This is a genomic window from Qipengyuania vulgaris (assembly GCF_009827325.1).
GTDB classification, from domain to species: Bacteria; Pseudomonadota; Alphaproteobacteria; order Sphingomonadales; family Sphingomonadaceae; genus Qipengyuania; species Qipengyuania vulgaris.
Genome location: NZ_WTYC01000003.1, coordinates 54,096 through 109,787 on the forward strand (window position 1 = coordinate 54,096; position 55,692 = coordinate 109,787).

Consider the following 55,692-nt stretch of genomic DNA (forward strand, 5'->3'; position numbering starts at 1 on the left):
TTGTGAGTGGGATCGACCCTAGAGAATCGCTTGCCGTCGAGATAGTTGAGGATGCGATTTACGAGCCATACCTAGCTCGGCAGGATGCGGAATTGCGAGATCTGAAGGCAGGTGAGGAGTTAAAGCTGGCACAGGACTTTCCCTACGAACACGTCCCTGGCCTTTCGAATGAAATGGTAGAGCGTCTGGCGAAGGCCCGTCCGGAAACGCTTGCAACCGCCGGACGTATCCCCGGTATCACCCCGGCCGCCCTTGCGGCACTACTCGTTCACGCCCGAAGGTTTGAGGACGCTGCAGCGTGATCAGAAGCGAGGCGGACGCACGCGAACACATCGTCGAAGCTGGCGGATTGGAGGCAGTAGGTAAACTTGAAGCGCTCGCAAACGCGCTGCGGCTCGAGAATGACTCCCAGAACCTCGTATCCAAAGCGTCGCTAGACCAGATCTGGGCCCGGCATTTCGCCGATTCTGCTCAACTCCTTTCCTATGTTCCACGTGAAACCACGGGCCCATGGTTTGATCTCGGGAGTGGGGCGGGGTTCCCGGGTTTGGTGATCGCTGTACTTCGACCTGAACTCCCTGTGGTCTTGGTGGAGTCGCGCCGACGCCGGATCGAGTGGCTCAATTCAATCGCACTCGATCTCGCCCTAACAAATTGCATAATTGAGGGCAGGCGTCTGGAAGTTGTAGAGACCCGAAAAGCCGCTGTAATTTCCGCGAGAGCCTTTGCGCCTCTGTCAAAACTCCTCAGCTTATCCTCACGATTCTCCACAGCAGACACACATTGGGTGTTGCCCAAAGGGCGTTCGGCAGCGCAGGAAGTGAGGGAACTGCCGCGCGGTTTGCGCAAAATGTTCCACGTGGAACACTCAATCACGGATGCCCATGCCGGTATCGTGGTCGGTAAGGGCAAGGTAGGGGTGGGAAAATGATAACCATTGCAATCGCAAATCAGAAGGGTGGTGTAGGTAAGACTACTACCGCCATCAACATTGCCACCGCAATGGCTGCTTCCGGTTGGAGGACGTTGCTTATCGATCTCGACCCTCAGGGCAACGCCTCAACCGGTCTCGGCATCCAAAATGCTGCACGTGAATTCACAACTTATGACTTGCTAATGGGCGAAGCAGCGCTGCCGCAGGTTGCGCAAGAAACCGAGATACCGGGACTCGATATCGTGCCAGCAACCCAAGATCTTTCTGGTGCCGAAGTTGAGCTGGTTACGGTGGATGACCGCACCCACCGCTTGCGAAAGGCTTTAGCGGCCCCTCAAACCGGTTTCGCTGGTTACGACATCGCCTTCATCGATTGCCCGCCTTCTCTCGGCCTACTGACGCTGAACGCTTTAGCTGCCGCAGATACATTGATGGTGCCGCTGCAATGCGAATTCTTCGCGCTCGAAGGCCTTAGCCAACTTCTGCAAACAGTGGAGCGCGTCCAGCAACGCTTCAACCCTGACCTCGGGATCGTGGGCATTGCGCTGACAATGTTCGACCGGAGGAATCGCCTGACCGACCAGGTAGCCGACGATGTGCGCGATTGCCTTGGAAAGCTGGTGTTCGAGAATGTTATTCCGCGCAACGTACGCTTGTCCGAAGCTCCCAGCCATGGGCTGCCTGCCCTAATTTATGATCACAACTGCTCCGGCAGCCGGGCCTACATCGGTCTCGCCCGGGAGTTGATCGGTCGTTTGCCTGAGAAAAGGAAAGCTGCATGAGTACGTCTGTCGATCGCAAAAAAAAGCTCGGCCGCGGCCTCGGAGCCCTCATGGGCGAAATCCAGAGGGAAGAGCCGCTGGTGCGTGAAAGTGGTAACGATCGCAACGATCTGGCTAAGGGGTCTGCCCAAGCGTCGGCCACTGGCCTGACTGACATTCCTGTAGCCGATATTTCCCCTCTCCCGGGGCAGCCGCGCACGCGATTTAGCGAAGAATCGCTTGATCAACTGGCTGCCTCGATCGCACAGCGCGGTGTCATTCAACCGATCATCGTCACTTCTAAAGGCGGAGGACGCTATCAGCTAGTCGCCGGCGAGCGTCGTTGGCGCGCGGCGCAGCGGGCCAGGCTTCACTCCATTCCAGCCATAGTGCGTGATCTGGACAAGCGCGAGATCATGGCGCTTGCGCTAATCGAGAACCTTCAACGCGAAGATCTCAATCCCCTCGAAGAGGCAAGAGCTTACCAGAGGCTGTCCGAAGAAGAGGATATGACGCAGGCAGAGATTGCCCAGCTGGTCGACAAATCCCGAAGCCATGTCGCGAATTTCCAACGTCTGCTAGTTCTGCCCGAAGCAGTACTCGAGATGCTTGCCGACGGACGTCTTTCCATGGGCCATGCACGCCCACTGATCGGTAACGAAGACGCTGAGGAAATTGCTCGCAAGGCCGTGAACGACAATCTCTCCGTTCGCGAAGTGGAAAAATTGGCGCGCGGGGAAAAGCCTAAGAAACCACGTAATTCGGCCTCGAAAGCCGTCACTGCGGTGGTTGACGATGCCGACATCGCCGCAGTCCAGGGACATCTGGAAGAATTTCTCGGTTTGCCGGTGCGAATCAAGACCGAAGGCGCGCCAGGAAACGGAACGGTGACAATCGGTTACCGCACGCTCGACCAGTTGGACCTTATCTGCCAGCGTCTGACCGGAGGCGATATCTGATCCTCAGATCCGGTCCGAGATAATCTCGGCAAGTCTTTCTAATCCCTTACGATCTTCCTGGTCGAAGCGAGCCTTTGACGGACTGTCCAGATCAATGACGGCAACGACATCGCCGTTACGAAGAACCGGGACGACCAGCTCCGAATTCGTCACGGAGTCACACGCGATATGGCCGGGAAAGGCGTGGACGTCGGAGACAAGCTGAGTCGCGCCATCGGCTGCTGCAGTCCCGCATACGCCCTTGCCGAGCGGTATGCGAATACAGGCTGGGCGGCCCATGAAGGGTCCAAGCACCAGCTCACCATTGACCACTCGATAGAAACCCGCCCAGCTCAGATCGGGCAGGAAGTCCCATAGAAGAGCGGCAATATTGGCCATATTGGCAACCCCGTCGGGTTCACCGGACGTCAGCGCATCGACGGCGTCCTGCAATTGTTGATAGACTTCTGGCTTGGGGCAGTCATCTGCCGGTCGGAAATCGAACATGGGAAACGATCTAGGGCGACAGGCAGGTAGCGCAAGGGGCGTTGCGAGAGAAACGATGCTGGCCTATCCCCGGGACCATGAGCATTCTCAAGAAGCTGGGCATCGCCCTTCTCGTCCTGGTCGTGATCCTTGCGATCTTCGCCTTTGTCGTAACGCGTGGCGATACGGCCGAGTTGCCGATGGACGAAGTAACCGGGACCGATCCCACTTTGGATGAACCGGATGCAGAAACCTTTCCTACCGTCGCGATCGCCGATCCGGTCGGTTGGGCCGAAGGCGAAACTCCTGATGCGGCAGGGGGGCTTTCGGTCGATCGCTTCGCGGACGGTCTGGATCACCCGCGGACGCTCTATGCTCTTCCCAACGGCGACATCCTTGTCTCGCTTACCCGTTCCCCAAGCAAGGGTGGGGGCGGCATCATGGGGTGGATTGCCGACAAGCTGATGAGCAAGGCCGGTGCGACGGGCCCTTCAGCCAATCAGGTAGTTCTGCTCAGAGACAACGATGGAGACGGTCGGGCGGAGATCCGCCGTGTGCTCATCGATGAGCTGGACTCGCCATCGGGCCTGGCTTGGAGCGATGGTACATTATACGTCGCGAACCACGACGAAGTCCTTGCTTTCCAATATGATTTGGGCGGAAGCTCGGTGACTTCGGAACCTAGGAAGATAACCGATCTGGCCGCAGCTGGCGGTCATTGGATGCGCAATCTTGAACTTCATCCGGACGGTGACCGGCTGTATGTCGCGGTTGGGTCCGACACGAATATCGCCGACAAAGGAATGGAAGCGGAAGAGGGCCGCGCTCTGATCTGGGAGATTGATCTCGAAACAGGAAGTCGGCGCCAGTTCGCCGGTGGGCTCCGTAATCCCAACGGTCTCGATTTCAGCCCTTGGTCTGGCGAATTGTGGACCACGGTGAATGAACGCGACATGCTCGGTTCCGATCTCGTGCCGGATTACCTGACCAATGTGCCGGTTGGTGCCCAGTATGGCTGGCCATGGGTTTATTGGGGCGACAATTACGATCGCCGCGTCGATTATCCAGCGCCTCAATACATCAGCTATGTCCGCCGACCCGAATATTCACTCGGCCCGCATGTCGCTGCTCTTGGGCTTGTCTTTAGCAAGGGCGGGGCTGCCTTGGGAGAAAGGTTCTCGAGCGGCGCCTTTATCGCTCGGCACGGGTCGTGGAACCGCAAGCCTCCCTCTGGCTACGATGTGGTGTATGTTCCCTTCGACGATCGCGGCAATCCCGTGGGCCGTCCGATTCCGGTTCTCGACGGCTTCCTGAAGGACAATGGTGACACGCGCGGCCGCCCGACATGGGTGGAATGGGCAGGAGACGGCTCGCTGCTGGTTAGCGACGATACCGCTGGGATCATCTGGCGGGTATCCGCGCCGGGAGCCGAGCCGCAATCCGATATCGGATCCATATCCGGGCGGCGTCTCCCACCACAGCGAGAACTGCGGGGGCAGGAAGCGTCTTTCGGCGAGGACGACTACGCTCGCATCGTGCCGGAAAGTTAGGTGAGTAGGGCGTCGGTTTCGATCTTGTAGAGCGCTGCACCACCGGCAGTCGCCGAGGCTTTGAGCCCCGCGGCCTCGGGGACCACCCTATCGAGAAAGAACCGAACAGTAGCAGCCTTGCTCTTGGCGAGCGCAGGCGCTTCGCCTTTCTGAACCGCACCCAATTGCCTCAAAAGCTGCCAACCAGCCGTCGCCACGGCTAGCATGGTGCAGAACGGCACGCTCCCTGCCAGACGATCATCGAGGCTCGCATCTTGCCGCATCCACCTCGCCACTGCCGCACAGTCTCCTGCAAGGACAAAAAGCGCAGGTTCATCGGTACATTCGCGCGCAATGTCTTCGATCAGACCGATCAGGGCCTCGCCGTCATTCAGTCCCAGTTTGCGCGTCACGAGATCGGCGGCCTGAATCCCGTTGGTACCTTCGTAGATCGGGGCGATCCGAGAATCGCGCCAGTGCTGCGCGGCTCCAGTTTCTTCGACGAACCCCATTCCGCCGTGAACCTGAATTCCGATACTGGCCACTTCAATCCCGATATCGGTTCCCCAAGCTTTGATAAGGGGGGTAAGCACTTCGCCTCGTGCTTTCGATAGACCATCGCCCAATACACCGCGGTCGACCTGACCCGCCGTATAGTAGAGCAGCGCGCGTGCGCCTTCGGTAAGAGCCTTCATGCGCAGCAACATGCGCCGCACATCCGGATGTTCGACAATTGCCACAGCCGCTTTATCGGGAGATCCTGCCCTTGCGGACTGGACCCGCTCCTTCGCGTAATCGAGCGCTTGCTGAGTCGCTCTCTCGCCAATCTGAACGCCTTGGTTGCCGACATTGATGCGCGCATTGTTCATCATGGTGAACATGGCCGCGAGACCGCGATTCTCCGCACCCACCAGTTCGCCAATGCATTCGTCATTGTCGCCATAGCTCATGACGCAGGTGGGCGAGGCGTTGATGCCGAGCTTGTGCTCGAGGCTGACGCAGCGCAGATCGTTCCGCGGACCGAGTGATCCATCTAACTCCACGTGATATTTGGGGACGATAAAGAGCGATATTCCCCGGCTTCCCTCCGGCGCATCGGGGATACGCGCCAGGACAAGATGGATTATGTTCTCGGCCAGCTCGTGCTCACCCCAGGTGATGTAGATTTTCTGGCCTTTGATCAGGTATTTTCCGGCATTCTCACCATCGATGATGGGCTTTGCCGTGGTACGAAGTGCGCCCACGTCGGACCCTGCCTGCGGCTCGGTAAGGTTCATCGTGCCCGACCACTTCCCACTGACGAGATCCGGGAGATATTTCTGCTGCAACTCCTCAGATCCGTGATGCTCAAGCGCTTCGATTGCGCCAACGCTCAGCATCGGGAGAAGGTTGAACGCCATATTCGCTGTGCCGAGGTTCTCCAACACGTTGCAGGCGAGCGTGAATGGTAGACCCTGTCCGCCGAATTCGCTCGGCGATGCGATCGCATTCCAGCCCTGCTCGACATAGTGTTCGTATGCGTCCGCAAAACCATCGGGCAATCGTACGACCCCGTTTTCCAGCTTGGCGCCTTCCAAGTCGCCAATTCGGTTCAGGGGAGCGAATTCACCCGCTGCAAACTGGCCGACCCCTTCGACGATTGCTTCTACCATGTCAGGCTCCGCAGCAGCGAATTTTTCGCTCTGTGCGAGCTCCTGAATCCCTGCATTCACGCGAATGGCGAGCAATTGATCTTTGGTGGCGGGGGTATAGGTCACGGGCAATCCTCTTGGCTTTGTGCGCCTGCAGATATAGCGCAGAGGCATGAGCGGCAAATACGCTACGGAAACGCTTGCGGCGGATAAAGGTGGCATCGCTCGTGCCGCGGAGATCTTGCGTGGGGGAGGGCTGGTCGCCGTTCCGACGGAAACCGTCTATGGGCTCGCGGCGCGCGCCGATAGCGAAGATGCGGTTGCCCGGATTTATGAGGCGAAGGGAAGACCGAGCTTCAACCCGTTGATCGTACATGTATCGTCTATGGCGACTGCACGAGAGATTGCAGACTTTTCACCCCGCGCCGAGGAGTTGGTTGAAGCTTATTGGCCCGGTCCACTGACTTTGGTCCTTCCGCGCCGTCGTGACGCCAAGCTTGCCGATGCCGTAACAGCTCGGCTCGAAACTGTTGCACTGCGTATGCCCAACCATCCGATTATGCGCGATTTATTGGCGATTGTAGATTTTCCCGTGGCGGCCCCCTCGGCAAATCGCAGCGGCTATATTAGCCCTACCAGCGCGCAACATGTCTTGTCCTCGCTCGACGGGCGTATCGACGCCGTCATCGAAGGCGGCGCCTGTTCGGAAGGCCTTGAGTCCACCATCGTCGCGGTGCGGAGGGATGATCTGACGCAAATCCTGCGCCCGGGACCAATCGAGATTTTGTCCGATGATCCCCAAAGGTCGCAATCTGAGACGATAGAGGCGCCTGGCCAGCTTGCCAGTCACTATGCTCCGGGAAAACCGGTACGTCTCGACGTCGATCTACCGTATCTGGATGAATTCTTTATTGGTTTCGGGCACTTTGGCGGAGATTGCTCTCTTTCGCCTGAAGGTGATGTGGATGTAGCGGCGTCGCGCCTGTATGCCTGTCTGCATCGGGCCGCTGCGTCAACCAAGCCACGTATCGCCGTGGCCCCCATACCGGAAAAGGGCATTGGATTTGCCATCAATGACCGGCTTCGCCGCGCCGCTACGCCCCCAGATTAGTCGCGTTTTGGCTCAACCGGAATCGTCGGTATGATCTGCTGCATTTCCGCGTAGGTATCTGTCGCCTCATCACAGGCGCGGCGGTTGCCATCCTGACATTCGGCAAGTTGCCTGTCATACTCGCGCTCCAGCTTTGCGAGCCGTTCCTCGCGCCGCCGGATTTCGCGCCCACGCTTCTCATCCGATTCGGACTGGCTGGTGGTGGCCAGGTCGACCCCCTTGCTCACTACCCTGACAGGAGCCGTCACGACATCGGCTACGGTGCCAAGGCAACCGGACAGCATTAATGCGCACAGGGGGGCGAAAAGCATGGTGAGGCGACGCATTGAAATTCCCTTCAGTGCGCCGCCTAACCCAAGGAGGATGATTCGTCGATTAATCAGATAGTCGCGTCTTGCGGTGGCTCGGGCGCTTCCGGGGCAGGAGTGCTCCCGGCAGGCTCAGCCGATGCCCCTGCACGGCAACGCAACTTGCCCGAACCCATTGCCTGGACCGTGCAATCCGCATTGCCTTCGACAGTTACACTTCCCGACCCCATGATATTGGCATCGACCTTGCCATCAGATGCGAACTCGGCATCGCCCGAACCGACGACCGAGATATCGGCCTTTCCGACCCGCAATCCTGCCATCCTGCTCGCACCCGACCCGGCGATCGTCAGATCGAGGTTCTCCGCGGACCCGGACGCTTCGAACGCACCCGACCCGGCGATGGTGAGGTCGAGCTTCGTTGCATCGACCCTGGCAACCGTTGCACGGCCCGACCCGGCGATTGTGACCTCCGCTTCGCCACTCAGCGATTCGGCCTCGATTTCGCCTGAACCGGCCATAACGATCGCATTGAGACTCGGCATCGTCACCCGCACCGTGGCGCGGCCGATCTGTTTAGCCGCATTCTTGTCACGCATCACACCCAGCGCGCCATCATCGAATGTGAAGCGCAGGGCATCGACTGCCTTCTGGTCTCCCGAAACATCGATATCGAGGCTCGGCCCTTCGCTCACGACCACATTGTCGGGTCCGGCTAACACCAGTTTGGTGGGCGGTGCGCCACTCGTATCAAGGTCTGCCAGCGGCACGCCCTCGCTATCGCCTATGGTGATATTGCCATTGCATCCGGCGAGGAAGGCGCCGGCAGCCAATGCTGCCAGTGGAGCCACGCCCTTAAGTACCTTATGAAGCATCTCTCGTCCTTCCATATCGACATACTCGCTTACCGTATTGGCGATATAATACAGCGAGAGACCATCTTCAACCCAAAGCAAAAGGGCCGCCCCTTGCGGAGCGGCCCTTTCTGGAGTGTCGATCGCGCCTGACCGATCAGGCTTCTTCGGTGTTCTCGTAATATTGCGGCGCATGTTCCCGCAGAACGTCGAGAATCTTTTCGAGCGCTGCCGGCTCGTCGGTCTTTTCCATGGCAGCGAGTTCGCGCGCAAGACGGCTGGAAGCCGCTTCGAAAATCTGACGTTCCGAATAGCTTTGTTCGGGCTGGTCATCGGGACGGAACAGGTCGCGCGTCACTTCGGCGATCAGCACGATCTCGCCCGAGTTGATCTTGGCTTCGTATTCTTGCGCGCGGCGGCTCCACATGGTCCGCTTGACCTTCGGCTTACCCTTCAAGGTTTCCATAGCCTCTTTCAGGGTCTTGTCGCTGGACAGTTTGCGCATGCCGATCGATTCGACCTTATTCACCGGAACGCGGAGCGTCATGCGCTCCTTTTCGAAGCGGAGGACATATAGATCGAGCTGCATACCGGCGATTTCCTCGCTCTGCAGTTCGATCACACGGCCTACGCCGTGCTTGGGGTAGACAACGTAATCGCCAACGTCGAAGGCGTCTGCCTTGCTCGCCATGCATCAATCCTTTCGTCGGGGCCTAGAGGGGAGTCAACGGCACAGGAATCCTTACCGCATCCCGCGTTCGATTACGCGGCGACGGTTATCCTGTAACGTTGTGGGGTAAACGGCCCTTTCAATTCTCACATCTGCCCGGCCGTGACCGGTGCAGTTGTTGCATTATATAGCACAACTCTGGGATTATTGCGAGTCTGGCGTGTCCGCCGTGCGCGAAACGGCGGACGACACTCTCACAGCTGCAAACTCGGCCCCCAGCAGCAGCATTAAAGCACTGACGTAAAACCAGGTTATCAGCACCACCACTGCGCCGAGCGAGCCGTATGTCGCGTTGTAGCTACCGAAATTGGCGGCGTAGAAGGCGAAACCGGCGGTGGCCGCGAGCCAGCCTGCGGCGAAGAGAACGGCGCCCGGAATGATATTGCGCCATTCAGGCGAGGGACGGTTGGGCGCATAGCGATAGAGAAGCGCCGCACCGCCCGTTGCCGCAAGGGCTAGAAGGCAGAAACTCGCCGCGGCTCCGGCCGGACCGGCAACAGCTGCGACGGCAGCACTTGCACTTCCCACCATGACCAGCCCGACGATACCGGCTGCCGTAATTGCCAGCGCCACCAGATTGCCGCGCATGAAACCGCGCATTTCGCTTGCGTGGAATGCGATATTCAGGCCCGTCATAAGGGCCCGCGCACCATTTCGCGACCCGAAGAGTGTAATCAAGAGTGAAGCGATAAGGCCTAGGCCTTTTGCGCCGTCAGCGCCCTCACTGACATTGCGAAGCTGTTCTCCGATGATCTGCGCTGCCGCGTTTGGGAGGTTTTCAGAAAGAACCCGGATATGGCCCGCAACCGTCTCCGGATCTGCGAAGATCCCGTAGCCCAACACCAACGCGCCGAGTGCCGGGACAAGTGCAAGTAAAGCGTAGTGCGCGATGCCCGCGGCGATCAGCGAAATATTGTCTTCGCTGCCGGCCGCCCAGGCCGATTTGAGATTCGAAACTGAAATGAAGATGAGATCAGTCGCCTTCGCCGGGTTCGGCGCTGAAGTACTTTTCGTACTTGCCTTCTTCATCCTTGTGCGCATCGGCATCTTCGGGTGGCGCCTTGCTCTGCGTGATGTTCGGCCATTCCGCGCTGAACTTGGTATTCAGTTCCAACCACTTTTCGAGATTGTCTTCAGTGTCCGGGAGGATCGCCTCGGCCGGGCACTCAGGTTCACACACGCCACAATCGATGCATTCGCTGGGATTGATGACCAGCATGTTGTCGCCTTCATAGAAGCAATCGACCGGACAGACCTCGACGCAGTCAGTGTATTTGCATTTGATGCAGGCGTCGGTGACGACATAGGTCATGGGGTGTGGGTCCCTCGTGAGAATAGTGTGTTCGAGCGCTGCTATGGCTATTCATGCGCCGGGGTCAAGTTCCCGATAACATTCCTGCGCTTCGCGCGGCGGACCGCGCCGTTCGGGGAGGGCGACCACCTCCACCAGGCGCACGTGGTTGCCGATCGGCAGTGTCAGCACATCCCCCGCTGCGATGTCGCGACTGGCGCGCCGGACCCTCTCGCCATTGCGGCGAATATGGCCTTCTTCGATGAGTTTGCGAGCCGCACTGCGGGTGCGCGTGAAGCGCAGGAAGCAGAGCAGACGGTCGATCCGCAAACTCAGCCTTGCTTCAAGAGCTCGGCAAGGCCGGAAAAGGCACTGCCTTCGCGTGGGGGCTGAACCTGCGCAAGGCGCTGACGCTGCTTTCTGCGATGCGAGGGTCGCCATTCCCAGCTCGCAGGGCGCGGGGGACCGAAGACTTCCTCTGCCAGCGGCTTGGCGTGCTGAACGCGGAAGCCCGCTTGTCCGAGCAGGCGTTCGGCATTTTTTTCCTCGAGCCCGATCGAGATGGGTAGCGAAAGGTCGAGGCGGAATTTTCGGCTCTTGTCTGCCTTCGCGCGGGCTTCATGCGCGGCGCGGAAGATTTTCTCCGCCAGATCGAGCCGGATCGCTTGGCTCCCAGCATGGCGATAGCCGGAGGGGAGCTTCTTTGCGTCGGGAATGACCGGGAGCATTGCTTCCTGAAGGGGGCGGCGATCAATTCCCAGTGAATTGAGCAACTGGCGCGGAGCCGGCTTGAGCAGCAAGGGCGCGAAAATATCCAGCGCTCCGAAGGTGACGCCGATCTTGCGCAAGAACGGCCGCATGTCCTTGGGCAGATGCTCGATCCCGGCCTGTTCTCGCGTCACGAAGCCATGTCCCGAGATCAGATTGAGAAGCAGCGCACGGGCCTGGCTGCCAGCTTCGGGATTGGCCGAGGCGATATGCATCCGGCGCAGCGGCTCGAGCGGTTCGAGCTTCTTCTCGAGCCAGCCATCGATCGCTTGCAGCAGTGCTTGCCGCGCCTTTTCGGGCAGGGCGGAGATCTCGCGCGAGGGCTCGAGTGCCGGCTTTACTTGCCCTTCGCGCGGTTGGAGCTTGGCAAGCACATGTCCATTCCAGCGAATGGCACCGCGCGACAGTTCGACGTCGGCCATATCCGAGACGGCAAGTTCTTCTGCGCGTTCCCCGAGTATGCGCGGCAGGCCCTTCTCGGCAGCTGCCAGAAGCATCTTGCGATCGGCGTGGTTCGCGGTCGGATCAACCTCGAAGCGGAAGCCTTCCACCTTGCCCATTGCCTCGTCTTCGACCAGCAGCGTGCCGTCTTCGGCTAGCGTTATCGGGAGGATGGAGGCGTCCTGTCCCAGCGATTTCATCAAGATTGCAGTCCTTCGGTTCACGAATCGTTCGGTCAGCCGCGCATGAAGCGCATCCGACAGCTTGGCTTCGACACCCCGCGCTCGCGATGCCATCTCGTCGCGCGCAAGCACCCAGTCGGGCCGCTGACAGATATAGGCCCAGCTGCGAATCGCAGCGATGCGGCCCTGTAGCGTATCGATATCGCCGCTGGAGTTGTCGAGTTCGGAGATGCGCGCAGCAACATAGTCGGCCCCGATATAGCCTTGCGACAGGTCTTGCCACAGCCGCGCGACGAAGCGGGCGTGGACGTCGGGGCCGCGTTGGCGGAAATCCGGCAGGGAACAGGCTTCCCAGAAGCGGCGCACCATTCCCCCACCGCGAACATTGCCAGCGAAGGGTTCTTCGGCCAGGCGTTTCAGCGTAGCGAGGTCGATTGCCTCCGGCGCGAGCCGCAGCGCTTCGTGTTCGGGTGGACGTTCGAGATCGGCAATCAAGGTGGGAATATTTGCGAAACGCGGCTCCGGCTCGCGCCAGAACAGTTTCGTGATCGGTGCGAAGCGATGCTCCTCGATCGCATAGACCTCTTCATCGGTGAACTCGGGCGCCGGCCCGGCCTTGCCGCCGCCGCCCGCCAAAGTGCCGAAGGTGCCATCGCGTTGGTGGCGTCCAGCGCGACCGGCTATCTGTGCCATTTCAGCGGGATAGAGCCGTCTCATGCGCACGCCGTCGAACTTAGTCAGCCCTGCAAAGGCGACATGATTGACGTCGAGGTTCAGCCCCATGCCAATGGCGTCAGTGGCGACGATGTAATCCACTTCACCATTCTGGAACAATTCGACCTGACGATTGCGCGTTTCCGGTGAAAGTGCGCCCATCACGACCGCCGCCCCGCCGCGAAAGCGCCGGAGCATCTCGGCGACCGCATAAACCTGCTCTGCACTGAACGCCACGATGGCGCTCCGCGGAGGGAGCCGAGACAGTTTGCGCGGCCCGATATGGGTGAGGGTGGAGAAGCGCGGGCGTTCGGAAATTTCGGCGCCCGGGATAAGCGCTTTTACCATAGGCGCTAGCGTCGCAGCGCCCAGAAGCATGGTCTCTTCCCGTCCTCGCGCGTTGAGCAGGCGGTCGGTGAACACATGGCCCCGTTCGCGGTCGGCGGAGAGCTGCGCTTCGTCCAGCGCCACAAAGGCGCGCTCGTTCGCCGTGCGGGGCATGGCCTCCACGGTGCAGCACAGGTAGCGTGCGCCCTCCGGCTCGATCCGCTGTTCTCCGGTGATCAGCGCGACCTGCTTCTCGCCCTTGATCGCCACGACCCTATCATAGACCTCGCGGGCAAGCAGACGTAGCGGAAAGCCCATCGCTCCGCTCGAATGCGCGCAGAGGCGTTCGATGGCGAGATGGGTCTTGCCGGTGTTGGTGGGCCCGAGGACCGCCTTGATCGAGGCGTCGTTCACTCAGGCATAGGTGGCAGCGCCGCCGCGTGGGTGCAACCGGCCAACGCCATCGAAACTCGATTCACCGCAGTCGGGAGTCGGTCCGTCGACGGTTAATCGCATCTTTACTTTGATATTGCATGATTTCCGCGCATTGGGTCGAATGGATAGGGGCCGCGCGGGCTCATCGCGCTGCGGTCGTATATGGAGGGTACGTCTTGGCCGAGCGCCAGAACGACGAACAGTTGCATTTTGTATTGGCTCGTCCGGAATCCGCACATGCGCATTCCGCGGCGCCGCGGGCGAGCGCTGGCAACAAGCATGCCGCATCGTTCTCCAGCCTGCGCGACAAGGTGTACCGCCGCATAGAAAGCTTCGACCTCGCGCCAGATCTCGGCGCCGACATCGGCTCTAGGCGCTGGTTCCGCGGATTGGGGACCTTCGTTGGCCTGTCTATAGTCGCGCTTGCCTTCTGGCCCGATTTCGCACCGCTCGAAGCCGCTTCGCCTCTGCCTGAGGATGCGTCCATCCGCAGCGAGTATCGTAGCCAGATGATCATGCCGCTCGGGCTAGGCGCCGATTCGGGGCGCCGGATGGGGCCGACCGACCTTGTCCGGCCGCTTGCCCAGGCGCCTGAACGCCCCCAGCTGCAGATGCTGGCCACCTTGGGCCGGGGGGACAGTCTCGACCGCACCCTGCGCCGCGCGGGAGTAGGGGGTGACGAAGCCGACCTCGTGGCGTCACTGATCTCCGGCGCAGTGCCGCTGGAAGAGCTCGAGCCGGGTACCCAGATCGACATCACGCTCGGGCGCCGGCCCGAACCCGGTGCCACGCGCCCGCTCGAAAAACTGAGTTTTCGCGCGCGGTTCGATCTCGAACTTAAAGTCGATCGGCTGGACGAGGCGGGGCCACTCAATCTTACCCGGCGGATTATCCGCGTGGACGAGACACCGCTTCGCATACGCGGCACGGTCGGGGACAGCCTCTATCGATCCGCCCGCGCAGCAGGTGCCCCGACCAGCGCCGTCCAGGCTTACCTCAAGGCGCTCGGCGAACAGCTAGACGTCCAGCGTGACGTCCGGGCGACCGATACTTTCGACATCATAGTCTCGCACCGCCGTGCCGCAACAGGCGAACGGCAGGCCGGACAGTTGCTGTTTGCCGGGCTCGAACGGGGCTCGCGGGGGGCGCTCCAGCTGATGCGTTGGGGCAGTGAAGGCGATTTCTTCGACGCCGACGGCATTGGCGAGGAGCGCGGCGGGTTGATGGCTCCCGTACCGGGCCGGATGAGCTCGAGCTTCGGCATGCGGCGTCATCCCATTCTCGGTTACAAGCGAATGCATTCGGGCGTCGATTTCAAAGCGAGTTACGGCACGCCGATCGTCGCAGTGACCGACGGACGCGTCACCGGCGCGGGGCGGATGGGTGGCTGTGGCAATGCGGTTCGAATCCGCCACGCCAATGGCATCGACACCCGCTATTGCCACATGAGCCGGGTAGCGGTGGACCGCGGTGCCAGCGTGCGCCGTGGGCAAGTCATCGGCTACGTCGGATCGACCGGTCTCTCGACCGGACCTCACCTTCACTATGAAATGTATAACGGCGGCAGGGCCATCAACCCTGCATCGGTGAGCTTCGTCACACGCAAGCAGCTTTCGGGCGCAGAGCTCGAACGTTTCCGTTCGACCTTGAGTTCGCTTCGCAGTGTCGAAGAAGGGGCTGCTCTGGCAGATCTTTCTCCCACCTCCGACGAAGCCGCCTCGGAAGAGCCCGAGCGCGAGATCGACAAGCTCGACAGGCCGCGCCCCATCGGCTGATTGATAAGCTTTCCGCTTTGCGGCAAGGCTTTGCGGCATGACCGACGCAGCATATCCCGCCACGCGCCTTCGCCGCACCCGTGCCCATCGCTGGAGCCGGGCGATGCACCGCGAGACCGTACTGACCGCTGAAGACCTGATCTGGCCGCTTTTCGTGACCAGTGGAGCAGGTGTCGAAGAACCGGTCGGGAGCCTACCCGGCGTTTCGCGCTGGTCCGTCGACGGTATTGCGAAGCGTGCGAAGGAAGCCGTCGACCTCGGCATTCCCTGCGTGGCTCTGTTTCCCAATACCCCTGCCGAAAAGCGTAGCGAGAAGGGTGACGAGGCGTTCAACCCCGACAATCTGATGTGCCGAGCTATCAAGGCGGTACGCGATGCCTGTGGGAACGACATCGGCATTCTCACAGATGTCGCGCTCGACCCTTACACCAGCCACGGGCAGGACGGTCTGGTCGATGCGGAAGGCTATGTGCTCAACGACGAAACCGTCGCTGTGCTTGTCGATCAGGCGGTAAATCAGGCCGCTGCCGGCGCCGATATCATCGCTCCGTCGGACATGATGGATGGCCGCGTGAAAGCAATCCGCATGGCATTGGAGATGGAGGGCCATCCCAATGTCCAGATCATGGCCTATTCCGCGAAATACGCCTCGGCCTTCTACGGCCCTTTCCGTGACGCCGTGGGTTCGGGCGGGCTGCTCAAGGGCGACAAGAAGAGCTATCAGATGGATCCCGCCAATGGCGACGAGGCCTTGCGCGAAATCGCGCTCGACATCGCGGAGGGGGCCGACAGCGTCATGGTCAAGCCGGGGCTCGCCTATCTCGACGTGATCTGGCGGGCCAAGCAGCAATTCGGAGTGCCGATCTTCGCTTATCAGGTGAGCGGCGAGTATGCCCTGATCGAGGCGGGCGTTGCCGCTGGCGTGGCGGAGCGCGAGGCACTGCTTATGGAAAAGCTGGTCGCCTTCAAGCGGGCGGGCTGTTCGGGCATCCTGACATATCATGCGCCCGTTGCGGCCCGCATCCTCAATGGCTGAATTTCGCTGCGAAACCAAACGTTTGATCTTGCGCGATTGGCGCGCAGAGGATTGGGAGCCGTTCTGGAAAGGCACCAATACGCCTGCCGTCATGGAGTGGCTGGGCGGCGTATGCGATGACGTCAAACGGGGGGCGGCGCAGCAAAGACTCCTTTCTTATCAGGCAGATCACGGTCACACTTTCTGGGTGATCGAGCGAAAGTCAGATGCCGTCATCCTTGGCTTTTGTGGGCTCAAGCGGTGCAACCAGCAGGGCGGACCCCTTGGCGAAATGGAGGTCGGCTGGCGCCTGCGCGAAGATGCCTGGGGACAGGGTTATGCGAAGGAAGCGGCTGCCGCAGCGCTCGATCTCGCCTTCAAACGCTTCGCTGCCAACCGCGTCATCGCTTTGACCGTAGAGCCGAACACGGCCAGCTGGGGGCTGATGGAGCGGCTCGGGATGGAGCGGCACGAAGACCTCGATTTTCCCAACTCGGATTTCGGCGACGATACGATCATCGTCTATGCGATCGACCGGGAGAGCTGGCAGGGCGTCGATGCCTGATATCATCGCGGAAACCGACCGCCTGATCTTGCGGACGATAGATGAGGGTGACGCCGCGGAGCAGATGCGGGTGCTGAATACCCCCACGGTAATGGCTCGACTCGGCGGCCCGAAGGAACTGCACGAAATCGCAGCAAAGCACGCCAAGGGCATGCACCTTTACGCGAAGCACGGCTTCAGCTTCCTGTTCCTGATCGAAAAATCCACCGGTGAAATGGTCGGCCACGCCGGAATCAAGCTGGTCGACAACCCCTTGGCCCGCAATCAGGGCGATCACGAAATCGGTTGGCTCATCCGCGAAGATCGCTGGCGCCTAGGTTATGCCGAGGAGGCCGTCCGCGCCGTAATCGGTTGGGCCTTCGGCCGCGTGGGTGCGCCGCATCTCGTTGCGCTGACCAGCCAAGCGAATGTGCCAAGCTGGAAGCTGATGGAAAAACTCGGCATGGTCCGCCGAAAGGATCTCGACTTCGACGATCCCGATTACCCGCCGGAAGATCGCACCACGATCCTCTACAGCCTCACACAAGAACAATGGGAGAGCCAGTCATGACGAGCCGCCCCGGCGTCAACATCGTCCCGATCCACGGCAAGACACCGACAATTCACGAGAGCGCCTTCGTTGCGCCCGGCTGCACTATCGTGGGCGACGTCACGATCGGTGCGGAAAGCTCCATCTGGTACAATTGCGTGCTGCGGGCCGACGTCAGCCGTATCGTGATTGGCGAGCGGACCAATGTCCAGGACGGCAGCGTGCTTCACTGCGATCCGCCGCGACCCGGCGATCCCGAGGGTAGCCCGCTCCTGATCGGAGACGACGTGCTGATCGGTCACATGGTAATGGTCCACGGATGCGTGATCGAGGATCGCGGCTTTGTCGGTCTCGGCGCAATTGCGATGAACAAGGCGGTGATCGGGAGTGACGCCATGTTGGCGGCAGGTGCCATGCTTACGGAGGGTAAGGTCATGGGCGAACGCGAGCTTTGGGGTGGACGTCCAGCTCGCAAAATGCGCGATCTCGACGATGCCGCCGTGGCGGGTATGCGAATGGGCGTGGTTCATTATGCGGAAAATGCGAAGCACCATTCCGCAGCGGTGAATGAAGCGCTCGACTGATCAGCCTGCAATCAGGGTGCGCAGGGTCTCGATCCGGTCGGCTTCGTGTGGTGGCTTGTCCCAGCGGATTCGGTGAATACGGGGGAAACGCATTGCGAGGCCGGATTTGTGCCGCTTGCTCTCGTGAACGCTGTCGAAGGCGACCTCGAATACCAAGCTCTTGTCGGTCTCTCTCACTGGTCCGAAGCGGTTCACTGTGTTGCTGCGGACATGACGATCGAGTTTCTTCAAATCGGCATCGGTAAAGCCCGAATAGGCCTTGCCTACCGGTAACAGGTCCGCGCCTAGGTCGGGATCGCCATCCCAGCAGCCGAAGGTGTAATCGGAGAAGAAGCTTGACCGCTTGCCGCTCCCCCGCTGGGCATACATCAGCACGCAATCGACCAGCAGCGGATCGCGCTTCCATTTGTACCAGTATCCGACGCGCCGCCCCGCGATATAGGGACTGTCCCTGCGCTTGAGCATCAGCCCCTCGATGGCGTCATCGCGGCTGCCCTCGCGGATTTGCGAAAGATGTTCGAAATCCGTGGCTTCGACAACGGAGCTGATATCGAAGTGCGAATCGGGAAGGCGTGACGCCAGCGCCTCGAGCTGTCCGCGCCGCTCGGACCAAGGGCGGGGGCGCATATCCTCCCCTTCGAGCAACAGTACATCGTAAAGCCTTATGAAGGCAGGATAATCTTTCAGCATCTTGTTCGAAACGGTCTTGCGCCCTAGCCGCTGCTGGAGCGCGTTGAAACTTGCCGCCCCGCCTGCCTCACCGCCTTGGGTGTTGCCGCGTACCAGCAATTCGCCATCGACCACCGCATTCACGGGAAGAATGTCGAGAAATTCCGGGAAAGTCGCCGAAATATCGTCCCCGGACCGCGAAAACAGTCGTGTTTCGCCGCCGGCGCGGACCAGTTGCACCCTGATCCCGTCCCATTTCCATTCAGCGGCATAATCAGCCAGATCGACTACCGTTTCTTCCAGCGGGTGCGCGAGCATGAAAGGGCGGAAAGTAGGGAGATTCTCGATGTCGGGCGGCGCATCGCCCTCGGCCGCCCAGGCGAAGAGTTCAGCATATGGCGGGGCAAGGCCGTGCCAGTATTCCTCGACATCATCTACCGCGACTTCGAAGGCTTGGGCAAAGGCCGTCTTGGCGAGCCGGGAGGAAACCCCGATCCGCATCCCTCCTGTTGCAAGTTTGAGCAGGGCATAGCGACCGGAAGAATCGAGGCGGTCCAGCAGCTTGGACAGTTCTGCTACCACCGACTTGCGATTCATTACGGTCAGAAGCTCCACCGCTTCGCTGACGGAAGGTGGGGCAGGGGGCGTATCCGGGGCGGGCCATAGCAGGCTTGCCGTCTCGGCAGTGTCGCCCACGAAATCGCGGCTCAGCGTCCACAGCACCGGATCGACGCGGTCCATCAGCAGGTTGCGGATAGTCGAGCTCTTTACCGCCGGGAAATCGAGCCCGTCCGACAGTGCCGCCAAGGCCCAGCCACGGTCGGGGTCGGGTGTTAAGCGGAGATATTCGGCGATGAGCCGCAGTTTCTCGTTCCGGCTCCGCGTATAGACCAGCGCATCGATCAGGGCGGCGAATTCCTCCACCGTTAGTCGTCCTCATCCTCGTAGCCGACAAGGGCCAGGGCCCGGGCACGGCGCTGGTGAAGCTGGCACCAGCGCAGCAGCGCATCCTCGCGACCGTGAGTGATCCAGTTCTCCTGCGCATCGACCTCCTTGATCGTGCGCGTCAATTCGCCCCAGTCGGCATGGTCGGAGATCACTAGCGGCAGCTCGACGTTACGCTGGCGGGCACGCTGGCGCACGCGCATCCAGCCGCTCGCCATGGCGGTGATCGGATCGGGGAGACGCCGGCTCCAGCGGTCGTTGAGCGCGCTTGGCGGGCAGACCACGATATGCCCGCGGATATCCTCTTTGGAATAGTCCATGACCAATCGCAGCTCGCCCATATCGACGCCGTGTTCCTCGTAGAGGCGGCACATTTTCTCCATGGCGCCGTGAAGGTAGATCGGCTGATTGTGGCCGGCCGCGCGCAGCTCCGCGATAACGCGCTGCGCCTTGCCCAGCGCATAGGCGCCGACGAGTACGCAGCGGTCGGGATGGGCGGCGAGGCGGTCCAGCAGCTTCGTCATCTCCTCCTCGATCGGCGGGTGGCAGAACACGGGCAGGCCGAAGGTCGCCTCGGTGATGAAGATATCGCAGGCGGTCACTTCGAAGGGCGGGCAGGTGGGATCGGCGCGGCGCTTGTAATCACCGGTCACGATGACGCGCTCGCCGGCATGTTCGAGCAGGATCTGCGCGCTGCCGAGAACGTGGCCGGCCGGAATATATGTCGCGTCCACACCGCCCTTGAGCCGGATCGTCTCGCCATATCCTACGGCTGTTGCGCCTTCCCGGGTGTTATAGCGCAAATCCATGATCGCCAGCGTTGCGGGTGTCGCAACCGTCTGTCCGTGACCGCCGCGTGCGTGGTCGGCGTGACCATGCGTAACCAGCGCCCGGTCGACTGCGCGGGAGGGATCGACCCAGCAATCGGCGGGCTCGATGTAAATCCCGTGCGGTTCGGGTTTGATCCAGGAGAAGGGTGCGGCCATTGCTAAGTGAAGTGTAAACGCCCGCCTTGCGTTCCCGCTCTCTCGATGGGGCGTCTACTGTTTCTGTGCGCGGAACCGCTCGATCAAGCGCTTGGTTGACGGCTTCTGTCCAGTCGCTAGCAGGCTCGCGCGGAAGAGCCGGCCGAGAAATATCAACTCCAGTGCAATGGCGGCCGCGAGCAGGATGCCGGTCCCGACCAGCACCCAGGTCTCGATACCCATGCCCAATCGAGCCAGCACGGCGAAGGGTGTCCATAGCGGCACCCAGGTAAGAACCTGTACAAGCAGCCCTTCCTTTCCTGCCAAAATGGCCTGCAACAGGAAGGTGATCGGCAGCAGGATCGCGAGCAATACCGGCATCAGGTAACCCTGCGCTTCGCTCATTGAATCCACCATCGCGCCGATCGCGACGAAAATGGCCGAGATCAGGATATAACCGGCAATGAAGAAATAGAGGATCGCAAGGATTATTCCGGGTGCAGATACCGGCTCGAGCGCGGGCCGGATCATGTCCGCAATCACACCCTGCGTGGCGTAAGCCGCGATACCCGCACAGCCAGCCCAGACGGCGATCATCAGCAAGCCTACGCTTAGGCCGCCGAGGAGCTTGCCGTACATCAGTTCTTCTGGCCGGATGCAGGCGAGCAGCGATTCCAGAAGCTTGTTCGAACGTTCTTCAACCGAGCCTTGGAGCATCCAGCTGCCCGACAGCATCAGGCTCATCATCAGGATGTAGGCAAGTGCCAGCGGCACGATCGAACGCACCAGTAGTGCCTCGCGCGCGCCGTCCCCGGGCGGCGGGGTGGTGACCTCGATCGCCGGAGCCGCCGCCTGAATAGCCGCGGCATCTTCCGCCGAAAGTCCGCGCTCGGCGAGAAGGCGGGTACGCAGATCCCCCGTCAGCGTGTCCTGCAAGGCGGTGACAAAGCTGGATCGCGCCTGGTTTGCGGCATACAGCCCGATACGCGGATCCTCCGGATAGTTTTCGCCCACCAGGACGATTACTTCGGGGGCATCCTTCGCTTCGCTGTCGAACAGTTCGCGGGCAGCTTCCGCAAAACCTTCGCCCTCTTGCGCGGCAAGTTCGGGAGGGGGCGCCTGAAACTCGTATTCCCGCGCGTCTGGTTCGAATTCCGGCACGCCTTCCGGGCGTACCGCTTCGAGTCTCTCGATCGCGCTTTCGATTCCCCCGCCTTCTCGGAAAGCAGCAATATCGGCTGCCGTGTACCAGCGATCGTGTTGGGTCCAGGGTGCGCCCGGATCGGCGCTTTCGAGTCCGTACCGCTGGACATATCGCGATAGGCTACGGAGGATATCGCGGTCATCATCGTCTGCGAAGCGCGCTTCAAGTGCCGCCGCGGCAGCGCCGCCGGAACGGTCAACCACCACGACTCTTGCGGGCTCGCTATCGTCGAGCGTATCTCCGAGTATCGGGCCTAGAGCAAGGGCAACCGGCAGGATCAACAGGGTAAGCCAGAAGCTCTTCATGGTCAGAATCTGGCGGATTTCGCGGCGCGCAACGAGAAGGATGTTGTCCATCATTGTTCGACACCTTCACCGCCAACCAGTTCGACAAAAATATCGTGAAGGCTTGCGTGGCGCTCGTCCCACCGACGCAGGCCGATGCCGTTTGCCGTGCAATGTTCGAGCACGCGTTCGGGAGCGACACCGGGTTCGAGTTCGACCCGCCATTCCTGCCAAATCTCTTGTGCTTCGCCGTTACGATGCGCGAAAGCGACTCCTGGAATTGAACGAGGGTCGCCTCTCGATATAACGGTAAGGCTTGCTGGCAACTGCGCGCGCGCCTCTTCCAGTGTGCCCTCGAATCGCTTGCGACCTTTGCGCAGTAGAAGCAGCCGGTCGCACAGGCGCTCGGCATGCTGCATGACGTGGGTCGAGAAGATGACCGCCGCTCCGCGTTCGGATGCGCGCAAAATCTCGTTTTCGAGCAAACCCTGATTGACCGGATCGAGCCCGGAAAACGGTTCGTCGAGCATCAGCAATTCGGGATCGTTGACCAGCGAAGTGGCCAGCTGAACCTTCTGCGCCATGCCTTTCGACATGTCACCGATGTCGCTCTTTGCCCTGACGGCAAGATCGAAGCGTTCGAGCAGTTCCATGCCGCGCGAGCGTGCGTCGGAGGCGGACATTCCCTTGAGCCGCCCGAAATATACGATGGTCTCGATGGCGCTCATGCCGGAATAGAGGCCGCGCTCTTCCGGGAGGAAACCGATAGAGCCTGCCTTGCGCCGGTCAGGCGTACCACCGAGTACGATAATACTGCCCGATGTTGGCCGAATGATGTCGAGCACCATCCTCAGCGTGGTCGTCTTGCCCGCTCCATTCCCGCCGAGAAAACCGAAGATTTCGCCGGGTGCTACCGAAAAGGAAAGGTCGTCCACGGCCAGAACGTCGCCGAAGCGTTTGACGAGATTGGATACTTCCAGAATTGCCATGAGTTTCCCCGACCCCAGCGGAAAGTTGAGGCTATGGCCTAAGGGCTCGGGGGGCAAGCGAAAGGCTCGACTGCCGAACCGAAAGGGGTTGCGCCTGCCAACCCTCTCCTTCTCTCACCTAGACAATTTCAGTTCTCACCGTCGTCCGAACCCTTGCCCTCGCTCGCATCAGCGTCCGGCTTCTTTGGCGCAGATGTCTTTTTCGCTGCTGGCTTTCTTTTCGGCTTGGGTTTGGCCTTGGGGGGGGAAGGGGTAAGTTCGAAAGAAGGCTTGCCGTCCTTCATCGTCACGGAAACCTCCCCGCCATCGGCAAGCTTGCCGAAAAGCAATTCCTCGGCCAGCGGCTGCTTGATCTTTTCCTGGATCAGGCGGCCCATCGGGCGCGCACCATAGAGTCTGTCATAGCCCTTGTCGGCCAGCCAGGCGCGGCTTTCCTTGTCGAACTGGATGTCGACATTCTGTTCGGCCAGCTGCAGCTCGAGCTGGAGAATGAACTTGTCGACAACCCGCGCAACGGTAGATTTTCCGAGATACGCGAACGGAACGATTGCATCGAGGCGGTTGCGGAATTCCGGCGTGAACATGCGCTTCACCGCTTCCTCGCTCGCATCTTCCTTCGACACGTCGCCGAAGCCAATACCCTGCTTGGCCATGTCGGATGCTCCGGCATTCGTGGTCATGATCAGCACCACGTTGCGGAAATCCACTGTCTTGCCGTGATGGTCGGTCAGACGACCGTTATCCATCACCTGCAGCAGGATGTTGAAGAGGTCGGGGTGCGCCTTCTCGATTTCGTCTAGCAGCAGCACGCAATGCGGGTTCTGATCGATTGCATCGGTCAGCAGGCCGCCCTGATCGTACCCGACATAGCCCGGAGGTGCGCCGATCAAGCGCGAAACGCTGTGACGCTCCATGTATTCGGACATGTCGAAACGCTTGAGCTCGATCCCCATGATCGAGGCGAGCTGGCGCGCCACTTCGGTCTTGCCGACACCGGTGGGTCCGCTGAACAGGAATGAGCCGATCGGCTTATCCGGATCGCGCAGGCCCGCGCGGCTGAGCTTCATAGCGGTCGAAAGCCTGTCGACTGCGGCATCCTGTCCGAACACGACGTGCTTCAGGTCGCGGTCAAGGTTCTGGAGTGCCTTCTTGTCGTCGCTCGACACCGATTTGGGCGGAATGCGCGCCATGGTGGCGATTACCGCCTCGATCTCCTTCGAAGTGATCTTCTTCTTGCGGCGACTCGGCGGGACCAGCATCTGCATTGCGCCGACTTCGTCGATCACGTCGATCGCCTTGTCGGGCAATTTGCGGTCGTTGATGTAGCGCGCCGACAGCTCGACCGCGGTCTTGAGCGCATCGGGCGTGTACTTGACCTTATGATGCTCTTCGAAGGCGCTGCGCAGGCCTTTGAGAATGGCAACCGTGTCCTCGATCGTCGGTTCGTTGACGTCGATTTTCTGGAACCGGCGCAGCAGTGCGCGATCCTTCTCGAAATGGTTGCGGAATTCCTTGTAAGTCGTTGATCCAATGCAGCGGATGCTGCCTGACGAGAGCGCGGGCTTGAGCAGGTTGGAGGCATCCATCGCCCCGCCGCTGGTCGCGCCGGCCCCGATGACCGTATGTATTTCGTCGATGAACAGAACCGCATCGGGCATGCCTTCGAGTTCGTTCACGACCTGCTTGAGGCGTTCTTCGAAATCACCACGATAACGTGTCCCCGCGAGCAGCGCGCCCATGTCGAGCGAGTAGATGACGGCGTCTTCCAGCACTTCGGGAACGTCGCCTTCGACGATTTTCCGCGCGAGGCCTTCTGCAATAGCAGTCTTTCCAACGCCTGGATCGCCAACGTAGAGTGGGTTGTTCTTGGAGCGGCGGCACAAGATCTGCACGGTGCGATCCACCTCGGGGCCGCGACCGATCAGCGGATCGATCCTGCCGTCCTCCGCCTTCTGGTTGAGGTTTACGGTGAACTGGTCGAGCGCGGTTTCCTTCTTGTCGCCCGGCTTGCCGGTTTCGGCCCCCGGTTCGCCGGCTTGCTCTTCATCTGCTCCTTGAGGAGCCTTGCTGTCGATTTGCTTGCCGCCCTTGCCGATGCCGTGGCTGATATAGCTCACTGCATCGAGACGGCTCATGTCCTGCTGCTGCAGGAAATAGACGGCGTAACTGTCGCGCTCGGAAAACAGCGCCACCAGCACGTTGGCGCCGGTGACCGTATCCTTGCCCGATGACTGGACATGCAGGATGGCGCGCTGGATGACGCGCTGGAACCCTGCGGTCGGCTGCGGGTCGGAGCCCTCTTCGCTCTTGAGCGATTGGTATTCCTGCTCGAGATACTGCTTAACGACCGCCGCCAGTTCGTCGGTATCGACGCCGCAGGCCGCCATGACCTGCGCCGCGTCCTCGTCGCCGATCAGCGAGAGTAGCAGGTGCTCCAGCGTGGCGTATTCGTGACGCCGTTCGGCCGCATCGGTAAGCGCGGCGTGAAGGGTCTTTTCGAGGTTAGCGGCAAAACTGGGCATCAGGTTTCTGCTTTCCGAAGGACTCGCAGCATTGCGAGGTAGAGACAGGCTACCGTTCGAAGGTTAGCCAAAGCTGTATGTTCCAAAGATATGGTGGCGGAGCGGCAAGTTTGAAGGCCCCGCACCGCCGCTACTTCTTTCGCCCGAAGAGGGATTCGGCAGCGTCCCGATGCGCTGCGGCCTTGAGGCGGTGGGATTCCACCCTCGCGATCTCGGTCTCAAGCAATTCGATCCGTTCCTGCAACTCGTCCTGAGAATAGGGGCCGAGATCTTCGCTTGCGAGCTTGCTCGCGGCATCGCCTTTCGGCCGGGGACGATCACCGTCTTCCATTCGCGGTACAATCCACCGCTGCCCGGTTGCTGTCAACAAGTCCCCACGGTAATGCACCGCTCGATCGGTTATTTCGTCCAGCTTCAGGGGGCATCTTTGGCAACTGGCTTACCTTCGACCATGACTGCAATGGGATACGATGCTCCGGGTGGACCGGATGTCTTCCGTCCGGAAGAACTGGCCGTGCCAGAGCTGGGCGAGGGCCAGGTATTGATCGAGGTCAGCCATGCTGGGGTTAACCGGCCCGACGTCATCCAGCGGCAGGGCTTCTATCCCCCGCCACCGGGTGCTTCGCCAATTCCCGGTCTCGAAGTGTCCGGGAAGGTAGTCGCGACGGGGCCGGGGGCCCCGCCCGAGATACTCAACCGCCGCGTCTGCGCGCTGGTTAGCGGGGGAGGCTATGCGGAATACTGCCTGGCCCACGCGGCGCATTGCCTGACGGTGCCCGAGGATATGGACATGGCAAGTGCCGGGGCCATTCCGGAGACCCTCTTCACGGTGTGGCACAATGTTTTCGAGCGGGGATGGGCGCGCGAGGGGGAGACGTTGCTCGTGCATGGTGGCACCTCCGGCATCGGGACGATGGCGATCCAACTGGCCAAGGCCTTCGAACTCAAGGTCGTAACAACAGCCGGATCGGACGAAAAATGTAACGCGGCCCGCGAGTTGGGCGCCGACCTTGCGATCAATTACAAGAGCGGGGATTTCGTGGAGCAGGTGAATGCGTTCACGGGCGGCAAGGGGGCTGACGTCATTCTCGACATGGTGTCGGGCGATTACGTCCAGCGCAATCTGGATTGCCTTGCCGTCGATGGACGCCATGTGACGATTGCGGTTCTCGGAGGGCTGAAGGCCGAAATCAATATGGCAAAGCTGATGGGCAAGCGGCAAACGCTCACCGGGTCCACGCTGCGCCCGCGTTCGGATGAATTCAAGGCCTTGCTGGCCGACGAAATCCATACCCATGCCTGGCCGCTGTTCGAGGATCAGACCGTCGCCCCGGTTATGGACAAGGTTTTTCCCCTATCAGAAGTCGCCGCCGCCCATGCGCGGATGGAAAACGGCGATCACATCGGCAAGATTGTCCTCGAGGTACGATCGCAGGCGTGACGCCAAACGGTAGCAAAGTCTCCGTTCCGTAACGGAAACGAGAATCTCCTGTAACATTTCGCTGTCATGGCTTTCCCCAACGGAGCTTCGGGGGATGGACCATGACCGAACTGCCCAGAAACTTTGCCGATTTCGCAAATGTCGCGGGCTTTCCGTCCGTGCAACCCTGTGTGCCGGAGCGCACATTGGGCGAACGACGCCAGTATCGCACGATCTGGATCAGCGACGTGCATCTCGGCACCAAGGGCTGCAATGCCGAGTTGCTGATCGACTTTCTCGACCATACCGACAGCGACACGATGTACCTCGTCGGCGACATCATCGACGGCTGGCGGCTGAAAAAGAAGTTCTACTGGCCCCCCGAGCACAACGATATTGTCTGGCGTATCCTCAAGCGCGCCAAGCGCGGCACGCGGATCGTCTATATTCCAGGCAATCACGATGAAATGGTTCGGCCGTTTTCGGGTATGAACTTCGGCGGCGTGGAAATCCGTAGGGCCGCCTTCCACGATACGGCCGACGGACGCCGCTTGATGGTGCTGCACGGCGATGAATTCGACACGATCATGCTCGCGCACCGCTGGCTCGCTTTTGTTGGCGACGCGCTTTACCACGCGATGATGCAGTTGAACGGCTGGGTCGCCAGCGTGCGCAAATTGTTCGGGCTACCCTATTGGTCGATCAGCAAGGCGGCGAAGCACAAGGTCAAGAACGCCGTCGAGTTTATCTCCAAGTATGAAGAGGTTGTGGCAAGGGCAGCGGGAGAACGTGGCGTGGACGGTGTGGTCTGCGGTCATATCCACACCGCTGAAATTCGCGAGTTTGACCACGATGGTAAATCTGTTTCCTACTACAATGACGGAGATTGGGTCGAGGGATGCAACGCTCTGGTCGAACATTTCGATGGCACTATCGAATTGCTCCATTGGCCCGACGAGGTCGCCCGGCGCGAACCCGTCGCCGCTGGCCAAGAGCTCGAAGCTGCGTGAAATTGCCAGAAAACGGATTGCCACCAAATCGCGTCCCAATTGAGCCGCCGCAGCGTGTTGCGATAATTACCGATGCCTGGCTCCCTCAGATGAACGGCGTCGTGCGCACCCTTACGGCGACCTGCAATATGTTGCGCGAGCAGGGCCACGAAGTGATGGTCGTCTCCCCCGACCATTTCGCCTCGTTTCCCTGTCCAACCTACCCTGAAATTCGCCTTGCAATCAGTCCGCCGGGCGCAATTTCCCGAAAGCTACGTGAATTTGCGCCCGGTGCGATTCACATTGCAACCGAAGGGCCGCTTGGAATGGCGGCACGGCGATACTGCGCCCGGAATGGTACTCCCTTTACCACAGCCTACCACACCCAGTTTCCTGAATATCTGGCGCGCCGAACACACCTCCCGGCAAGCTGGTTCTGGCGGTATATCGAGTGGTTTCATCGACCGGCCCGCCGCGTACTCGTCGCTACAGAGAGCATTCGCGAGGAACTGCGAAGCCACGGCTTGGGGAAGCTTCATCACTGGACCCGCGGCGTGGACCTCGCCTGTTTCGATTCCGATGCACCCCATCCGGCTGAATTCGAAGCGCTACCGCGGCCCATCCAGCTCTACGTCGGGCGTGTTGCGGTCGAGAAGAATATCGAAGCGTTTCTCGATTCCCGCCATCCCGGCACGAAAGTGGTGGTGGGCGATGGACCGGCGCTTGAACGCCTTCGCCGCGAATATCCCGAGGCGCACTTTCTCGGCCGCAAATCGGGCCGCGAACTGGCCGGGTGCTATGCGGGCGCGGATGTTTTCGTTTTTCCGAGCCGGACCGATACGTTCGGCCTCGTGATGATAGAGGCGCTGGCTTGCGGCACGCCCGTTGCGGCCTATCCCGTTGCCGGGCCGCGCGACATCGTTACCGACGACGTCGGAGCGCTTTCCGAGGATCTCGATCGGGCGATCGATGCAGCCCTCTATTGCGACTCCACGGCTTGCTCCGGTTATGGGGCTCAGTTCAGTTGGGAGGCGGCCACCGCTCAATTCCTTTCGGGCCTCGCAACACTCGAGGTCGACGCGCTCCCGGCCTGATCTTTGCCCTCCTGCTTGTCTCCACCAGTGCAAGCTGCTTGCCGAATCCGGCGCCGTCGCCTACACGAAAGTCGCAATGGCCGCTCCGCGAGGGGCGGCCCTTCTATTTTCAGGTTTACGTAAAGGCGCTCTAGATGGCCGACCAACCCACTCCGCTTATGCCGCATGCGACCGCCACTTGGCTGATCGACAACACCGGGCTCTCTTTCGAACAGATCGCCGAGTTCTGCGGTCTCCACATCCTAGAAGTCCAAGCCATGGCCGACGATTTGGCGAGTAGCAAATATACCGGTCGCGATCCGCTCCACTCGGGCGAGCTGACCCAGGAAGAAATCGAGAAGGGTCAGAAGGACAGCGAATATCGGCTCAAGATGCAGCGCGCACCGGTCGCGGTCAGCCGCACCAAAGGTCCGCGTTATACTCCGGTATCCAAGCGGCAGGACAAGCCCGATGGCATCGCCTGGCTACTCCGCAACCATCCGGAAGTTTCGGACGCCCAGATTTCCAAGCTGATCGGAACGACACGCAACACGATCACCGCGATTCGCGAGCGGAGCCACTGGAACATTCAGAACATCCAGCCAAAGGACCCAGTAACTCTGGGTCTCTGTTCGCAGCGAGAGCTCGATGCGGTCGTAGCGAAGGCGGCGAAGAAGGCCGGTATCGAAGAGGAAGCGGCCCCGGTGCAGGCCACCGGCGGCAGCGATCGCGAAAAGCTGATCGAAGAACTGCGCGCCGAACGCGACGCCAACGAAAAGGCCGCCGCAGAAGCCGTGCAGGAAGCCGAGGCCGAAGCCTGGCTCACTGCCAAGCGTGCGCAGGAAGCCGAAGAAGGCGCTCCGGAAAGCTGAACGTCAAAATTGACTATCGGAACGAGCGGGGAGAACCAACGCTTTCCCCGCCCTTTTCGCTTGCGTTTCAGACTCTTTTCTCCATGTTACTGACATGGATGTTAATAGCTATACCTACCACCATCCCACGCCGTGGGACACGCAGTTCCAGGTCGCCAGCCTTCCCGAGCTGTTGCGGCAGACGGCCTCGAAAACACCTGACGCGCCGTTTCTGCATTTCCTGGGGCGCAGTTATCGGTATCGCGATATTCTATCCGAGGCCGAGCGTTTCGCGGCGGGCCTGATGGCACGGGGTATCGCGCCGGGCGACCGGGTTGGCCTCTTCCTCCCCAATGTCCCAATCTATGCATCGGCCTATTATGGGGCGATGTTCGCGGGTGCCGTGGTGGTAAATTTCTCCCCGCTCTACACGGTGGAAGAGCTGGCCTGGCAGGTCGAGGATTCGGGAACGCGACTGCTCGTCACGCTCGACGTCCCGGAACTCCATGCAAACGCTGCCAGCGTGCTCGAAGCGTCGGGGCTCGAAACACTCGTTGTCGGTTCGCTGTCCGACATGCTGCCCTGGTACAAGGGGCTGGCACTGAAGACGCTTGGGCGCAGCAAGATCGCCACAGTGAAATATTCTCGCAGCATACTGGCGTGGAGCGATGTACTCACCGATGCCGAAGGCGCTTCCTATCCATCCATCGACGCGGCTGAAGACATCGCCTTGCTGCAATATACCGGCGGCACCACCGGGCGTCCCAAAGGTGCCATGCTGGGCCATTCCCAACTGGCGATCAATGCGCAGCAAGTCGCCGGGCTCAATCCATATGGGGATCCGGCCAGCGAGGTCTTCATGGGCGCGCTGCCGTTCTTCCATGTCTTCGCCAATACCGCGCTGCTCAACCACGCCATGGTGACCGGCGCGTCCATCGCGATGGTCCCCCGTTTCGAGACGGCGCAGGTGCTGGATACGATCGAACGATACAAAACCACCGGCTTTCCCGGCGTGCCGACCATGTTTCAGGCGCTGCTGGACCATCCGAAGCTCGCCAAGACCGACGTCTCATCCCTGAAAGTTTGTATTTCAGGCGGTGCGCCGATGCCTGCGCCCGTACACAATCGCTTCGAAGAGGTGACGGGCGTCCGTATCGTCGAGGGATATGGGCTCACCGAAAGTTCTGGGGTCGTCTCTGCAAATCCCTACGAAGGCATACGCAAGAAGGGGACGATCGGCCAGCTCGTCATGGGAACGGAGATACTCCTGCTCGACAAGGAAAACCCTGAAAAGCTGGCTCCTGCGGGTGAGCCGGGAGAACTCGCGGTCCATGGTCCCCAGATCATGCGCGGCTACTGGAACCGGCCCGACACGAACAGCGAGACTTTCGTGGAGCGCGATGGAAAGCGCTGGCTACGGACCGGCGACGTCGCCACCATGGATGAAGACGGATTTCTCGAGATCGTCGACCGGATCAAGGACATGATTGCGGTGGGGGGATTCAAGGTCTTCCCGAGCCAGGTCGAAGATGTCCTGCTCGAACACGAAGCCGTGAAGGAAGTTCTCGTGATCGGCCAACCCGATTCCTACCGCGGGGAATGTCCTTACGCCTACGTCGTTCTCCAGCCAGACGCCGATATTTCGGCTGAGGCGCTGCGCGCATGGCTCAACGCCCGTGTCGGCAAGCACGAACGGGTGGAGCGAATCGTCCTGCGTGAAGACTTGCCCAAGACCATGATCGGCAAGCTGGATCGCAAGGCCCTGCGCGCCGAAGTCGGCGTCTGAAACAGGTCTGAAACGAGAGAAGGCCGCTCCGGCACATGGCAGGAACGGCCCTCATCCTCTCAAATCGAAGATAATCAGTTCGCCAGCTGCAGCTCCGGCTTGGCTTTGCCTTCCGGGATCGGATTGCCGGCCGACGGTGCATTCTTCTTCGGATCGCGATGGGCGAAGCGGCCTTCGACCTGCGCGCCCTGTTCGATGGTCAGCGCATCGTAGAAGACGTCTCCGGTAATCTTCGCGCTCTTCAGGATCACCAGCTCACGCGCGGAAATCGAGCCTTCGACAGTGCCGGCGAGGCGGGCGCTCTCCGCCTCGACCGCGCCAATGACCTTGCTGGTCTCTCCCTGCACCAGGCTGGTGCAGGCGATATCCCCTTCGACATTACCGTCAATGTGAAGGTCTGCCGAAGCCTTGATGTTGCCGGTTATCGCAAGATCCGAACCGAGGACCGAGAAAGTAGAACTGTTTTTAGAAGCCATTGGGGCGCTGCGTCCTGGATTAGTGGGCGTTGGCGGCGAGCTCTGGGGCTCGGCGGATTTCTTCGAGAACATTGGGGGCTGTCTCCAGGAATTTACGGGGATTGACGGCGCGCCCGTTGATGCGGACCTCGAAGTGAAGGTGCGGACCTGTCGAGCGCCCGGTGCTGCCGATCGCGCCGATCGTGTTTCCGCCGGTCACAACGTCACCGACCTTCGCGTCGAAGCGCGACATATGGGCGTAACGGGTCATAAGCCCGTTGCCATGGGTGATTTCGACAGTTTTCCCGTAACCACCCTTCCAGCCGACGAAGCTGACACGACCGTTGGCAGCGGCAAAAATAGGCGTTCCGGTCTTGCCGCGGAAATCGAGGCCCTTGTGCATCGCGGCGCTGCGATTGAACGGATCGCGGCGATAGCCGAAACCGCTGGAAATCATGTCACGGCGTGCGGGGGCGAATTGGGGCACGCTTTCAAGTGCGTTCTCGAGCGCCGTCATACGTGCCATGGAAAGGCCAAGGCGTTCGAAGCGCGGATCGACGGTGCCGTTAGCATCGGTCGACAGGCCTTCCAGCGGACCACCCATTGCCTGACGTTCGGACTGGCGAATTACCGCGTCGGGATTGAGCTCAAGTTTCTTCAGCGCAGCCGCAGCACGCTGGGCACGCCAATCCGCAAAACGGGTCAGACCTTCGACAACCGCGAGCTGGCGGGCTTCGATGCGTGCGAGCTCGGCGGCCTGCGGAAAGGCCATGCTGACTTTTTCGACCGTCGCGGCGGCTTCGCCGCTCGATTCGATGATGCGAGTGTCGACCTTCATGTCGGCAGGCAGAAGTTCCGCAACGCCTTCGATGAATTCCATTCGGCGGTCGAGATCCTCGCTCACATTCTCAATGTTGTCGCCATAGGCAGCGAGTCGCTCTTCGGAAGTTGCAACCTTGGCTTCGCGGCCTAGCAGGCTGATCCGGTCGGCGCTGGCGCTGTATTGCGCCCACCCAGCGATGACCAAGGATGCTGCACATGCGAGCGCGATCAGTATCACGCTTACTGCAGTAACCTTCTGAAATCGTGAAGAAATGGTGATGAAACGAACTTGGCCTTCGGACCGCATGAAAAACTCGCGATCAGGAAACCAGCTTTCCATTCGGCTTTTCCAGCCGAGCTTAGCGTGTGAATTGTTCAAACGACCCGTCCCTTGGTCTTTTTATCCCTGACGAGGTCGGTATGGGAGAATCCTAACAAAATCGAATCCGGGTTCCCGCAGAATCCACGAGTTGAGGTCGGAATGCGATGAAGCGTTTGATTGCGCCAAATTCATTGCAAATTCCGGCGCGTGACAAGTTTCTGACCCGTTAACCTTTTGCCTCTGAATCTCAGACGGTGTCGCGCGGCTGACACGCCTTGCGCAAGCTGATAGGCCCACCCCATGAACAGCGTCGAAAATTGTCGATAGATATGGGTTCGTACACTACGCGCATTGGTCTGCTGGGGGGGAGTTTCAATCCGGCGCACGGCGGGCATCGCCAGATCTCTCTCTTCGCCCTGTCCGCGCTGGGGCTGGACGAGGTCTGGTGGCTCGTTTCTCCCGGAAATCCGCTTAAACCCAAAAGAGGCATAGCGCCGCTTCCGGCGAGAATTTCCTCGGCCGTCGAGCAGGCCCGGCGTGCCCCGATCCGGGTTACCGCGATCGAGCGGGAGTTCGGCACGCGCTATACCGTGGATACTCTCCACGCGATGCGTCGGCGATATGCCAAGCGGAGTTTTGTCTGGTTGATGGGGGCAGACAACCTTGCCCAATTCCATCTCTGGAAGGACTGGCGGGAAATAGCACGCACCATGCCGATTGCAGTCATCGGTCGGCCCGGCTATGATGCAGAAGCTATCGCAAGCCCCGCGATGGCCTGGCTCAGGCGCTACCGAGTGCCGCTCGCCAGTTTTGCCAATGGGGGCGAATGGAGCGCACCGGCGCTGGTGACATTGCGTTTCGATCCCGACCCGCGTTCGGCCACGGCCATCCGCCGTGCCGATCCTGACTGGGCTATGCGCCATGCCGGTTCTTCCCCGCGAGATCAGGTTACACACCGCCTCATACCCTCGGCGGAGGAAACGGCCACGCCATGATGCGCGTTGTCCTTTTCTCTTTTCTCCCTACCTCAAGGGCTTACACGATCAGGAGTAATATAATCGCCTATGACTCAGGCGCATACAGATCCGGCTGCATCCGGAACCGCCACGGCCAAGGCCGTCCACATGACTGAACCGACCAAAGACGAATTGCTCGACTTCGTGCTCGGGCAGCTCGACGACGACCAGGCCCAGGATGTCGTTGCGATCGATCTGGCCGGGAAAAGCTCCATTGCCGATCACATGGTGATCGCATCGGGCCGTTCGACTCGGCAGGTCGCTTCGATCGCGCAGAAACTCGCGGAAAAGCTGAAACAGAACGGATACGGTCCGGTAAAGCTCGAAGGCCTTCCGGCCGCAGACTGGGTGCTGCTCGATGCCGGCGACATCGTCGTTCACCTGTTCCGGCCCGAAGTGCGCAGTTTCTACAATCTCGAGCGCATGTGGGCATTCGGCGATGCTCCACCGGTAGCCGGCACGGCGTAACTCCCCGGCGGCGGCACCGCCGGTGGGCACTTGCGGGCCGGCGACCGTTCACGCCAGTAGGCGCGGGAGCTTGTCGGTCTTCGAATGCCGCTACCATCGAGCAGCCATACTTGGGGGCGATGCCATGCTTCTTCACGTTATTGCTCGCGGCAAAATTGCCCGGTCACCCGAGGCCGATCTGGTAGCGCGATATGAAAAGCGGCTGACATGGCCGGTGAAATTCACAGAGCTGCCGGAGAACGGCGGGCGAATTCCCGAGCCGCAGACTCCTTGCAAGAGCGTGCTACTGGACGAGCGCGGAAAAGATCTGTCCTCCGAAGAGCTTGCCGCGATACTGGAGCGCTGGCGCGACAGCGGAACGCGCGAATGCCGTTTCGTGCTGGGTGCCGCGGACGGGCATTCGTCGGACGAGAGGGAAGAGGCGGACCTGCTTCTCGCATTCGGAAAGGCAACCTGGCCACACCTCCTTGCCCGGGCGATGCTAGCCGAACAGCTTTACCGCGCAGCCACGATCATCGCCGGTCACCCCTACCATCGCAGCGGATAATCGGGCATCACGCCAGCAGGAAAGCCTGACGTCATGAACCGCGCCGCCATCCTCCTTGTAGCCCTATTCCTCGTGATTATCCTGGGGGCGCAGGGTCTTGCTCCCCTTACTGCACAGCAATCCTCATCGTCTGCACGCAACGCTGATGCACGCGAAGCCTTCGAAATCGCCCGGCTCCAGCAGCGCAATGCCCGCCTCAGAGCAGAACTGCTCGAAGCCGAGGCGCAGCGTGCCGCGAACGATTCGGAAAAGGCGATCAGCGCGGCGGCCGCACTGGCCGCGAGAGTGCAGCAGGCCGAGGCGCGTGTCGCTGCAGCCGAGGCCGAACTTTCGATGGTCGAGCGGCAGCGACGTGCGCTTTCCCGCGATCTCGCGCAGCGCCGCGAACCGCTCGCCCAACTGACTGGGGCTCTTGAGACAATGGCGCGGCGTCCCCTAGTGCTCGCTGCTTTCCAGCCGGGATCCCTGAGCGACGTCGTCCACACGCGCGCGGTCTTGGCCAGCGCCGTTCCCGTGGTCCGCCAACGTACTACCGCACTGCGGAGCGACCTCGAACGCACGCGGCAGCTCGCAGCGGATCGTCGCAGCTTTCTTGCCGACCGACGCCGCGCGGAACAGGCGCTTGTCCGGCGTCGGGCCGACATGCTCGCGCTCGCCGAAACGGAGCGCATCCTGGCCCAGCAGGCTGCAGGCGGCGCAAATCGAGAGGCCGAACTTGCAGTCGAGCTTGCTGAAGAGGCGCGCGATCTGGATGCGCTGGTCATCCGGCTCGATAAATCGGCCAGCCTGCGTCAACGCCTTGCCAAACTGGACGGTCCACTCGTTCGTCCTGCACAGCCCGCCGCCGCCCGCCTTCCTTCACCGCGAAATTCCGGCGCGGCATCAGTGGCTGGCGCTCCCGAACCATATCTCTTGCCGGTCGCGGGACGAATCACTGCCGGGTTCGGCGAGATTGCGGAAGGTGGCCGAAGCAGTGGCGTCACCATTCGTCCGCGAGCCGAGGCGCAAGTGATTGCACCCGCCGCCGGACGGGTAGGGTTCGCAGGCCAATACGAAGGTTATGGCCGCATCGTTATACTGGAGCACAAAGGTGGCTGGACCAGCATCGTCACGGGACTGGGAGATCTTGCGGTCGGCACCGGACAGCAGCTTGGCGCCGGTTCGCCGATGGGGCTGGCCCCCAGAACGAATCCCGAAATCGCGCTCGAACTCCGGCGAGAAGGAGCCGCAGTCAATCCACTCGATCAATTGCGCTGATCCCTGCACAGGAACAGATTGCTGAAAATTCGCCGCGCGCATGGCACTTTTCGGCTCATCTTTCATTCAGCCGGAATGCGCGATACACTCGCCACCGGAATCTGGAGATCCGCTTCAATGAAATTTGCCGCCCTGGCTCGCTCGGCCGCCCTTGTAACCGCTGTTGCGCTGCTTCCTGCCACGACTGCCGGTCTCGCCCGCGTCGAAGGCAATGCGGGTCCCGAATTTGCGAAACTTTTCGCTGTTTATCAAAGGGTCAAGGCGAGTTACGTCGAGCCTGTCGAGGACGACGTCCTGATAAACGGCGCCATCAGCGGCATGCTCGCCGCACTTGATCCGCACTCGGCCTATCTCGATGGGTCGGACCTTCAGCGGCTCGAAACCATGATTGACGGTAATTACTCGGGACTCGGCCTTTCGGTCGTAGGCGAAGATGGTGCCGTCAAGGTCATTTCCCCCTTCCGCGGCAGTCCGGCTGACAACGCTGGCATCAAGGCGGGAGACTATATTACCCACATTGATGGTGAACTGATTTACGGGCTCGAACTGGACGAGGCAGTAGCCAAGATGCGCGGTCAGGCGGGCACTTCGATTCAATTGACCGTATTCCGCCCGGGACGAGAAGAACCTTTCGACGTCGGTGTTACGCGCGGCGTGATTGAACTCGAGCCGGTGACCTGGGAATTGCAGGACGGCAATATCGGACACATCATGGTCAACGAATTCTCGCGCGATGTCGGTAGCGATGTGTTCGCTGCTTGGAAGGATTTGCAAAGTCAGGCCACCGGTCGCCTCAATGGTCTGGTACTCGACCTGCGCAGCAATCCCGGCGGTTCGCTCGATGAGGCGGTGGCCCTGTCCGATCTGTTCCTCACAAAGGGCCAGATCGTATCTCAGCGTGGCCGCGCTCGCGGAGAATCGATTACGTACGACGCAGAAACGGTTTTCCGCGGAGATATTGCCGAAAATCTTCCCATCGTTGTGCTGATCGATGCCGGTTCGGCCTCGGCCAGCGAAATAGTTGCTGGCGCGCTGCAGGATCACCGCCGCGCCATCGTCATGGGCGAGCGGAGCTTCGGCAAGGGCAGCGTCCAGTCGCTGTTGCCGCTCGGACGCGATGCCGCGTTGAAGCTTACCACGGCGCGCTATTTCACGCCTTCAGGCCATTCGGTTCAGGAGGGTGGAATCAAGCCTGACATCAAAGTGCCGCAGCTATCCGACCCCGATCTCGCCAGCCGTATGAAGTACACGATGCGGGAAAGCGATCTGCGCGGTCATCTGATCAATGAACTCGGCATCAAGGACGAGGATCTGGAAAACGACACGCGAACCGACCCGCGCTTCCAACTGACTGCGGAAGAGCTCGAAACGCAGGGCATCGAGGACTTCCAGTTGCATTACGCAGTCGAGACACTGCGCCGGACCAATTCGAGCGCCGTTGCCTCGCGAACGAAGTAAAGCTAGCGCCCGCAGGGTGAGAATGGAAAACAATCTAAGCCTGAGGCGGGCGCAGCGACTGGTACTGGCCATACCTGCGCTGTTGTTAGCGGGAGCCTATCTCTCGCAATACGGCTTCGATCTCTACCCCTGCGAAATGTGCTGGTGGCAGCGATATCCGCATTTTGCGGCAGTAGGATTCGCTCTTCTTTCCTTTCTCGCCGCCCCGAAACGCTTATTGATCGCGCTCGCCGCGGGGGGAATCCTTACTTCAGGACTGATCGGATTTTTTCACGCCGGGGTCGAATATGGCTGGTGGGAAGGCGTCACCTCTTGCGCGGCAATTCCGCAGACGGGGGAAGGGCAGAGCGCGCTCGACGCCATCATGAATGCGCCCGTCGTGCGCTGCGATGAAGCACCGTGGACATTGCTGGGTATCAGCTTGGCAGGCTTCAACTTTCTTATCTCGGCGGCGACAAGCCTTTTCGTTTTCAATCTACTACGCAAGGATGGTCGGCCATGATGAGAACACCGGACCATATCGCCAGAATGATTCGCGTTGATCAGGCCGGCGAATTCGGAGCAACCCGGATCTACGCGGGGCAGCTTGCCGTCATGGGTGACCGCGGACCCGATTCCGCAGAGATCGCGGGAATGGCGGAGCAGGAGGCAGGGCATCGCGCAAAATTCGATGCGCTGATGGCTCGCCGGGGTGTGCGACCGACTGCGCTCCAGCCTTTCTGGGATCGCGCCGGTTTTGCCCTAGGTGCGGCCACTGCCCTGATAGGGCCGGAAGCGGCAATGGCCTGCACTGCAGCCGTCGAGACGGAAATTGACCTGCATTATTCCGATCAGCTCGACGAGCTCGAAGCGACCAATGAGGATCCCGAACTCGCAGCAATGATTGAAGAATTCCGAGAAGACGAGCGGGAGCATCGCGATACCGCGCTTGCTGCGGGTGCCGAACGCGCTCCTGCCTATCCCGTCCTTTCAGCCCTTATCCGCTTGGGCTGCCGGGCGGCTATCAAGTTATCCGAAAGGATCTGACGGGAACGGCAGGCGTACCTCAGTCGCTTCATAAAGAGTTCACGCGCCAACGCGCCTACAGAATGACATTGCTCACAAGAGGCTCATTATGACGAAACCCCTGCTCGCTCTCGTCGCCGTCTCCGCCGCTGCTTTCGCAGTGCCGGCCCTGGCGCAGACTCCGGTCGATACCGGCGATGAAAGTTACAACATGGTCATTGTCTATGGTGAAGACGAGTGCCCTCAGGGTGATGATGGTACGATCGTTGTCTGTGCGCGTCAGGCGGAGAGCGAACGTTATCGCATTCCAGAATCCTTGCGTTTCACCGACGGGCCGCAGGCCGAGGCGTGGATGAGTCGTGTCGAACGGCTCGAGATGGTCGGTGATTTTGGCATCATGTCTTGCTCTCCCGCGGGTTCGGGGGGATTTACCGGTTGCACGCAGGAAATGATCGCCAAGGCATACGCCGACAAGGAAAACTCTTCCGACGTTCGCTTCAGCGAAGTAATTGCTGCCGCGCGTGCAGAGCGCCTTTCGACCATAGACGAGGATGCGGAACGCACCCAGGAGGAGGTCGAGATGATCGAGCGCGAATATATGGAGCGACTCGAAAACGAACGTGCCAGCACCACGCCCGACGAAGAGCCTCTGCCGCAACCCGACGCCGGTGCAGAGGTCGTCGCGGGCGACCCGGAAAGCTGATTATCTTTCCTTCGCAAGGGTTTGCGGCTAGCTCGGCAGGATGAACAGGCCTCGCGTACTTACAGTCTTCGGAACTCGCCCTGAAGCGATCAAGCTCTTTCCCTTGATTCATGCGCTGGAGAAGGACGACCGCTTCGAAAGTCGCGTTTGTGTTTCGGCCCAGCATCGTTCGATGCTCGATCAGGTTCTCCATATTGCGGATATCGTGCCGCACTACGATCTCGATCTGATGACCGCAGGTCAAACGCTAGACGATCTCACCGCAAGGGCCCTTACCGGCATTGGAAAGATCCTCGATTTGGAAAAGCCGGACTGGGTGGTGGTACAGGGCGATACGACCACCGTGATGGCCGGAGCGATCGCGGCCTACTACCGGAAAATCCCTGTCTGTCACGTCGAGGCAGGGCTACGCAGCGGGAATATCTACCAGCCGTGGCCCGAAGAGGTGAACCGCCGCGTGGTGGGCACCTTCGCTAAACTCCACTGCGCACCGACGCAGACCAGTGCGGACGCGTTGATAGGAGAGAATGTCGATCCGGCCACGGTCCATGTTACTGGCAACACCGTGATCGACGCCCTCAAATGGGTAACGGGTAAGATCAAGCAGGAACCCTCGCTTGCCTCGGGCCTGGCAGATCTTCAACAGCGGTTCGCGGGCAAGCGTATCATCGGGATAACCAGCCATCGGCGCGAGAATTTTGGCGAAGGTATGCAGAATATCGCCAATGCAGTTAAGAGAATTGCTTCGAGAGATGACGTGGCGGTGATTTTTCCGGTCCATATGAACCCTAATGTCCGCGCGATCATGATGGACCACCTCGAAGACCTCGAAAATGTCGCGCTGATCGAGCCACTCGATTATCCGCACTTTGCCCGCCTATTGGACATCAGCCATATCATGCTGACCGACAGCGGCGGTGTGCAAGAGGAGGCTCCCGCGCTGGGGAAGCCAGTGCTGGTCATGCGTGAGACTACCGAACGACCGGAAGGGGTGGACGCAGGGACAGCAAAGCTCGTCGGCACCGATGCCGAGACGATCGTCCGCGAGGTTGAAAAGCTGCTTGACGACGGTGAAGCCTATTCCGCCATGGCCCGCGCGCACAATCCTTTCGGCGACGGGAAGTCAGCGCAGCGCATCTGCGATCTGCTCGCCCGCTCCTGAACAGGCACCTACTGCCCCGGGTAGCGTTCGAATTCCGGCAAATTGCCGAGATCAGCCATGTAGCCGAGCCGTTCGGCCGTCTGGATTTGCGCCCCGGGAGCGTGATTCTGTGCATCGTCGAGCGTGGCTGACTGTATGTCGACAATGCCCGGTAACCTGACTTCGTTGATGAAGTAGATGCCCGTTCCGCAGGTTCCGCAAAAATGCCGTCAAGATGCTCCGGAGGAATTGTAGGGAGTGGCTTTGCCGCTCGTAATCCGGAAGCTGTCCGAAGCGAACGCCATCCACGCCGTGGCGGGTGCACCCGAAGAAGCACGGCAGTCCGCACAGTGGCATAGCGCGTGATGCGCTGCCTCGCCTTCGACTTCGTAACTGACTGCGCCGCATTGGCATCCACCGGTCAACATATCGCTTCTCCACCTGCCGAAGACCAGAACATATTATGAACATGCGAGTCGAGCAAGCGGTGAGGTTCAGAGATTGTGATATTCGCGGTACCACTTGACGAACCGCGGAATGCCTTGCTCGATGGCGGTTGTCGGCTGGTAGCCGATGTCACGCTGGATGGCATCGATATCGGCATAGGTCTTCTCCACGTCGCCCGGCTGCATGGGAAGGAATTCCACTTCGGCCTTCCTTCCGCATGCTTCCTCGATCAGCTCGATGACGCGGGTCAGCTTCTCGCTGCGGTGGTTGCCGATGTTGTAGAGCGCATGCGGTTTCACGCTGCCACCCGCTTTTTGCGCCCCGTCATCGGCGGGAGGGCTGTCGAGGCAGGCGATCACGCCGCTCACGATGTCGTCTATGAAGGTGAAATCGCGCCACATCTCGCCGTGATTGAACACCTTGATCGGCCGGCCGTTCAGGATCGCATCGGTGAAGAGCCATAGGGCCATGTCGGGGCGTCCCCAAGGGCCGTAGACGGTGAAGAACCTGAGGCCGGTCAGCGGTACGCGATAGAGATGCGCGTAAGTTTCGCTCATCAATTCGTCTGCGCGCTTCGTCGCCGCATAGAGCGAGACCGGATGGTCTGCCCGGTCCTCGACAGCGAAAGGCAGTTTGTCGTTCCCGCCATAGACCGAGGAGGAGCTGGCATAAACTATATGCGCCACGCCGCGATGCCGCGCGACCTCGAGCAGGTTCACATGCCCCATCAGGTTGGCCTCGACATAGGCGCGCGGGTTTTCGAGGCTGTAGCGCACACCTGCCTGCGCGCCGAGGTGGACGATCCTGTCGAAGTGTTCGCTCTCGAGCGCAGCGGTCAGCGCTTCCCAATCCGAAAAATCGACTTGCTGGAAAGAAAACCTCTCGCCTGCCTGCTCGCGCATATGCGCGACACGGTCCTGCTTCAACGAGACTTGATAATAATCGTTGAGGCTGTCGATCCCCAGCACCGTATCGCCGCGCGCACAAAGCCGCTCGGCGACCGCGGCGCCGATGAAGCCCGCCGCGCCGGTGACGAGGACGCGCACCTTAGCCCTTGTCGAGCGCGATGTCGGGCGCGTCTTCCTGCTTCATGCCGACGATGTGATAGCCCGCATCCACATGATGCGTCTCGCCCGTCACGCCGCCGGAAAGGTTCGAGAGGAAATAGAGGCCCGAGCCGCCGACATCCTCGATCGTCACGGTCCGGCGTAGGGGCGAGTTGAGCTCGTTCCACTTGAGGATATAGCGGAAGTCGCCGATCCCGCTCGCCGCGAGCGTCTTGATCGGTCCGGCGCTGATCGCGTTGACGCGGATGTTCTCTGGCCCAAGATCGTTGGCGAGGTATTTCACGCTCGCTTCCAGCGCCGCCTTCGCCACGCCCATCACATTGTAATGCGGGATGACCTTTTCCGCGCCATAATAGGTTAACGTGAGGATGCTGCCGCCATTCGGCATCATTTCACGCGCGCGCTTGGCCACCGCTACCAGCGAATAGGCCGAAATATTCATCGTCATAAGGAAGTTGTCGAGGCTGGTATCGACATATTTGCCGCGCAGCTCGCTTTTGTCGGAAAAACCGATGGCGTGAACGACGAAGTCGATCGTGTCCCATCTTTGCTTCAGGGTAGCGAAAGCGCGGTTGAGCGCGTCCATATCGGAAACGTCGCATTCGAAGGTGAAATCGCTGCCCAATTGCTCGGCCAGCGGCCCGACGCGCTTCTTGAGCGCCTCACCCTGATAGGAGAATGCCATTTCCGCACCATGTTCGGCCAGCTGCTTGGCAATGCCCCACGCCAGCGACTTGTCGTTGGCGAGACCCATGATGAGACCACGCTTGCCCTTCATCAGACCGGTCATTCGTCGTTTCCTTCCTGCTCTTTTTGTATTTCCCGCGTGAGCTGCGCCCGGCGCCGGTTGTCCTCCTGCCCGACCAGGTTCAGTTCCTCTTCGGGTGTTTCGGCAAGCGCGGCATTCAGTTCCGCGCCGATAACCACACCTAAGCCGACAAGCCAGAAAAAGAACAGCGCAACCATCACTCCCGCCAGTCCGCCATAGGTCAGATCATAAGCAAAAAAACTGGTCAGCACTGCCGGCATGATTGTGGTCACGGCGATCCACCAAAGCGTCGTCAGCAGGACCCCTGGCCATTTGGGATAGCGCCGCTGGCGATAGTTGGAGGGAGTGAGGGTGTAAAAGATGAGGTAGAGCGAACCGAAGAGGCCCAAGGCGGGAACGATGCGCGAAAGCTGTAATTCGAGGACGCGGTCCACCAGATCCGGAAAATAGGCCTCTATAATTTCCTGCGCGGCGCCGATCATGAATTGAGCCATCAGGCTGAGCATGAGCAGCAGCACGGCGCCGAGAATCACACCGGTCGAGAACAGGCGGTATTTCCAGAATGCCTTGGTCGCCTCGGTTCCGTAGGCACGGCGGAGGATATCACGAATGGTTTCGACCAAGCTCCCCACGGTCCACAATGCGACGAATGCACCAGCCCAGAGCAGCCACCCACTACGCGCCTGGATCACATCGCGCGCGACGGGCTCGATGACATTGCCGACGACAGGAGGGAGAGCAAAAAGCACCGCGTTGATCATTGCTGCGCGTTCGCTTTCCTCGCCGACTGCGGAAAAAACCGCCGCGCCGAGAATAAAGAAGGGGAAGATCGACAGCATCGCCAGATAGGCGAGATTGCCAGCATGGATGAACCCGTCGTTGTAGGTGCCGACCAGTGTCCGCTTGGCCACTTCCCAGGCGCGCGTCCCTGGCCCAACCTTGTCCTCGATGCGGCCGCGCAGGTTCTGGGCCTGCTTTCGCCTTGCCTCGGGTGACAGCGAAAGGACTTCGCGTTCCTTGGCGGGGGGAAGATGGGCTTCTGACAGGTTACACCTGGAGCTTGCTGCGGGGGTCGCTCTCGTCCTTCCAGCCGTCGAGCCGCGTGGCGAGTTCGCCAAGGTCGTCGGGCAACTGGATTTCCAGCGTTACCAGCTGGTCCCCCCGGCTGCCATCCTTCTTGCTGAAACCCTTTCCCTTCAGGCGCAGCACCGTGCCGCCGTTGGTGCCTGTCTTGATGGTCATCATCACCGGTCCATCGACTGTGGGAACGCGAACCTTGCCCCCGTTCACCGCCTCGTCGAGCGTGATCGGAAGGTCGAAGCGCACCGCGTCGCCATCGCGTTTGAACAGATTGTGCTTGTCGACCTTGATCGTCACCAGCCCGTCGCCAGCGCCTCCGGGACCTTGCCGACCCTTGCCCTTGAGCCGCATCTGCGTCCCGTCTTCGAGGCCCTTGGGCAGCTTCAGGTCGATCGTCTTTCCGTCGGCCAGGGTGATGCGCTGATCCTTGAGAGTTGCGGCATCAATGAAGGGAACGCGCAGCGTATATCCGATATCCGCCCCCTTCTGCGGAGGCGGGGCGTGCCTGCCACCAAAGGGATCACCGCCCGGGCGTGCGGCGCCGCGTGCTCGGCCACCGCCGAAAAGCCCTTCGAAGATGTCGCCAAGGTCCACCTGCTCGTTGCCGAATCCTTGGAAATCCTCGGCGCGAAAGCCCCGCTGACCGCCGGCACCGCCATTGAAACCTCCGCGACCGCCGCCGCCCATTCCGGCAAAAGGATTGGCGGGATTGCCTTCCATATCGATTTCGCCGCGGTCGAACTGGGCGCGCTTGTCCTTGTCGGACAGCAGGTCGTACGCCTTGGTTATGTCGGAAAAGCGTTCCGAAGCGTTGGGATTGTCCTTGTTGCGATCGGGATGCAGCTCCTTCGCCAGCTTGCGATAGGCGCTCTTGATGTCCTTTTCGTTCGCGCTACGGGTGACGCCGAGAGTGGAATAGGGGTCTGCCATAGTGTGTTAGCTAGTTGCGACGCTTCCCGCGCGCAAGCAGAGAGCCTTTCCTCCAATTGCCAGCAGAGTTAGAGACGCCGACCATGCCTAAGCGCAACTCGCCGAAATCCACCGAAGTTCCTGCTCTGGCGGATGAGAATGGCGCTGCGGTATTTTTCTATCCGGATCGTGCTCCGCGCGTTCTGCCTGACAGGAGCGCGCAATGAACGAAGCCGATAGTGCCATTCCGGTCACCGATCCCTTCACCCTGTTCGAGGCCTGGTTCGCCGAAGCCAAGGAGGCCGAGCCGAACGATCCCAACGCGATGGCACTGGCGACTGCGACGTCCCGCGGACAGCCGTCGGTACGCATGGTCCTCCTCAAGGGTCATGGCAGCCAGTGGGGGAAAGGCGGAGGTTTCGTGTTCTATACCAATGCCGAAAGCCGGAAGGGCAAGGAAATTCGCGCCAATCTGCAGGCTTCTTTGCTGTTTCACTGGAAATCCCTGCGCCGCCAGATCCGGATCGAGGGCTCGCTCGAGGAAGTGAGCGGCCAGCAGGCCGACAGTTATTTCCATTCCAGGCCGCGGGTTTCGCAGATCGGTTCGGCGGCCAGCGACCAGTCGCGCGCCCTTGCGGACCGCCAGCACTATCTCGACAGGGTAACGGCATTGGAGGAACGCTATCCCGAAGGCGATATACCGCGTCCGCCGCACTGGACCGGGTTCCTGCTGACCCCGCACACGATCGAATTCTGGCAGGATCGCGATTTCCGTCTGCATGACCGCAGGCAGTTTACCCGCGAGGGTCCGGGGGAGGCGTGGTCGAACACGCTGCTGTACCCGTGAGCGACAACCGCGCTCGCCTCGCCCGCTCAGCCGCACTCGCTTCGATCACGGTCGCGGTCATCCTCGTCGCCTTGAAGAGCTGGGCGAGTTGGCGCACCGGCTCGACCGCGATGCTTGGCAGCCTTGCCGATTCCGCGCTCGACCTTGTTGCGAGCATCGCCACGCTTACGGGGGTGTGGATCGCCTCCATGCCGGCAGACGAAGATCACCGGTTCGGTCACGGCAAGGCGGAAGCGCTGGCGGCGATTTTCCAGGTCATGCTCATTACCCTGTCCGCCTTCGGCATAGCGGCACGCGCGATCAGCCAATTGGTCGATGGCGGACAAACGTCCGCTGCGGGCGAGGGGATAGCGGTCTCGGTCGTCGCCATCGTTCTCACCTTTGCGTTGCTCGGATGGCAGCGGCATGTGATGCGCCGGACACGCAGCCTCGCGATCCAGACCGATCACCTTCACTACAAGTCGGACCTCTTGCTAAACGTCGCGGTCATCGCCGCACTCATGCTCGATCAGTATGCCGGTTTCGGTCTCGCAGACCCGCTGTTCGGGCTCGCTATCGCCGCATGGCTCGGCTGGGGCGCTTTCCATGCGGCAGGCGAAGCGGTCGACGATCTGATGGACCGCGAATGGCCCGAGGAAAAGCGGCTGGCCTTCGTCGAAGCGGCGGCCGAGCATCCGGAACTGTCCAATCTTCACGACCTGCGCACCCGTACCAGCGGCAATCGCGATTTCGTCCAGTTCCATGTCGACCTGCCCGGCAATATGACGGTCGAGCAGGCGCATGATATCATCGAACGCGTCGAGAACGATTTGTGCCGCCGTTTTCCGGCCATGGAGCTGTTGATCCACATCGATCCCAAGGGCCATGTGGACGAACCCGATAACCCGCTCGTCGAAGAAAACGAGTTCGCGAAGCTGGACCCGGAGAAGTGATGAAACTGCCCTATACCCATGTCGATGCTTTCGCCCCGCGGCCCTTCACGGGCAACCAGGCAGCAGTGATGCCGCTCGAGGCGTGGCTCGACGATGATGTCCTTCTGGCCATCGCCGAGGAGAACAATTTTGCTGAGACTGCCTTCGTCGTGCAGGACAATTCGGGCGAAACCGATTGGGAACTGCGCTGGTTCACGCCGACCGAGGAAGTGCGCTTGTGCGGTCATGCGACGCTGGCGAGTGGGCATGTCCTGCTGCAGCGCGACGGGGGTGAACACGTCACCTTCCGGACCCGCAAGGCCGGCAACCTCGAGGTGCGCAGAATGGAGGAGGGTTACGAACTCGCGCTTCCGCTCATTCCTACCAGCAAGGGCGACTGGGACGAGGCTACGGAGCTGCTGGGTTCCAGACCCCGGGAAGTCTGGCTCAATCCTGACGGATACGGGATCTATCTGTATGGAAGCGAAGAGGAAGTGCGCGCGCTCGACCCGGATTTGCGCGGGCTGCGAGCGCTTGGGAACGACCAGTTCATTTGCACCGCGCCGGGCGGTGATACCGATGTGGTCAGCCGGGTCTTCGTCCCGGGCGGCGGCGTGGATGAGGATAGCTTCACCGGGTCGGCCCACGCCTGCCTCACCCATTTCTGGACCGAGCGGCTGGGGCGCGAAAGCTTCAGCGCCTATCAGGCATCAAAGCGGGGCGGCCATGCCCGGTGCCGCCGCGATGGCGACAAGGCGGTTCTGGGCGGAAATTGCGTGACCGTGGTGGAAGGAAGTTTCTACCTGCCTTCGGCTGGATAGAGCTCCACGATATCGGCCAGTTGCTGCAGCATTGCTTCGCGCTCCGGGGCATTTGAATGGCCGAGACGCACGACGGTCAGCCCCTGTTCGGGCGACACGAACACATACTGGCCCATATGCCCGATCATGGAGAAGGCCGAATGCGGTGCACGATCGGGGAACAGTGGATGTTCTTCCTCTCCCGTGGGCCGGTTGAGCCAGGTCTGGAGCCCGTATTGCGGTGATCTGGGGCTGGGTCTCACCATTTCGGCAATCCAGCTGCGCGGGACGAGCTGTTCGCCCCGGTGCGAGCCCTTGCGGCGCATCAGTTCGCCCAGTTTCGCCCAGTCGCGCGCACTCGCATGCATCAGGCTTCCGCCGATCAGCGTGCCTGCCCGGTCGAATTCGGGGACCATGGAAGTGGCACCGAGCGGTTCGAACAGCCGCGCGGAGAGATAATCGCTCACTGCACGCCGCCGCGCCTCGGGATGTTCGGCATCGGACAGTACGCGCGCGGCGATGCCGGCGAGGATCACGGTAGTGTTGGAAGAATATTCGAACTTTTCTCCCGGTTCGGCCTCGGGCGGCTGGGCAGTGGCATAATCCGCCATATCGTCCCGCCCGTCGAGAAAGAGCATGCGCACTTCGCTGCTTTCGTAAGGCGGGCTGCCCGCCTCGGTATGCTCCAGCCCGCTGCGCATCTGCAGCAAATGGCGCAGGGTAATGTCCGCCCGGGGGTCCCCGCTGCGCTGCCAGCGGGGGACGGGTGCGGGCTGGTCCAGCCGGAGCAAACCGTCGCCGACGAGTTGGCCGATCATCAGGGCAGTTACCGTCTTGGCCATCGACCAGCTGACGAAGCGCGTGTTCTCGTCATAGTCTTCACCGTACCGCTCGGCTGCGATGGCGCCATCGTGCATCACGATCAGCGCGCGCGTTTCGCCAAGGCCTTCCATCCTGAAAAGATCGTCGACTTCGCGCGCCAGCGCTTTTGTCGGGGCGCCCGGATTCTCGGTCACGGCAGCGAGCGCTTCCTCGCTCAGTGGCGGCTCTTCTGCAGGGCCGGGCGAACCGCATGCCGCAAGGCTTGTAGTGGCAAGGACAAGGGCGATAAGGGAAGCGGGCCGCGGGAACATGCCCGCGTCACTCGCATGAGGAAATAACGCGCGCAATGGCGAAAAAACGCTCTCTCTTTTCACGCTGGTGGTTCTGGCTCGCCCTCGTCCTTCTGCTCGCGGCCGGTGCTGCATGGCTGGCCTATGGCGAAGCGGCGACCCGTACGGGCGAAACCGGGACAGCCTATGCCGCGCGAGTGGGCTGCTCTTGTCGTTTTGTCGCCGGACGCAGCCTCGAGGATTGCGCCAAGGACAAGCTGGAAGGCATGGAACTGGTGTCGCTGAGCGCGAACGAAACGACGAGGAGCGTTTCTGCCTCGATCCCCTTCATCGCTTCCGATACGGCGAGCTACCGCGAAGGTTATGGCTGCGTCCTGCAGAAGTGGGAAGACTAGGCCGCGCAGCCCGTGGTCGAATCGATCCAGCCGCCACCGATCACGCGGTCTCCGGCATAGATCACTGCCGCCTGCCCGGGCGCGACACCATATTCGGGTGTTTCGAACCGGATGGTCGTCGATTCCCCGCTGCCAAGCGGACCGTCCAAAATGATCGGCACAGGCTTGGCGAGGCTGCGGACCTTGGCGGTCAGCTGGACATCGGGTAGCGGGCCGATGCGGTTGGTTTCGACAAGACTGACCTCGTCTACCGCCAGCATGTGCTTGGGCCCGACTTTCACCAGTGCTTCGGCAGCGTCGATGCCGACGACATATAGCGGTTCGGGCTGTCCGCCGATGTCCAGGCCGCGGCGCTGGCCGACGGTGTAGTGGATCACGCCGCGATGTTCGCCCAGTTCCTCGCCAGTGGAAGCATGTACGATCGCGCCCGGACGCGCGCCTTCAGGGCGCATTTTCTTGACGATCTTCGCATAATCGCCGTCGGGTACGAAGCAGATATCCTGGCTGTCGGGCTTGGCGGCATTGCGCAGGCCAGCTGCCACGGCCAGTTCGCGCACCTCGCTTTTCGGCAATCCGCCCAGCGGGAAACGCAGGTAACCGAGCTGGTCCTCGGTCGTTGCGTAAAGGAAATAGGACTGGTCGCGCGCAGGATCGGTTGCTCGGTGAAGTTCTGCGCCTGCGGGACCCATCAGCCGCTGGACGTAATGACCCGTGGCAAGACAGTCTGCGCCGAGCTCGCGGGCCATGGCAAACAGGTCGGTAAACTTGGGCCCCATATTGCAGCGGATGCAGGGGACGGGCGTGCGGCCGGCTAAATATTCATCGGCGAAGGTTTCGACCACTTCCTCGCGGAATGCGCTTTCATGGTCCGAGACGTAATGCGCAATGCCCAGCCGGTCGGCCACGGCGCGCGCATCGGCGATGTCGTCGCCAGCGCAGCATGCACCCTTGCGGCCCGTTGCCGCCCCATAATCGTACAGCTGGAGAGTGATGCCGATGACTTCGGCGCCGCTCTTCGCTGCCAGCGCCGCGACAACGGAAGAATCCACGCCGCCCGACATCGCCACCACTATCCGGCTTTCGGGCGCAGGTTTTTCAAGGTCAAACAGCCCGGCGGCGCTGGCCGGGTCGAGGAGGCGGGATTCGGGCATGGGCGCGCCCATACACGTCCTCGCGCCTCGTCTCCAGTACTTCCCGGACGACGCCGCAAAACATGATTCACACACCCTTTACCATGTAACCCTATCAAGGAATGCATGTTTGAGGGGCAAATCAACAAGAAGACGGTGGGGGAGTCTCGTGAAAGCGAGGTTTTGCACCAGTTTCGCTGGACCGAGCTGGTCGCGAAATTATCCGCGACTCGCGAATTGCGCGAAGAACTCTCCAAAGGTGAAAGCGGGGGCTTCGAGGCCTTTGGTGAAGCCCGCCGCGAAAAAGATGGAGAAAGTAAACGGACCGTTAACCAAAACGGTTTAGCGCATGGCAAATCGGAGGCGTTAGGTCAGGGCCGAGCCGCAAGTGGTGCGGTGCAAGGCGACCGAGAGAAATAGATGATCGAAAACCAGGACATCCGCCCTGCACAGGTAATCGGCCCGCTTGGCGAGCCGCTGACCGTGGAGGATTTGCCGTCGCCTTCGACAAAGCGCTGGGTCGTGCGCCGCAAGGCCGAGGTGGTTGCGGCTGTCAATGGCGGTCTCCTGAGTATCGATGATGTTCTCGAACGCTATGGCCTCACCTTGGAGGAGTTCGCTTCCTGGCAGCGTGCGGTCGACCGGTCGGGCATGCAGGGCCTCCGCGTCACCCGCATCCAGCACTATCGCGACCTGTACGAGCGCCAGTTCAAGTACTGATACGGACGGGCTCGCCCCTGGCGGGAACCAAAACCTCCTGAATCCGCTGACTTCCTATCCCCATGCAGAAGGGGAACCCCCGCTTATGCTGTCCGTTCTGGGGGCATAGGGTCGGATGGGAGTCTAACAGGAGGTTTTGCAATGGGTTGGATTATCGCAATTATCGTCGGCGGCGTGGCCGGCTGGCTCGCAAGTTTGGTCATGGCGCGTGATGCTTCGATGGGCATTTTCTGGAATATCATCGTCGGTATCGTCGGCGCACTTATCGGCAACTTCCTTGCTGGCGCGCTATTCGGGATCGAAGGCAGCATACAGAGCTTCAACTTGACCGGTTTCATTATCGCGATCGTCGGCGCCATCGTATTGCTCGCTATCGCCAACCTCGTCCAGCGAGGCCGCGTGCGGTAAATACAGCGCAACTAGTTTCGATGAATTGGGCGGTGCAGCGTTGGCTGCGCCGCCCTTTTTCATGCCCCACGAGGCCCGAAGGCCACAATAGTGCGTCATTCGTCCATCCAACTGCCACTCCGGTCGAGTGAAAGATTGCCCCGCTTCGGCGCGTGCATTACTAGGAAAATCGCAGACTTGCGCTTTGTGGTTTACTTAACTAATACACCGAACAATCGAAGTCGTTGCCAGACGGGGCACCAAGAATGACGTATGAATCCGAGATCATGGCGAAAAAGGGGGAAGCGGTTAACGTTTCGCTGGACGGTGAAACCGTAATCGAAGAGCGCGGCGGCCGTAGCCGCAAGCGCCTCTACATCGTCATCGCCCTAATCGTGCTCGCAGCCATCGTCGCTGCCTATCTTTTGCTCACGGCTGGTGCCGAAGAGGAGGCTGTCGATACCGGCGCCCAGGCCCCTGCGATCACCGTCGTCTCCCCCGGGCGGACCACCGTCGCAGGAGAAATCGTGGCGACAGGCGTGCTCGCAGCGCGCCGGGATGCACCCGTTGGCGTTGTCGGCGAAGGCGGCAGGGTCGTCTCGATTCCTGTCGAAGCCGGCGACTGGGTTCGCCAAGGACAGGTCCTCGCCGTCATCGACCGTTCGGTCCAGTCACAGCAGGCGCATGCCGCATCCGCGCAGATCCAGGTTGCCCGGGCCGACGCAGAGCTTGCGCAGGCCAATCTCGATCGCGCCCTGCAACTTGTCGAGCGCGGCTTCGTCTCGCAAGCCGATGTCGATCGCCTGACTGCAACCCGTGACGCTGCCGCGGCCCGTGTCCAGGTGGCGCGCGCGCAGCTCGATGAACTGCAGGCCCGCAATGCGCGGCTCAATATCGTCGCCCCCTCCGCAGGACTGTTACTCGAACGCAATGTAGAGGTCGGTGCGACGGTTTCGGCCGGGTCCGGACCTCTGTTTCGCCTCGCCCGCGGCGGGGAGATCGAAATGCTCGCCCAAGTTGGCGAGGAACAGCTTACCAAGCTGCGCGCCGGAGTTTCAGCCGAAGTGACGCCGGTGGGTTCCGACCAGACATTTACTGGACAGGTATGGCAGGTGGCCCCGACCATCGATGCCCAGAACCGGCAGGGGACGGCGCGGATCGCGCTTTCCTACGATCCCGCCCTGCGTCCCGGCGGCTTTGCCACGGCCCGCATCCTTAGCGGCACCACAACCGCTCCGCTATTGCCCGAAAGCGCCGTGCTGTCGGATGATGATGGCAGCTTCGTTTACGTGGTGGACGCCGAGAACAAGGTCCAACGCAGGCCGGTGAGAACCGGAATGGTCACCAGCGAAGGTGTCGTGATCGAGAGCGGCATCACCGGCAACGAGAAGATCGTACTGCGCGCCGGCGGCTTCCTCACCGAGGGCGAAACGGTCAATCCGCGCACGGCCGGGCAATAGGGGGCCTGCAATGAACTTCCGCAACCTTTCCGCGTGGTCGATCCGCAATCCTGTAATTCCCTTGGTTGCCTTCACCGCTCTGCTGCTGGCCGGCATTCTGAGCTTCGCGCGGATGGATGTGGTCAACAATCCGGATATCGAGTTCCCGGCGGTCAACATCACGATTTCGCAGCCCGGCGCTGCCCCGACCGAAATTGAGAACCAGATCACCCAGCGTGTCGAATCGGCGGTCCGTTCGGTTTCCGGGGTGAACAAGATTACCTCGACTGCTCGTGAAGGCAGTTCGAACACCTTCGTCGAATTCGAGATCGGCACCGATCCGAACGACGCCGTGTCCGAGGTGAAGAACGCGATCGACGGGGTGCGCGGAAGCTTGCCCGAAGGGATTCTCGAACCGCGTATCGAGAAGGTCGATGTCGCTGGGGGCTTCCTGGGGATTTACGCCGTCGAAGCGAGCGACATGACGATCGAGCAGCTTAGCTGGTTCATCGACGATACCGTTGCCAAGCGCCTGCTGTCGATCGAGGGCATGGCCGAAGCCGGACGCTTCGGCGGGGTCGACCGGGAAATCGAGGTCACGCTCGATCTCGCGAAGATGCAGGCTTACGGAGTGACGGCATCCGAGATCAACCAGGTGCTGCGGCGCGACAATCTCGATGCTGCAGGCGGCATGGCGGAAGTCGGCGGCACGCGCCAGTCGGTCCGCGTTCTCGGCAACACCGGAAGCGCGTTCGAACTCTCCCAGCGCCAGATCCGCCTTGCGGACGGCACGACGCTCAGACTGGGCGATGTTGCTACTGTGAGCGACGGCTATTCGGAACGCACGTCGATTTCCAAGGTTCGCAATCAGGAAGTCGTGAACTTCTACATGAGCCGCGCCAAGGGCGCTTCGGACGTTACGGTCTATGAAGACGCGCAGGAGCTCATTGCGGAAATCGAGGCCGAAAACCCCGATGTCCGCTTCATCCAGCTGTTCGATACGGTCAAATATACCAAGGACCAGTATTCCAGTTCGATCGCCGCGATGATCGAAGGCGCGATCCTGGCGGTCGTGGTGGTGTTCTTCTTCCTGCGCGACTGGCGGGCGACCTTCATCTCTGCCGTCGCCATCCCGCTGTCCGCAATCCCGACATTCTGGTTCATGGATCTGCTCGGGTTCAATCTGAACTTCCTGTCGCTACTCGCGCTCGGGCTCGTGGCGGGTGTGCTGGTCGATGATGCTATCGTCGAGATCGAGAACATCGTCAGACACATGCGCATGGGTAAATCCGCCTATCAGGCCTCGATCGATGCGGCGGATGAAATCGGCCTGCCGGTTGTCGCAACGAGTTTCTGCATCGTCGCGGTCTTCCTGCCGGTCGGCCTGATGCCGGGCGTGACGGGCCAGTTCTTCAAGAATTTTGGTCTGACCGTAGTCATCGCGGTGCTGATGAGCCTTGCTGTCGCACGCATGATCACGCCGATGCTGTCGGCTTATTTTCTCAAGGCGCACGGCCATGCGGAACACGGCGAAGGCAAGTGGATGGACCGCTATATGCGTGTGCTCCATTGGTCGCTCGAGCGCGGCAAAATGCGTACACGGCGCGAGGGTCTGCCGGGGCCAAAGCGTCGCTGGACCTATGCATTGTCGCTGCTGCTTGTCGTGTTCGCCTTGCTGGGTATTTCCGGCGCTGCGGTTTTCATGACCTTCAATGCGATCGACGGATTGCAGATACCTCAGACGCTGGCCAATGCCGTGGCGGCAGACGGTTTCCTGCACGATCTGGTGATGCGTCCGCTGCAGATAATCCAACTCGCAGTGGCTACCGCAGTCGGTTTTGCGCTGGTGTTGGGTTTCCTGAAAGTTCTTGGCTTCCTCACCCGTGTGATTGGCGAACGGCTGAGCCAGAGCTGGCGCTATCTAGAAGCGCGCTTCTACGATCATCGGGTCTGGATGCTTGGCGTCGGCTGGTTTTCATTCCTATTGACGATCCTGCTGTTCACGCAGACGCCGTTCCAGTTCAATCCCGAGATCGACGACGAGAATGTGCAGGTCGCGATCGAAATGGTACCCGGCACGACGCTGGAAACCACAGAGCGGGTGGCCGATAGGGTAGCGGCGCTGCTCTATGACCAGCAGGAGGTCCTGCGTGTCCTCGAACGCGTTCAGGAAGGCCAAGCGACCCTTTACGTGACCTTGAAAGAGGATCGCGAGCGTCCGTCATACGAGTTCACCAGAGCACTCGCGCCGGAACTGGCTCTGATTCCCGATGCCCGGGTCCGCTGGAATTCGATGGGCGGTCCTGGCGGCGGTGGCAGCGGGCGCGATCTGACAATCATGCTCGCCGGTTCCGATCCGGAACTTCTCAGCGACACCGCTTCGAAGGTGGTCGAGGAAATGAAGGGCCTCTCCACCGTGGTCGCGCCGCGTATCACGGCCGACGTCCCGCGGCCCGAGATCATCATCCGCCCGCGTACCGCATTGCTAGCCGACCTTGGTGTATCGACCGCCGCGATGAGCCAGGCGATCCGTATCGCGACGATGGGTGAAATCGAACAGAACGCAGCGAAATTCTCGCTTTCCGATCGTCAGATTCCTATCACCGTTCGCCTTCCGGAAGGCGCGCGCGAGGATATTACAACGATCGAGAACCTGCCGGTGCCGACGGCCAACGGTTCGTCGGTCCCTCTCGGCCGGATTGCTGACATAACCTTCGGCTCGGGCCCGACGACGATCCAGCGCTACAACCAGAACCGGCGTGTCTTCATCGGGGCCGACCTTGCCAGCGACGTGTTGCGCGGCAACGCGATGGAGCAGGTCGACGCTCTGCCGACCCTCGCCAACCTGCCGCAAGGCGTGATCCGCGACCAGGTTGGTGA

General features: G+C 60.8%; 58 protein-coding genes (2 of these 58 running past the window's edge). 34 read left to right on the forward strand and 24 right to left on the reverse strand.

What is annotated here, in order from left to right; all coding sequences use genetic code 11:
* The 4 genes in view from mnmG to GRI69_RS07065 are tightly spaced (each overlapping or abutting the next) and all read left to right on the forward strand, a layout consistent with a single transcriptional unit that may run on beyond the window.
* Positions 1–302, forward strand: partial view of a tRNA uridine-5-carboxymethylaminomethyl(34) synthesis enzyme MnmG gene (mnmG, locus tag GRI69_RS07050; RefSeq protein ID WP_160727570.1) — the end only. It extends 1,552 nt beyond the left edge of the window; 302 of the gene's 1,854 nt are visible here — the last part of the coding sequence; its start codon lies off the left edge, out of view; its stop codon occupies positions 300–302.
* A complete protein-coding gene (gene rsmG, locus GRI69_RS07055; protein ID WP_160727571.1) occupies positions 299–931 on the forward strand; it encodes a 16S rRNA (guanine(527)-N(7))-methyltransferase RsmG in 633 nt (210 codons plus the stop codon). The genes mnmG and rsmG overlap by 4 nt, the downstream gene beginning before the upstream one ends.
* Positions 928–1,716: a ParA family protein gene (locus GRI69_RS07060; protein WP_160727572.1), complete on the forward strand. Its 789-nt coding sequence runs from the start codon at positions 928–930 to the stop codon at positions 1,714–1,716. Before rsmG ends, GRI69_RS07060 begins: the two co-directional genes overlap by 4 nt.
* Positions 1,713–2,654 carry a ParB/RepB/Spo0J family partition protein gene (locus GRI69_RS07065; RefSeq protein ID WP_160727573.1) on the forward strand — a complete coding sequence of 314 codons (942 nt, stop codon included), beginning with the start codon at positions 1,713–1,715 and terminating at the stop codon, positions 2,652–2,654. Before GRI69_RS07060 ends, GRI69_RS07065 begins: the two co-directional genes overlap by 4 nt.
* Before the next feature lie 3 nt (positions 2,655–2,657).
* Here GRI69_RS07065 and GRI69_RS07070 read toward each other — a convergent pair whose 3' ends face one another.
* Positions 2,658–3,140: a GAF domain-containing protein gene (locus tag GRI69_RS07070; protein ID WP_160727574.1), complete on the reverse strand. Its 483-nt coding sequence runs from the start codon at positions 3,138–3,140 to the stop codon at positions 2,658–2,660.
* Positions 3,141–3,217: 77 nt separating this feature from the next.
* On the opposite strand from GRI69_RS07070, the gene GRI69_RS07075 reads away from it, so the two are divergent.
* The gene (locus tag GRI69_RS07075) at positions 3,218–4,669 is read left to right on the forward strand and encodes a PQQ-dependent sugar dehydrogenase (protein WP_160727575.1); all 1,452 of its coding nucleotides are present in this window, start codon (positions 3,218–3,220) and stop codon (positions 4,667–4,669) included.
* On the opposite strand, the gene GRI69_RS07080 is transcribed toward GRI69_RS07075, so the two are convergent.
* Positions 4,666–6,405 carry an acyl-CoA dehydrogenase family protein gene (locus tag GRI69_RS07080; protein WP_160727576.1) on the reverse strand — a complete coding sequence of 580 codons (1,740 nt, stop codon included), beginning with the start codon at positions 6,403–6,405 and terminating at the stop codon, positions 4,666–4,668. The genes GRI69_RS07075 and GRI69_RS07080 overlap by 4 nt on opposite strands.
* A 46-nt stretch (positions 6,406–6,451) precedes the next feature.
* Between GRI69_RS07080 and GRI69_RS07085 the strand changes: the two genes are divergently transcribed.
* Positions 6,452–7,390, forward strand: a complete 939-nt coding sequence (locus tag GRI69_RS07085; RefSeq protein ID WP_160727577.1) for an L-threonylcarbamoyladenylate synthase — start codon at positions 6,452–6,454, stop codon at positions 7,388–7,390.
* Here GRI69_RS07085 and GRI69_RS07090 read toward each other — a convergent pair.
* The 7 genes from GRI69_RS07090 to GRI69_RS07120 all read right to left on the reverse strand — a co-directional run bounded on the left by GRI69_RS07090 (position 7,387) and on the right by GRI69_RS07120 (position 13,419).
* The gene (locus tag GRI69_RS07090) at positions 7,387–7,716 is read right to left on the reverse strand and encodes a hypothetical protein (protein ID WP_237452992.1); all 330 of its coding nucleotides are present in this window, start codon (positions 7,714–7,716) and stop codon (positions 7,387–7,389) included. The two genes, GRI69_RS07085 and GRI69_RS07090, sit on opposite strands and share 4 nt — an antisense overlap.
* A 53-nt stretch (positions 7,717–7,769) precedes the next feature.
* On the reverse strand, positions 7,770–8,654 hold the full coding sequence (locus tag GRI69_RS07095; RefSeq protein ID WP_237452993.1) for a head GIN domain-containing protein: 885 nt from the start codon (positions 8,652–8,654) through the stop codon (positions 7,770–7,772).
* 55 nt (positions 8,655–8,709) lie between these two features.
* On the reverse strand, positions 8,710–9,243 hold the full coding sequence (locus tag GRI69_RS07100) for a CarD family transcriptional regulator (RefSeq protein WP_160727578.1): 534 nt from the start codon (positions 9,241–9,243) through the stop codon (positions 8,710–8,712).
* A 183-nt stretch (positions 9,244–9,426) separates the two neighbouring features.
* Entirely contained in the window at positions 9,427–10,311 is an 885-nt protein-coding gene (locus GRI69_RS07105) for a YihY/virulence factor BrkB family protein (protein WP_160727579.1), read from the reverse strand.
* Entirely contained in the window at positions 10,256–10,594 is a 339-nt protein-coding gene (gene fdxA, locus GRI69_RS07110) for a ferredoxin FdxA (protein WP_160727580.1), read from the reverse strand. The genes GRI69_RS07105 and fdxA overlap by 56 nt, the downstream gene beginning before the upstream one ends.
* A gap of 51 nt (positions 10,595–10,645) precedes the next feature.
* Entirely contained in the window at positions 10,646–10,903 is a 258-nt protein-coding gene (locus GRI69_RS07115; protein WP_160727581.1) for an RNA-binding S4 domain-containing protein, read from the reverse strand.
* 2 nt (positions 10,904–10,905) lie between these two features.
* Entirely contained in the window at positions 10,906–13,419 is a 2,514-nt protein-coding gene (locus tag GRI69_RS07120) for a helicase-related protein (RefSeq protein WP_160727582.1), read from the reverse strand.
* A gap of 197 nt (positions 13,420–13,616) precedes the next feature.
* On the opposite strand from GRI69_RS07120, the gene GRI69_RS07125 reads away from it, so the two are divergent.
* The 5 genes from GRI69_RS07125 to GRI69_RS07145 are packed head-to-tail and all read left to right on the forward strand — an operon-like array spanning position 13,617 to position 17,908.
* Positions 13,617–15,215 (forward strand): M23 family metallopeptidase, encoded by a 1,599-nt coding sequence (locus GRI69_RS07125; protein ID WP_237452994.1) that lies wholly within the window; start codon positions 13,617–13,619, stop codon positions 15,213–15,215.
* A 37-nt stretch (positions 15,216–15,252) separates the two neighbouring features.
* Positions 15,253–16,251 carry a porphobilinogen synthase gene (hemB, locus tag GRI69_RS07130; RefSeq protein WP_160727583.1) on the forward strand — a complete coding sequence of 333 codons (999 nt, stop codon included), beginning with the start codon at positions 15,253–15,255 and terminating at the stop codon, positions 16,249–16,251.
* Positions 16,244–16,795, forward strand: coding sequence for a GNAT family N-acetyltransferase (locus GRI69_RS07135; protein ID WP_160727584.1), 552 nt, complete (start codon positions 16,244–16,246; stop codon positions 16,793–16,795). The genes hemB and GRI69_RS07135 overlap by 8 nt, the downstream gene beginning before the upstream one ends.
* Positions 16,788–17,345 carry a GNAT family N-acetyltransferase gene (locus GRI69_RS07140; RefSeq protein ID WP_160727585.1) on the forward strand — a complete coding sequence of 186 codons (558 nt, stop codon included), beginning with the start codon at positions 16,788–16,790 and terminating at the stop codon, positions 17,343–17,345. The genes GRI69_RS07135 and GRI69_RS07140 overlap by 8 nt, the downstream gene beginning before the upstream one ends.
* Positions 17,342–17,908: a gamma carbonic anhydrase family protein gene (locus GRI69_RS07145; protein ID WP_160727586.1), complete on the forward strand. Its 567-nt coding sequence runs from the start codon at positions 17,342–17,344 to the stop codon at positions 17,906–17,908. The genes GRI69_RS07140 and GRI69_RS07145 overlap by 4 nt, the downstream gene beginning before the upstream one ends.
* On the opposite strand, the gene GRI69_RS07150 is transcribed toward GRI69_RS07145, so the two are convergent.
* The 6 genes from GRI69_RS07150 to GRI69_RS07175 all read right to left on the reverse strand — a co-directional run bounded on the left by GRI69_RS07150 (position 17,909) and on the right by GRI69_RS07175 (position 25,817).
* A complete protein-coding gene (locus GRI69_RS07150) occupies positions 17,909–19,501 on the reverse strand; it encodes a cisplatin damage response ATP-dependent DNA ligase (protein WP_160727587.1) in 1,593 nt (530 codons plus the stop codon).
* 2 nt (positions 19,502–19,503) lie between these two features.
* Entirely contained in the window at positions 19,504–20,508 is a 1,005-nt protein-coding gene (locus GRI69_RS07155; protein WP_160727588.1) for a ligase-associated DNA damage response exonuclease, read from the reverse strand.
* A 54-nt stretch (positions 20,509–20,562) separates the two neighbouring features.
* Positions 20,563–22,050: an ABC transporter permease gene (locus tag GRI69_RS07160; RefSeq protein ID WP_160727589.1), complete on the reverse strand. Its 1,488-nt coding sequence runs from the start codon at positions 22,048–22,050 to the stop codon at positions 20,563–20,565.
* Positions 22,047–22,964 (reverse strand): ABC transporter ATP-binding protein, encoded by a 918-nt coding sequence (locus GRI69_RS07165; protein ID WP_160727590.1) that lies wholly within the window; start codon positions 22,962–22,964, stop codon positions 22,047–22,049. The genes GRI69_RS07160 and GRI69_RS07165 overlap by 4 nt, the downstream gene beginning before the upstream one ends.
* A 128-nt stretch (positions 22,965–23,092) precedes the next feature.
* Complete coding sequence (gene clpA / locus GRI69_RS07170) at positions 23,093–25,486, reverse strand: ATP-dependent Clp protease ATP-binding subunit ClpA (protein ID WP_160727591.1); 2,394 nt, start codon at positions 25,484–25,486, stop codon at positions 23,093–23,095.
* 130 nt (positions 25,487–25,616) lie between these two features.
* Positions 25,617–25,817, reverse strand: a complete 201-nt coding sequence (locus tag GRI69_RS07175; RefSeq protein WP_160727592.1) for a DUF1192 domain-containing protein — start codon at positions 25,815–25,817, stop codon at positions 25,617–25,619.
* Between the two features lie 129 nt (positions 25,818–25,946).
* On the opposite strand from GRI69_RS07175, the gene GRI69_RS07180 reads away from it, so the two are divergent.
* From GRI69_RS07180 to GRI69_RS07200, 5 genes are all read left to right on the forward strand, one after another.
* Complete coding sequence (locus tag GRI69_RS07180; protein WP_160727851.1) at positions 25,947–26,927, forward strand: NAD(P)H-quinone oxidoreductase; 981 nt, start codon at positions 25,947–25,949, stop codon at positions 26,925–26,927.
* 101 nt (positions 26,928–27,028) lie between these two features.
* On the forward strand, positions 27,029–27,916 hold the full coding sequence (locus tag GRI69_RS07185) for a UDP-2,3-diacylglucosamine diphosphatase (RefSeq protein ID WP_160727593.1): 888 nt from the start codon (positions 27,029–27,031) through the stop codon (positions 27,914–27,916).
* Positions 27,917–28,005: 89 nt separating this feature from the next.
* Positions 28,006–28,989 (forward strand): glycosyltransferase family 4 protein, encoded by a 984-nt coding sequence (locus GRI69_RS07190; protein WP_160727852.1) that lies wholly within the window; start codon positions 28,006–28,008, stop codon positions 28,987–28,989.
* Between the two features lie 134 nt (positions 28,990–29,123).
* On the forward strand, positions 29,124–29,840 hold the full coding sequence (locus tag GRI69_RS07195; RefSeq protein WP_160727594.1) for a DUF1013 domain-containing protein: 717 nt from the start codon (positions 29,124–29,126) through the stop codon (positions 29,838–29,840).
* Between the two features lie 94 nt (positions 29,841–29,934).
* On the forward strand, positions 29,935–31,605 hold the full coding sequence (locus GRI69_RS07200; protein ID WP_160727595.1) for a long-chain-fatty-acid--CoA ligase: 1,671 nt from the start codon (positions 29,935–29,937) through the stop codon (positions 31,603–31,605).
* A 74-nt stretch (positions 31,606–31,679) separates the two neighbouring features.
* Here the strand turns inward: GRI69_RS07200 and GRI69_RS07205 are convergent, their stop codons facing one another.
* Both GRI69_RS07205 and GRI69_RS07210 read right to left on the reverse strand, forming a co-directional pair.
* Positions 31,680–32,081: a bactofilin family protein gene (locus GRI69_RS07205; protein WP_160727596.1), complete on the reverse strand. Its 402-nt coding sequence runs from the start codon at positions 32,079–32,081 to the stop codon at positions 31,680–31,682.
* A gap of 19 nt (positions 32,082–32,100) precedes the next feature.
* Positions 32,101–33,222, reverse strand: a complete 1,122-nt coding sequence (locus tag GRI69_RS07210) for a M23 family metallopeptidase (protein ID WP_202391903.1) — start codon at positions 33,220–33,222, stop codon at positions 32,101–32,103.
* 311 nt (positions 33,223–33,533) lie between these two features.
* Here GRI69_RS07210 and GRI69_RS07215 point away from each other — a divergent pair, with 311 nt between their 5' ends.
* From GRI69_RS07215 to wecB, 9 genes are all read left to right on the forward strand, one after another.
* Entirely contained in the window at positions 33,534–34,199 is a 666-nt protein-coding gene (locus tag GRI69_RS07215; protein WP_160727598.1) for a nicotinate-nucleotide adenylyltransferase, read from the forward strand.
* Positions 34,200–34,328: 129 nt separating this feature from the next.
* Positions 34,329–34,688 (forward strand): ribosome silencing factor, encoded by a 360-nt coding sequence (rsfS, locus tag GRI69_RS07220; RefSeq protein ID WP_237452995.1) that lies wholly within the window; start codon positions 34,329–34,331, stop codon positions 34,686–34,688.
* Between the two features lie 124 nt (positions 34,689–34,812).
* Positions 34,813–35,235, forward strand: a complete 423-nt coding sequence (locus GRI69_RS07225; RefSeq protein ID WP_160727600.1) for a 23S rRNA (pseudouridine(1915)-N(3))-methyltransferase RlmH — start codon at positions 34,813–34,815, stop codon at positions 35,233–35,235.
* Between the two features lie 33 nt (positions 35,236–35,268).
* Positions 35,269–36,492, forward strand: coding sequence for a murein hydrolase activator EnvC family protein (locus tag GRI69_RS07230; protein WP_160727601.1), 1,224 nt, complete (start codon positions 35,269–35,271; stop codon positions 36,490–36,492).
* A gap of 117 nt (positions 36,493–36,609) precedes the next feature.
* Positions 36,610–37,950, forward strand: a complete 1,341-nt coding sequence (locus GRI69_RS07235) for a S41 family peptidase (protein ID WP_160727602.1) — start codon at positions 36,610–36,612, stop codon at positions 37,948–37,950.
* Between the two features lie 22 nt (positions 37,951–37,972).
* Positions 37,973–38,452: a disulfide bond formation protein B gene (locus GRI69_RS07240; protein ID WP_160727603.1), complete on the forward strand. Its 480-nt coding sequence runs from the start codon at positions 37,973–37,975 to the stop codon at positions 38,450–38,452.
* Positions 38,452–38,976: a demethoxyubiquinone hydroxylase family protein gene (locus GRI69_RS07245; protein ID WP_160727853.1), complete on the forward strand. Its 525-nt coding sequence runs from the start codon at positions 38,452–38,454 to the stop codon at positions 38,974–38,976. The genes GRI69_RS07240 and GRI69_RS07245 overlap by 1 nt, the downstream gene beginning before the upstream one ends.
* An 88-nt stretch (positions 38,977–39,064) precedes the next feature.
* Positions 39,065–39,658: a hypothetical protein gene (locus GRI69_RS07250; RefSeq protein WP_160727604.1), complete on the forward strand. Its 594-nt coding sequence runs from the start codon at positions 39,065–39,067 to the stop codon at positions 39,656–39,658.
* A 40-nt stretch (positions 39,659–39,698) separates the two neighbouring features.
* Positions 39,699–40,820, forward strand: a complete 1,122-nt coding sequence (gene wecB, locus GRI69_RS07255) for a non-hydrolyzing UDP-N-acetylglucosamine 2-epimerase (protein ID WP_160727605.1) — start codon at positions 39,699–39,701, stop codon at positions 40,818–40,820.
* Between the two features lie 209 nt (positions 40,821–41,029).
* On the opposite strand, the gene GRI69_RS16405 is transcribed toward wecB, so the two are convergent.
* The 5 genes from GRI69_RS16405 to GRI69_RS07280 form a co-directional block, all read right to left on the reverse strand.
* The gene (locus GRI69_RS16405; protein ID WP_419957064.1) at positions 41,030–41,227 is read right to left on the reverse strand and encodes a GFA family protein; all 198 of its coding nucleotides are present in this window, start codon (positions 41,225–41,227) and stop codon (positions 41,030–41,032) included.
* A 66-nt stretch (positions 41,228–41,293) separates the two neighbouring features.
* A complete protein-coding gene (locus GRI69_RS07265) occupies positions 41,294–42,292 on the reverse strand; it encodes an SDR family NAD(P)-dependent oxidoreductase (protein ID WP_160727606.1) in 999 nt (332 codons plus the stop codon).
* 1 nt (position 42,293) lies between these two features.
* Positions 42,294–43,103 (reverse strand): enoyl-ACP reductase FabI, encoded by an 810-nt coding sequence (gene fabI, locus GRI69_RS07270; RefSeq protein ID WP_160727607.1) that lies wholly within the window; start codon positions 43,101–43,103, stop codon positions 42,294–42,296.
* Positions 43,100–43,993: a YhjD/YihY/BrkB family envelope integrity protein gene (locus GRI69_RS07275; protein WP_160727854.1), complete on the reverse strand. Its 894-nt coding sequence runs from the start codon at positions 43,991–43,993 to the stop codon at positions 43,100–43,102. The genes fabI and GRI69_RS07275 overlap by 4 nt, the downstream gene beginning before the upstream one ends.
* Before the next feature lie 136 nt (positions 43,994–44,129).
* On the reverse strand, positions 44,130–45,092 hold the full coding sequence (locus GRI69_RS07280) for a DnaJ C-terminal domain-containing protein (RefSeq protein WP_160727608.1): 963 nt from the start codon (positions 45,090–45,092) through the stop codon (positions 44,130–44,132).
* Between the two features lie 202 nt (positions 45,093–45,294).
* Here GRI69_RS07280 and pdxH point away from each other — a divergent pair, with 202 nt between their 5' ends.
* The 3 genes from pdxH to GRI69_RS07295 are packed head-to-tail and all read left to right on the forward strand — an operon-like array spanning position 45,295 to position 47,650.
* Complete coding sequence (gene pdxH, locus GRI69_RS07285) at positions 45,295–45,918, forward strand: pyridoxamine 5'-phosphate oxidase (protein ID WP_160727609.1); 624 nt, start codon at positions 45,295–45,297, stop codon at positions 45,916–45,918.
* Positions 45,915–46,850, forward strand: a complete 936-nt coding sequence (locus tag GRI69_RS07290) for a cation diffusion facilitator family transporter (RefSeq protein WP_160727610.1) — start codon at positions 45,915–45,917, stop codon at positions 46,848–46,850. The genes pdxH and GRI69_RS07290 overlap by 4 nt, the downstream gene beginning before the upstream one ends.
* Positions 46,850–47,650 (forward strand): PhzF family phenazine biosynthesis protein, encoded by an 801-nt coding sequence (locus tag GRI69_RS07295; protein ID WP_160727611.1) that lies wholly within the window; start codon positions 46,850–46,852, stop codon positions 47,648–47,650. Before GRI69_RS07290 ends, GRI69_RS07295 begins: the two co-directional genes overlap by 1 nt.
* On the opposite strand, the gene GRI69_RS07300 is transcribed toward GRI69_RS07295, so the two are convergent.
* Entirely contained in the window at positions 47,629–48,762 is a 1,134-nt protein-coding gene (locus GRI69_RS07300; protein ID WP_160727612.1) for a serine hydrolase domain-containing protein, read from the reverse strand. The two genes, GRI69_RS07295 and GRI69_RS07300, sit on opposite strands and share 22 nt — an antisense overlap.
* A gap of 35 nt (positions 48,763–48,797) precedes the next feature.
* On the opposite strand from GRI69_RS07300, the gene GRI69_RS07305 reads away from it, so the two are divergent.
* Complete coding sequence (locus tag GRI69_RS07305) at positions 48,798–49,136, forward strand: hypothetical protein (protein WP_160727613.1); 339 nt, start codon at positions 48,798–48,800, stop codon at positions 49,134–49,136.
* Here GRI69_RS07305 and mnmA read toward each other — a convergent pair.
* Positions 49,133–50,287, reverse strand: a complete 1,155-nt coding sequence (gene mnmA / locus GRI69_RS07310; RefSeq protein ID WP_160727614.1) for a tRNA 2-thiouridine(34) synthase MnmA — start codon at positions 50,285–50,287, stop codon at positions 49,133–49,135. The genes GRI69_RS07305 and mnmA overlap by 4 nt on opposite strands.
* 105 nt (positions 50,288–50,392) lie before the next feature.
* Between mnmA and GRI69_RS07315 the strand changes: the two genes are divergently transcribed.
* From GRI69_RS07315 to GRI69_RS07335, 5 genes are all read left to right on the forward strand, one after another.
* Entirely contained in the window at positions 50,393–50,686 is a 294-nt protein-coding gene (locus tag GRI69_RS07315) for a hypothetical protein (protein ID WP_160727615.1), read from the forward strand.
* On the forward strand, positions 50,687–50,986 hold the full coding sequence (sciP, locus tag GRI69_RS07320; RefSeq protein WP_160727616.1) for a CtrA inhibitor SciP: 300 nt from the start codon (positions 50,687–50,689) through the stop codon (positions 50,984–50,986).
* 141 nt (positions 50,987–51,127) lie between these two features.
* On the forward strand, positions 51,128–51,394 hold the full coding sequence (locus GRI69_RS07325) for a GlsB/YeaQ/YmgE family stress response membrane protein (protein WP_160727617.1): 267 nt from the start codon (positions 51,128–51,130) through the stop codon (positions 51,392–51,394).
* Positions 51,395–51,639: 245 nt separating this feature from the next.
* A complete protein-coding gene (locus GRI69_RS07330) occupies positions 51,640–52,833 on the forward strand; it encodes an efflux RND transporter periplasmic adaptor subunit (protein ID WP_160727618.1) in 1,194 nt (397 codons plus the stop codon).
* Positions 52,834–52,843: 10 nt separating this feature from the next.
* Positions 52,844–55,692, forward strand: the 5' portion of a protein-coding gene (locus GRI69_RS07335; RefSeq protein WP_160727619.1) for an efflux RND transporter permease subunit. Its footprint extends 622 nt past the window's final position; only the first 2,849 of its 3,471 coding nucleotides appear in the window; the start codon lies at positions 52,844–52,846; its stop codon lies beyond the right edge, outside the window.

What these genes read in the sequence shown, in the direction of transcription:
- GRI69_RS07060 (WP_160727572.1), top strand. Translation starts at nt 928, where the DNA reads ATGATAACCATTGCAATCGCAAATCAGAAGGGTGGTGTAGGTAAGACT.
- GRI69_RS07065 (WP_160727573.1), top strand. Translation starts at nt 1,713, where the DNA reads ATGAGTACGTCTGTCGATCGCAAAAAAAAGCTCGGCCGCGGCCTCGGA.
- GRI69_RS07070 (WP_160727574.1), bottom strand. Translation starts at nt 3,140, where the DNA reads ATGTTCGATTTCCGACCGGCAGATGACTGCCCCAAGCCAGAAGTCTAT.
- GRI69_RS07075 (WP_160727575.1), top strand. Translation starts at nt 3,218, where the DNA reads ATGAGCATTCTCAAGAAGCTGGGCATCGCCCTTCTCGTCCTGGTCGTG.
- GRI69_RS07085 (WP_160727577.1), top strand. Translation starts at nt 6,452, where the DNA reads ATGAGCGGCAAATACGCTACGGAAACGCTTGCGGCGGATAAAGGTGGC.
- GRI69_RS07090 (WP_237452992.1), bottom strand. Translation starts at nt 7,716, where the DNA reads ATGCGTCGCCTCACCATGCTTTTCGCCCCCCTGTGCGCATTAATGCTG.
- GRI69_RS07100 (WP_160727578.1), bottom strand. Translation starts at nt 9,243, where the DNA reads ATGGCGAGCAAGGCAGACGCCTTCGACGTTGGCGATTACGTTGTCTAC.
- GRI69_RS07105 (WP_160727579.1), bottom strand. Translation starts at nt 10,311, where the DNA reads ATGAAGAAGGCAAGTACGAAAAGTACTTCAGCGCCGAACCCGGCGAAG.
- fdxA (WP_160727580.1), bottom strand. Translation starts at nt 10,594, where the DNA reads ATGACCTATGTCGTCACCGACGCCTGCATCAAATGCAAATACACTGAC.
- hemB (WP_160727583.1), top strand. Translation starts at nt 15,253, where the DNA reads ATGACCGACGCAGCATATCCCGCCACGCGCCTTCGCCGCACCCGTGCC.
- GRI69_RS07135 (WP_160727584.1), top strand. Translation starts at nt 16,244, where the DNA reads ATGGCTGAATTTCGCTGCGAAACCAAACGTTTGATCTTGCGCGATTGG.
- GRI69_RS07140 (WP_160727585.1), top strand. Translation starts at nt 16,788, where the DNA reads ATGCCTGATATCATCGCGGAAACCGACCGCCTGATCTTGCGGACGATA.
- GRI69_RS07145 (WP_160727586.1), top strand. Translation starts at nt 17,342, where the DNA reads ATGACGAGCCGCCCCGGCGTCAACATCGTCCCGATCCACGGCAAGACA.
- GRI69_RS07155 (WP_160727588.1), bottom strand. Translation starts at nt 20,508, where the DNA reads ATGGCCGCACCCTTCTCCTGGATCAAACCCGAACCGCACGGGATTTAC.
- GRI69_RS07160 (WP_160727589.1), bottom strand. Translation starts at nt 22,050, where the DNA reads ATGATGGACAACATCCTTCTCGTTGCGCGCCGCGAAATCCGCCAGATT.
- GRI69_RS07165 (WP_160727590.1), bottom strand. Translation starts at nt 22,964, where the DNA reads ATGGCAATTCTGGAAGTATCCAATCTCGTCAAACGCTTCGGCGACGTT.
- clpA (WP_160727591.1), bottom strand. Translation starts at nt 25,486, where the DNA reads ATGCCCAGTTTTGCCGCTAACCTCGAAAAGACCCTTCACGCCGCGCTT.
- GRI69_RS07175 (WP_160727592.1), bottom strand. Translation starts at nt 25,817, where the DNA reads ATGGAAGACGGTGATCGTCCCCGGCCGAAAGGCGATGCCGCGAGCAAG.
- GRI69_RS07180 (WP_160727851.1), top strand. Translation starts at nt 25,947, where the DNA reads ATGGGATACGATGCTCCGGGTGGACCGGATGTCTTCCGTCCGGAAGAA.
- GRI69_RS07185 (WP_160727593.1), top strand. Translation starts at nt 27,029, where the DNA reads ATGACCGAACTGCCCAGAAACTTTGCCGATTTCGCAAATGTCGCGGGC.
- GRI69_RS07190 (WP_160727852.1), top strand. Translation starts at nt 28,006, where the DNA reads ATGAACGGCGTCGTGCGCACCCTTACGGCGACCTGCAATATGTTGCGC.
- GRI69_RS07195 (WP_160727594.1), top strand. Translation starts at nt 29,124, where the DNA reads ATGGCCGACCAACCCACTCCGCTTATGCCGCATGCGACCGCCACTTGG.
- GRI69_RS07200 (WP_160727595.1), top strand. Translation starts at nt 29,935, where the DNA reads ATGGATGTTAATAGCTATACCTACCACCATCCCACGCCGTGGGACACG.
- GRI69_RS07205 (WP_160727596.1), bottom strand. Translation starts at nt 32,081, where the DNA reads ATGGCTTCTAAAAACAGTTCTACTTTCTCGGTCCTCGGTTCGGATCTT.
- GRI69_RS07210 (WP_202391903.1), bottom strand. Translation starts at nt 33,222, where the DNA reads ATGGAAAGCTGGTTTCCTGATCGCGAGTTTTTCATGCGGTCCGAAGGC.
- GRI69_RS07215 (WP_160727598.1), top strand. Translation starts at nt 33,534, where the DNA reads ATGGGTTCGTACACTACGCGCATTGGTCTGCTGGGGGGGAGTTTCAAT.
- rsfS (WP_237452995.1), top strand. Translation starts at nt 34,329, where the DNA reads ATGACTGAACCGACCAAAGACGAATTGCTCGACTTCGTGCTCGGGCAG.
- GRI69_RS07225 (WP_160727600.1), top strand. Translation starts at nt 34,813, where the DNA reads ATGCTTCTTCACGTTATTGCTCGCGGCAAAATTGCCCGGTCACCCGAG.
- GRI69_RS07230 (WP_160727601.1), top strand. Translation starts at nt 35,269, where the DNA reads ATGAACCGCGCCGCCATCCTCCTTGTAGCCCTATTCCTCGTGATTATC.
- GRI69_RS07235 (WP_160727602.1), top strand. Translation starts at nt 36,610, where the DNA reads ATGAAATTTGCCGCCCTGGCTCGCTCGGCCGCCCTTGTAACCGCTGTT.
- GRI69_RS07240 (WP_160727603.1), top strand. Translation starts at nt 37,973, where the DNA reads ATGGAAAACAATCTAAGCCTGAGGCGGGCGCAGCGACTGGTACTGGCC.
- GRI69_RS07245 (WP_160727853.1), top strand. Translation starts at nt 38,452, where the DNA reads ATGAGAACACCGGACCATATCGCCAGAATGATTCGCGTTGATCAGGCC.
- GRI69_RS07250 (WP_160727604.1), top strand. Translation starts at nt 39,065, where the DNA reads ATGACGAAACCCCTGCTCGCTCTCGTCGCCGTCTCCGCCGCTGCTTTC.
- wecB (WP_160727605.1), top strand. Translation starts at nt 39,699, where the DNA reads ATGAACAGGCCTCGCGTACTTACAGTCTTCGGAACTCGCCCTGAAGCG.
- GRI69_RS16405 (WP_419957064.1), bottom strand. Translation starts at nt 41,227, where the DNA reads ATGTTGACCGGTGGATGCCAATGCGGCGCAGTCAGTTACGAAGTCGAA.
- fabI (WP_160727607.1), bottom strand. Translation starts at nt 43,103, where the DNA reads ATGACCGGTCTGATGAAGGGCAAGCGTGGTCTCATCATGGGTCTCGCC.
- GRI69_RS07280 (WP_160727608.1), bottom strand. Translation starts at nt 45,092, where the DNA reads ATGGCAGACCCCTATTCCACTCTCGGCGTCACCCGTAGCGCGAACGAA.
- pdxH (WP_160727609.1), top strand. Translation starts at nt 45,295, where the DNA reads ATGAACGAAGCCGATAGTGCCATTCCGGTCACCGATCCCTTCACCCTG.
- GRI69_RS07295 (WP_160727611.1), top strand. Translation starts at nt 46,850, where the DNA reads ATGAAACTGCCCTATACCCATGTCGATGCTTTCGCCCCGCGGCCCTTC.
- GRI69_RS07300 (WP_160727612.1), bottom strand. Translation starts at nt 48,762, where the DNA reads ATGTTCCCGCGGCCCGCTTCCCTTATCGCCCTTGTCCTTGCCACTACA.
- GRI69_RS07305 (WP_160727613.1), top strand. Translation starts at nt 48,798, where the DNA reads ATGGCGAAAAAACGCTCTCTCTTTTCACGCTGGTGGTTCTGGCTCGCC.
- mnmA (WP_160727614.1), bottom strand. Translation starts at nt 50,287, where the DNA reads ATGCCCGAATCCCGCCTCCTCGACCCGGCCAGCGCCGCCGGGCTGTTT.
- GRI69_RS07315 (WP_160727615.1), top strand. Translation starts at nt 50,393, where the DNA reads ATGTTTGAGGGGCAAATCAACAAGAAGACGGTGGGGGAGTCTCGTGAA.
- sciP (WP_160727616.1), top strand. Translation starts at nt 50,687, where the DNA reads ATGATCGAAAACCAGGACATCCGCCCTGCACAGGTAATCGGCCCGCTT.
- GRI69_RS07325 (WP_160727617.1), top strand. Translation starts at nt 51,128, where the DNA reads ATGGGTTGGATTATCGCAATTATCGTCGGCGGCGTGGCCGGCTGGCTC.
- GRI69_RS07330 (WP_160727618.1), top strand. Translation starts at nt 51,640, where the DNA reads ATGACGTATGAATCCGAGATCATGGCGAAAAAGGGGGAAGCGGTTAAC.